This is a genomic window from Paenibacillus sp. HGF5, assembly GCF_000204455.1.
GTDB lineage: Bacteria > Bacillota > Bacilli > Paenibacillales > Paenibacillaceae > Paenibacillus_AQ > Paenibacillus_AQ lautus_A.
Genome location: NZ_AEXS01000055.1, coordinates 1 through 57,671, shown reverse-complemented (window position 1 = coordinate 57,671; position 57,671 = coordinate 1). Strand labels below are relative to the sequence as shown.

43 protein-coding genes, 1 pseudogene and 1 riboswitch (1 of these 45 running past the window's edge) are annotated in these 57,671 nt (G+C 53.1%); of the genes and pseudogenes, 36 read left to right on the top strand and 8 right to left on the bottom strand.

Annotated elements, in window-relative coordinates; all coding sequences use genetic code 11:
• On the bottom strand, window positions 1-62 hold the 5' end (the start) of the coding sequence (acnA, locus tag HMPREF9412_RS08940; RefSeq protein WP_009591082.1) for an aconitate hydratase AcnA. Its footprint begins 2,656 nt before the window's first position; the window shows 62 of its 2,718 coding nt (coding positions 1-62); it begins with the start codon at window positions 60-62; its stop codon lies off the left edge, out of view.
• Between the two features lie 316 nt (window positions 63-378).
• Here acnA and HMPREF9412_RS08935 point away from each other — a divergent pair, with 316 nt between their 5' ends.
• From HMPREF9412_RS08935 to HMPREF9412_RS08870, 14 genes are all read left to right on the top strand, one after another.
• Complete coding sequence (locus tag HMPREF9412_RS08935) at window positions 379-1,401, top strand: amidase domain-containing protein (RefSeq protein ID WP_009591119.1); 1,023 nt, start codon at window positions 379-381, stop codon at window positions 1,399-1,401.
• Window positions 1,402-1,446: 45 nt separating this feature from the next.
• On the top strand, window positions 1,447-2,541 hold the full coding sequence (locus HMPREF9412_RS08930; RefSeq protein ID WP_009591110.1) for a D-alanine--D-alanine ligase: 1,095 nt from the start codon (window positions 1,447-1,449) through the stop codon (window positions 2,539-2,541).
• 98 nt (window positions 2,542-2,639) lie between these two features.
• Window positions 2,640-2,957 carry a hypothetical protein gene (locus HMPREF9412_RS08925; RefSeq protein WP_009591113.1) on the top strand — a complete coding sequence of 106 codons (318 nt, stop codon included), beginning with the start codon at window positions 2,640-2,642 and terminating at the stop codon, window positions 2,955-2,957.
• Window positions 2,954-3,955: a UV DNA damage repair endonuclease UvsE gene (gene uvsE / locus HMPREF9412_RS08920; RefSeq protein ID WP_009591122.1), complete on the top strand. Its 1,002-nt coding sequence runs from the start codon at window positions 2,954-2,956 to the stop codon at window positions 3,953-3,955. Before HMPREF9412_RS08925 ends, uvsE begins: the two co-directional genes overlap by 4 nt.
• Window positions 3,956-4,218: 263 nt before the next feature.
• Window positions 4,219-5,082 (top strand): inositol monophosphatase family protein, encoded by an 864-nt coding sequence (locus HMPREF9412_RS08915; protein WP_036671729.1) that lies wholly within the window; start codon window positions 4,219-4,221, stop codon window positions 5,080-5,082.
• 66 nt (window positions 5,083-5,148) lie between these two features.
• The gene (locus tag HMPREF9412_RS08910) at window positions 5,149-5,415 is read left to right on the top strand and encodes a hypothetical protein (RefSeq protein ID WP_009591085.1); all 267 of its coding nucleotides are present in this window, start codon (window positions 5,149-5,151) and stop codon (window positions 5,413-5,415) included.
• A gap of 170 nt (window positions 5,416-5,585) precedes the next feature.
• Window positions 5,586-5,921: a hypothetical protein gene (locus HMPREF9412_RS08905; RefSeq protein WP_009591102.1), complete on the top strand. Its 336-nt coding sequence runs from the start codon at window positions 5,586-5,588 to the stop codon at window positions 5,919-5,921.
• A 75-nt stretch (window positions 5,922-5,996) separates the two neighbouring features.
• Window positions 5,997-7,259, top strand: coding sequence for a stalk domain-containing protein (locus HMPREF9412_RS08900; protein ID WP_009591106.1), 1,263 nt, complete (start codon window positions 5,997-5,999; stop codon window positions 7,257-7,259).
• 362 nt (window positions 7,260-7,621) lie between these two features.
• Complete coding sequence (locus tag HMPREF9412_RS08895) at window positions 7,622-9,487, top strand: SLC13 family permease (protein WP_009591100.1); 1,866 nt, start codon at window positions 7,622-7,624, stop codon at window positions 9,485-9,487.
• Window positions 9,488-9,786: 299 nt separating this feature from the next.
• Entirely contained in the window at window positions 9,787-11,619 is a 1,833-nt protein-coding gene (locus HMPREF9412_RS08890) for a sensor histidine kinase (RefSeq protein ID WP_009591094.1), read from the top strand.
• Window positions 11,619-12,938 (top strand): response regulator, encoded by a 1,320-nt coding sequence (locus HMPREF9412_RS08885; RefSeq protein ID WP_009591093.1) that lies wholly within the window; start codon window positions 11,619-11,621, stop codon window positions 12,936-12,938. The genes HMPREF9412_RS08890 and HMPREF9412_RS08885 overlap by 1 nt, the downstream gene beginning before the upstream one ends.
• Before the next feature lie 97 nt (window positions 12,939-13,035).
• Window positions 13,036-13,971, top strand: coding sequence for a carbohydrate ABC transporter permease (locus tag HMPREF9412_RS08880; protein WP_009591120.1), 936 nt, complete (start codon window positions 13,036-13,038; stop codon window positions 13,969-13,971).
• 1 nt (window position 13,972) lies between these two features.
• The gene (locus HMPREF9412_RS08875; RefSeq protein WP_009591127.1) at window positions 13,973-14,839 is read left to right on the top strand and encodes a carbohydrate ABC transporter permease; all 867 of its coding nucleotides are present in this window, start codon (window positions 13,973-13,975) and stop codon (window positions 14,837-14,839) included.
• Between the two features lie 130 nt (window positions 14,840-14,969).
• Window positions 14,970-16,418: an ABC transporter substrate-binding protein gene (locus HMPREF9412_RS08870; RefSeq protein ID WP_009591104.1), complete on the top strand. Its 1,449-nt coding sequence runs from the start codon at window positions 14,970-14,972 to the stop codon at window positions 16,416-16,418.
• A gap of 207 nt (window positions 16,419-16,625) precedes the next feature.
• Here HMPREF9412_RS08870 and HMPREF9412_RS08865 read toward each other — a convergent pair whose 3' ends face one another.
• The 5 genes from HMPREF9412_RS08865 to HMPREF9412_RS08845 all read right to left on the bottom strand — a co-directional run bounded on the left by HMPREF9412_RS08865 (window position 16,626) and on the right by HMPREF9412_RS08845 (window position 22,003).
• A complete protein-coding gene (locus HMPREF9412_RS08865; RefSeq protein ID WP_009591096.1) occupies window positions 16,626-17,612 on the bottom strand; it encodes a DUF4367 domain-containing protein in 987 nt (328 codons plus the stop codon).
• Window positions 17,563-18,162: an RNA polymerase sigma factor gene (locus tag HMPREF9412_RS08860; protein ID WP_009591088.1), complete on the bottom strand. Its 600-nt coding sequence runs from the start codon at window positions 18,160-18,162 to the stop codon at window positions 17,563-17,565. The genes HMPREF9412_RS08865 and HMPREF9412_RS08860 overlap by 50 nt, the downstream gene beginning before the upstream one ends.
• Before the next feature lie 308 nt (window positions 18,163-18,470).
• Window positions 18,471-19,343, bottom strand: a complete 873-nt coding sequence (locus HMPREF9412_RS08855) for an aminoglycoside 6-adenylyltransferase (protein ID WP_009591112.1) — start codon at window positions 19,341-19,343, stop codon at window positions 18,471-18,473.
• A 173-nt stretch (window positions 19,344-19,516) separates the two neighbouring features.
• The gene (locus tag HMPREF9412_RS08850; protein ID WP_009591118.1) at window positions 19,517-20,833 is read right to left on the bottom strand and encodes a glutamate-1-semialdehyde 2,1-aminomutase; all 1,317 of its coding nucleotides are present in this window, start codon (window positions 20,831-20,833) and stop codon (window positions 19,517-19,519) included.
• An 81-nt stretch (window positions 20,834-20,914) separates the two neighbouring features.
• The gene (locus tag HMPREF9412_RS08845) at window positions 20,915-22,003 is read right to left on the bottom strand and encodes an LCP family protein (RefSeq protein WP_009591080.1); all 1,089 of its coding nucleotides are present in this window, start codon (window positions 22,001-22,003) and stop codon (window positions 20,915-20,917) included.
• A 130-nt stretch (window positions 22,004-22,133) separates the two neighbouring features.
• Between HMPREF9412_RS08845 and bcp the strand changes: the two genes are divergently transcribed.
• On the top strand, window positions 22,134-22,616 hold the full coding sequence (bcp, locus tag HMPREF9412_RS08840; protein WP_009591128.1) for a thioredoxin-dependent thiol peroxidase: 483 nt from the start codon (window positions 22,134-22,136) through the stop codon (window positions 22,614-22,616).
• Between the two features lie 137 nt (window positions 22,617-22,753).
• Here the strand turns inward: bcp and HMPREF9412_RS08835 are convergent, their stop codons facing one another.
• On the bottom strand, window positions 22,754-23,602 hold the full coding sequence (locus tag HMPREF9412_RS08835) for a pirin family protein (protein WP_009591103.1): 849 nt from the start codon (window positions 23,600-23,602) through the stop codon (window positions 22,754-22,756).
• Window positions 23,603-23,770: 168 nt separating this feature from the next.
• On the opposite strand from HMPREF9412_RS08835, the gene HMPREF9412_RS08830 reads away from it, so the two are divergent.
• The 21 genes and pseudogenes from HMPREF9412_RS08830 to HMPREF9412_RS08730 all read left to right on the top strand — a co-directional run bounded on the left by HMPREF9412_RS08830 (window position 23,771) and on the right by HMPREF9412_RS08730 (window position 57,000).
• A complete protein-coding gene (locus tag HMPREF9412_RS08830) occupies window positions 23,771-25,084 on the top strand; it encodes a polysaccharide deacetylase (protein ID WP_009591086.1) in 1,314 nt (437 codons plus the stop codon).
• A gap of 269 nt (window positions 25,085-25,353) precedes the next feature.
• On the top strand, window positions 25,354-25,824 hold the full coding sequence (locus tag HMPREF9412_RS08825; protein ID WP_009591098.1) for a DUF1641 domain-containing protein: 471 nt from the start codon (window positions 25,354-25,356) through the stop codon (window positions 25,822-25,824).
• A gap of 32 nt (window positions 25,825-25,856) precedes the next feature.
• Window positions 25,857-27,032 (top strand): NAD(P)/FAD-dependent oxidoreductase, encoded by a 1,176-nt coding sequence (locus HMPREF9412_RS08820; protein ID WP_009591109.1) that lies wholly within the window; start codon window positions 25,857-25,859, stop codon window positions 27,030-27,032.
• A 321-nt stretch (window positions 27,033-27,353) separates the two neighbouring features.
• Entirely contained in the window at window positions 27,354-29,135 is a 1,782-nt protein-coding gene (locus HMPREF9412_RS08815; protein ID WP_009591089.1) for a sensor histidine kinase, read from the top strand.
• A complete protein-coding gene (locus HMPREF9412_RS08810; RefSeq protein WP_009591091.1) occupies window positions 29,110-30,663 on the top strand; it encodes a response regulator in 1,554 nt (517 codons plus the stop codon). The genes HMPREF9412_RS08815 and HMPREF9412_RS08810 overlap by 26 nt, the downstream gene beginning before the upstream one ends.
• Window positions 30,664-30,803: 140 nt before the next feature.
• A complete protein-coding gene (locus HMPREF9412_RS08805) occupies window positions 30,804-32,126 on the top strand; it encodes an ABC transporter substrate-binding protein (RefSeq protein ID WP_009591115.1) in 1,323 nt (440 codons plus the stop codon).
• Between the two features lie 30 nt (window positions 32,127-32,156).
• Window positions 32,157-33,107, top strand: a complete 951-nt coding sequence (locus tag HMPREF9412_RS08800) for a carbohydrate ABC transporter permease (protein WP_009591117.1) — start codon at window positions 32,157-32,159, stop codon at window positions 33,105-33,107.
• A gap of 29 nt (window positions 33,108-33,136) precedes the next feature.
• Window positions 33,137-33,970, top strand: coding sequence for a carbohydrate ABC transporter permease (locus tag HMPREF9412_RS08795; protein WP_009591095.1), 834 nt, complete (start codon window positions 33,137-33,139; stop codon window positions 33,968-33,970).
• Window positions 33,971-34,161: 191 nt separating this feature from the next.
• Window positions 34,162-35,709 (top strand): helix-turn-helix domain-containing protein, encoded by a 1,548-nt coding sequence (locus HMPREF9412_RS08790; RefSeq protein WP_009591111.1) that lies wholly within the window; start codon window positions 34,162-34,164, stop codon window positions 35,707-35,709.
• 17 nt (window positions 35,710-35,726) lie between these two features.
• A complete protein-coding gene (locus HMPREF9412_RS08785; protein ID WP_009591099.1) occupies window positions 35,727-37,571 on the top strand; it encodes a sensor histidine kinase in 1,845 nt (614 codons plus the stop codon).
• On the top strand, window positions 37,543-39,075 hold the full coding sequence (locus HMPREF9412_RS08780) for a response regulator transcription factor (protein WP_009591087.1): 1,533 nt from the start codon (window positions 37,543-37,545) through the stop codon (window positions 39,073-39,075). Before HMPREF9412_RS08785 ends, HMPREF9412_RS08780 begins: the two co-directional genes overlap by 29 nt.
• A gap of 126 nt (window positions 39,076-39,201) precedes the next feature.
• On the top strand, window positions 39,202-40,905 hold the full coding sequence (locus HMPREF9412_RS08775; protein ID WP_009591101.1) for an extracellular solute-binding protein: 1,704 nt from the start codon (window positions 39,202-39,204) through the stop codon (window positions 40,903-40,905).
• Window positions 40,906-40,991: 86 nt separating this feature from the next.
• A complete protein-coding gene (locus tag HMPREF9412_RS08770) occupies window positions 40,992-41,951 on the top strand; it encodes an ABC transporter permease (RefSeq protein WP_009591116.1) in 960 nt (319 codons plus the stop codon).
• Window positions 41,951-42,910 carry a carbohydrate ABC transporter permease gene (locus HMPREF9412_RS08765; protein WP_009591097.1) on the top strand — a complete coding sequence of 320 codons (960 nt, stop codon included), beginning with the start codon at window positions 41,951-41,953 and terminating at the stop codon, window positions 42,908-42,910. Before HMPREF9412_RS08770 ends, HMPREF9412_RS08765 begins: the two co-directional genes overlap by 1 nt.
• Window positions 42,911-42,967: 57 nt before the next feature.
• Window positions 42,968-47,419 carry an endo-1,4-beta-xylanase gene (locus HMPREF9412_RS08760; protein ID WP_139083906.1) on the top strand — a complete coding sequence of 1,484 codons (4,452 nt, stop codon included), beginning with the start codon at window positions 42,968-42,970 and terminating at the stop codon, window positions 47,417-47,419.
• A gap of 255 nt (window positions 47,420-47,674) precedes the next feature.
• The gene (locus HMPREF9412_RS08755) at window positions 47,675-48,682 is read left to right on the top strand and encodes an AAA family ATPase (RefSeq protein WP_009591129.1); all 1,008 of its coding nucleotides are present in this window, start codon (window positions 47,675-47,677) and stop codon (window positions 48,680-48,682) included.
• On the top strand, window positions 48,679-49,977 hold the full coding sequence (locus HMPREF9412_RS08750) for a DUF58 domain-containing protein (RefSeq protein WP_036671724.1): 1,299 nt from the start codon (window positions 48,679-48,681) through the stop codon (window positions 49,975-49,977). The genes HMPREF9412_RS08755 and HMPREF9412_RS08750 overlap by 4 nt, the downstream gene beginning before the upstream one ends.
• On the top strand, window positions 49,949-52,273 hold the full coding sequence (locus tag HMPREF9412_RS08745; protein ID WP_009591123.1) for a transglutaminase family protein: 2,325 nt from the start codon (window positions 49,949-49,951) through the stop codon (window positions 52,271-52,273). Before HMPREF9412_RS08750 ends, HMPREF9412_RS08745 begins: the two co-directional genes overlap by 29 nt.
• Before the next feature lie 78 nt (window positions 52,274-52,351).
• Window positions 52,352-53,888: pseudogene (gene guaA / locus HMPREF9412_RS08740) on the top strand (glutamine-hydrolyzing GMP synthase).
• Between the two features lie 228 nt (window positions 53,889-54,116).
• The gene (locus tag HMPREF9412_RS08735; protein WP_009591092.1) at window positions 54,117-55,055 is read left to right on the top strand and encodes an NADP-dependent oxidoreductase; all 939 of its coding nucleotides are present in this window, start codon (window positions 54,117-54,119) and stop codon (window positions 55,053-55,055) included.
• Between the two features lie 266 nt (window positions 55,056-55,321).
• Window positions 55,322-55,420, top strand: a riboswitch (purine riboswitch).
• A gap of 209 nt (window positions 55,421-55,629) precedes the next feature.
• The gene (locus tag HMPREF9412_RS08730; RefSeq protein ID WP_009591114.1) at window positions 55,630-57,000 is read left to right on the top strand and encodes an NCS2 family permease; all 1,371 of its coding nucleotides are present in this window, start codon (window positions 55,630-55,632) and stop codon (window positions 56,998-57,000) included.
• A 448-nt stretch (window positions 57,001-57,448) separates the two neighbouring features.
• Here the strand turns inward: HMPREF9412_RS08730 and HMPREF9412_RS33090 are convergent.
• A partial coding sequence (locus HMPREF9412_RS33090) for a hypothetical protein (protein WP_217492361.1) occupies window positions 57,449-57,671 on the bottom strand: 223 nt, incomplete at its 5' end.

Sequence of the window (57,671 nt, the reverse complement as noted above, 5' to 3'; positions counted from 1 at the left end):
CGGTAACTTTTACCGCCCACCTCTAGGTTGCGAGAGATGGAGAATTGATCCTTTGCTGGCATTGATGAACCTCCTTAAGTCATTTCATAAATCGAATAAAGACAGTTAGGGTTAAATCCTTTTCGGTTTCACTAGATGAAACCTAATTTCATAAATTGACTACTTTAAGTATAACGTTTTCAACTCCCCGCGTAAAGCATTTTTTATAGAAGAAACGCATTTCAAAAAGGTGAAAACAAGCCTGTTTTCTTACCGGAAAGCAGCCGCTGCAATCCCGTGTTTCTGCATTCTCTTGACCGAAGCTCATAGCCTGAAGATTTGCTTCATATAGTTGTGATAGGGAACGGCGTGAATGGCAAGGTTAGAGGAGGAGAGAGGATGAACAGTTTGAAGCAAGCAGAGAAGCCTTGGAAGCAAGCTCTATATATTTACGTCAATCAATATAACCAAAATCGCGTGGACTATTCCTCAGGCCTGAAAGAGCAGATTGTGGCGGACCTGAACTACCTGGTAGAGAGAGGAGAGAGGCAGTTTCGCCTGCAATCGTGGTATGCGGAGCGGGAGGCAACGCCGCTTAAGAGCGAGACCCGCGCCCGTCTTCAGCGCATACTGAGGGAAACGGAGGATGATGTGGTGGCCGATGTGCGGCTCCACAGCGTTTTTTATTATGAAAAAAGAGGGATGACGCATCGGGAAGACACGGTTGTCGGGGAACGGCTGACGCTGATTCGGGACGGGGATGCCTGGCTGATCGTCGGCATTGAACGTCTGCAGGATGAACGCCATCCTTTGCAGAGGGCCGATATTCCGGGAGCAGGGTCGGACGCGGCCGGAAGGGAGCCGTCCACTCCCTTCATGAACGGACGCGTATACGCCGCTGGCAGCAGTCCGCGATCGGGACGTTACGAACGCGAAGCCGCGGCTGCCTATGCCGACCGTTGGTGGGATTCGGGGAATCCGGAGTTTGAGGAATTCGACGTGGATTGCACGAACTATATCTCCCAGTGCCTCTTTGCAGGCAAAGCCCCAATCCACTATACTGGTAAAAGAGAAACGGGATGGTGGTACAAGGGATACGTCAACAAACGGGAGTGGTGGAGCTACAGCTGGGCGGTGTCGAACAGCTTCGCGCATTATCTGAATGCCAGTACCACGGGGCTCCGGGCCGAGCGGGTGGAGCGTCCCGAACAGCTGATGCTGGGGGACGTTATCGTGTACGACTGGGACGGCGACGGCGCGTTTCAGCACAGCACCATCGTGACGGCGTTTGACGCGGGCGGGATGCCGCTGGTTAATGCGCATACGGTGTCAAGCCGCCACCGCTATTGGGACTACCGGGATTCCTATGCTTGGAACGATAACACCGAATACCGGTTTTACCATATTCCCGATTATTTTTAAGATGACAGCATGTCATGCTGCAATACGGACAAGAGAGAGGTTAACATGGGACAGGATAAATTGACGGTTGGTTTAGTATACGGGGGGAAATCCGGCGAGCATGAGGTGTCGCTATCCACGGCATTCGCGGTCATGAACGCTTTTGATTTTGATAAATACGAGATGGTCCCGTTTTATATTTCAAAGCAGGGAACCTGGAGAATCGGCAGCAAGATGTCGGCTCCTTTCGCCCGGCAGGAGGAATTGAAGCTGGCTGAAGGGGAAGGCACGCAAACGGCGCTGAACGCCGTGTTCAGCAGACTGTACGGGGAAGAGAATCAGGCGGTCGATATTATGTTCCCGCTGCTTCACGGGACGTTTGGCGAGGACGGGACGATCCAGGGGCTGTTCGAAATGGCGGACATCCCTTACGTGGGAACCGGCGTGCTTGCATCCGCTGCCGGGATGGACAAAGTCGTCATGAAGAAGCTCTTTGCCCAGGCAGGATTGCCGCAATGCGAGTACTGCTATTTCAACCGCACCCAGTGGGAGCGGGGCCAGCATGAAGTGCTCAAGAACATCGAGGACAAACTCGGATTCCCGAGCTTCGTCAAGCCGGCTAACCTCGGCTCGAGCGTCGGGATTTCCAAGGCCAAGAACCGGGAGCAGCTGAAGGCAGCGATTGAATCCGCGCTCCGCTTCGATGACAAGATCATCGTTGAAGAGTTCGTCGATGCGCGCGAAGTGGAGGTCAGCGTGCTCGGCAATGACGAGCCGATGGCGTCCGTTCCGGGTGAAATCGTCTCTTCCAGTGAATACTATGACTACGCGGCCAAATATACGGATGGCCAGTCGCAGATGCAAATCCCGGCCGAGATCGACCCGGATACGGCGGATCGGCTGCGCGACCTGGCCATTGCCGCCTTCAAAGCGATTGAGGGCGGGGGCATTACCCGCGCCGACTTCTTTGTCCGCCGTTCGGACAACGCGATACTGATCAACGAAGTGAACACGATGCCGGGCTTCACGCCGTTCAGCATGTACCCGCTCTTGTGGCGGGAGACGGGCGTATCCTATCGCGAGCTGCTTGACCGGATGATCGAGCTGGGCCTTGAGCGGTACCATCGCAAGCAATCCCTGATTTATGAGAACCAGGCGTAAGCCGTCACAATAGGATATGAAACACCAGGGGGAGTCCGCGCTATTCATTACGGCTCCCCTTGAGTCTAATATTTTGGGATGAAAGGAAGAGACATGATATGGGATTTCAAACCGAATTCAATTCCGTTTGTAAGTTTAAAAGCGAGCAGGAGCTCTACGAGCTGCTGGAATACGGCCGCGGCAAAATGCTGAAGGATGGGCTCCGGGTGTTTCCGACGGGACAGAAGGTCATTGCCTATACGCCGGATAACCGGGCGGTGGCCATCGTCCTGATCACCGCATGCGTATCGGAGATCAACTTCCAGGGGCGGGAGGTCACTTCGGTCGAGCTGCAGCTCATCCGCAAATTGACGGATGAGGAAGCGCGCGTACAGACCGCGCTCGCGCACGAGATGTTCTTCGGAGACCATGCATGATTGTCCGTTTCGGTTATGTGGCCATGTCCACGGTCGTGCAGAATGCTTCTCCTTCCAAGACGATGACGATGAAGAGTTTCATGAAGCTGAATGACCGTGAGGCCGGCCTACACAAACTGGAGCGGATCGCGAATGAGAACCTACATAATACCCTTCGGCTTCTGAAGCATAATGCGGCTCACGATATCAAGGTATACCGCTTCTCGTCCAAGCTGATTCCGCTGGCCACGCATAACGACATGCGGGACTGGGATCCGTTCCCGGCTTTGCGGGAAGGCTTTCAGGCCATTGGGGAATTCGTGAAAAAACACGGGATGCGGGTTTCCTTCCATCCGGATCATTTCACGGTGCTGAGCACGCCGCGTCCTGAGGTATTGGTCAATTCGATCCGTGATCTGGAGTCGCACGTCCATATGCTGCAGGCGATGGAACTGCCTGCTTCCATGAAGAATAACATTCACATCGGGGGAGCTTATGGGGACAAGCCTTCGGCAGCCGCCCGATTCGTTGAACATTTCCGTGAGCTTAACCCCCACATCAAGGAACGGCTGACCCTTGAAAATGACGATAAAACCTTTACCGCCCAGGAAACGCTGGCCGTATGCCAGCAAACGGGGCTGCCGATGGTGCTGGATATCCATCACCAGTGGGTCAATAACGATGGCGAGGTGCCCTGGGAGCTGTGGCCGGATATCCTTCGCACCTGGGAGACGCCGCTTGCGCAGGCCGATTCGGACCGGGCGCAGCCGCTGCCGCCTAAGATTCATGTCTCCAGCCCCAAGAGCAAGACCGATATCCGCAGCCATGCGGACGGGGTGGATGTCGTGCCGCTGCTGGCTTTTTTAAGGAATATTGCCGGGGCTACGCCGAAAGTGGACGTCATGATTGAAGCGAAGATGAAGGACGGCGCCTTGTTTGACCTGATGAGGGATCTGGGAAATTATACGGAAGAGGGCATTACCATACTCGACGGTGCTTCCATCGAAGTGAACCCTTAACCGATAAGTTGAGCTTGTTAACACTTGCAAGTTGATGGGTTTTGGGTTACGTTGGAAGTAGCCAAACAGGGATTCCCCTTAAGATAATGACATTGGACTAAAAAGTTCGTTCTCGCCAAGCATTCAGGTGCACAGCATAGGACGGACTTTTATTGAAATAGGCGGAATTTTCGCGTGGCTGCCCTATCGGCTACCGTAATGACTGAATAGGATGTAGAGATTTCCAAGATTACTAGATTTATATAGAAAGTAGAGTGAGTGCTTTGAACGAGAATGAAAAGATTCCTTATGTTGTCAGCAGTAAGAGCTATACCGCCGTTGCGATTAATTGCGCCGCGAAAGCGGGAGAATGGATTAAGAGCAAACTGGGCACCGTCAAGCAGCTGAGCACCAAGTCTTCGGCACAGGATATCGTAACCGAGGTCGACAAAGGCGCGGAGCAGATGATCCGCAAGCTGATCCTGACGCACTTCCCGGATCATGCGATCCTGGGAGAAGAAGGGGTTGCCCCTGGTACGGATGCCTATGCGAAGGCGCTTGAGGAAGCCAAAGACGAAGAGTATCTTTGGATTATCGATCCTGTGGACGGCACGACGAACTATGTTCACGGATTTCCGTTTTACTCCGTATCCATCGCGCTGGCTCATCATGGAGAAGTGATTGTCGGCGTTATCTACGACCCTTCCCGGGACGAGTTGTTCGTGGCGGAAAAAGGCAAGGGGGCTTACGTTCACGGCAATCCAACCTATGTCTCCACGGAGGAGCAATTGTCGGACAGCTTGCTGGCCACGGGCTTCCCGCTGGACAGCAAGGTCAACCTGCCGCTCAACATGGCGGAGCTTCAGGCGCTGCTGCCGATGGTACGCAATGTAAGGGCGGGCGGTTCCGCCGCGCTTCATCTTGCTTATGTGGCGGCCGGCCGGCTGAGCGGATACTGGGAGCACGGCTTGAGTGCCTGGGACGTTGCCGCAGGCGCGCTGCTGGTTCAGGAGTCCGGCGGCAAAGTAACCGATACGGAAGGACGGCCCTACGATCTGTCGGTGCGTCATTTGGCTGCAACCAACGGGTTGATTCATCAGCGTTTTTTGGATACGCTAAAAGATGCGGGCGAGGCTTTGGTCCGCTAAACGGTCACCATCCGCAAGAGGAATGCCGTTCACTATTAACCGCTTGATAAAAGGAGTGTGCGTACGATGAATGAGAAGTCGGATCAGGATTTGGAGCGCCAGCTCAGCGAGATGTTAACGGACGGTGAAATGGAGAAGAAGGATCGGGAGAAGGAGGAGCGCAGGCTGCTCTCTCCGAAATATGAGATCCGGATTCAGACGCAGCTCGATCCCATCGTGGAGGAGACGCTCAAATACCGCAGCATGGCAAAGGAATTGGATGACCGCTATGACAAGTACATCGATAAGGCGGTTAAGAAGGATAAGCCTGAGGATTCAGGCGAAGACGTGTGATAGCGCTTGAAGGAATATCGCGGTATTGGAGCGTAACATCATCCTAGTTCGGTATCAGGAATGGACAGCATGAAACGGGCTGTCCATTTTTTTGTATAGCAATCAAGATAAGACTCTTCAAGACGGAGTCAGGATGTACGACCTTGTCCATATAGGGGGGAGGAGAAACAATGCGGGTTCAGCTGAAGGCTTCCTATTTTTTGGCAGGATTATCAGGTGTGGGTTCCATCCTGTTGTGGTGCATACTTATCATCTTTAATCCGTATACGGACGTTATGAACTGGAGTCCGGCCCTGAATACGTTCATTATGCTCTTTCTGCCAGGTTGCTTGGCGTTGATTGCGATGGTGTATTCGTACAGATTGCTGCTGCTGATGGCTTTTGGATGGTCGATACTGCCAAGCCTGTATATGGCAGGCACGCCAGGGATATTTGCTTGGTTTGGAGTTACCTCCATAGGTTATCTATTCGCTTATCTTCTCATGAAGCCGTCTCGCCCGGCTTGATTCGGTACCATTCGCCTGGTGGTGGTGGTAAAATAAGGCTGTATCAAGATATTCGAACGTTAAGGGAGTGAAGTCATGTTCAAACAATGGAAGAAGGGGCTGGCGGCAGTAACCGGCAGCTTGACGCTCGCGGTGGCGCTAGTCGGACCGGGCGTTGCGCCGGCTTATGCCGATGAGGCTGCGGCTAAGAATACATATCGTATCGTAACGCTGGGGGATTCGCTGACCGTCGGGTATGAGCCGGGAATGGATCTGAACAGCAAACCGTACGGTTTTGTTGACCGGCTGTATGAGCAAGGGCTGTTCCATGGCCGGACCGAAGTCACGAATCTGGGGATCGGCGGGTTGAAGACCGACGGGCTGAACAACTACGTCAAGGCCGTCCTGGACGAACGGGCGATCACGCCGGAGGAGCTGCAGCCGGGACTCAGCAGCATCGATCCGCGGACCAAGCAGATCGGCGCCGATGCAGCGAAAGCCAAGCCGATTATCGCCGAAGCCGATCTGATCACCATTACCATCGGCGGCAATGACATGATGAGTCTTGTCAGCACCGTGGAAACGTTAAGCGATGAGCAGCTGCAAGCCAAGATGCAGGAACTGTTCCAGATCTATAAGGACAACGTGTCATCCGTCATTACAGGCCTGCATTCCTTGAATCCGGATGCCGCGATCGTCGTGGCCGACCAGTATAATCCGGTTCCCAAAATCGCCGATGAAGTTGCATACGCAAAACTGCTTGCGGCATCCGGTGAGTTCACGAAGCTGGTGGACGGGGTGGCCGGCGGTTTTGCAACCCAGGGCGTAGACATCAAGGTAGCGCATGTCGCGAAGAAATTCGTGGGCTCCGAGCTGACGATGACCCATATCCTGAAGGATGACATCCATCCGAACCAATACGGATACGAAACGATGGCCGGCGTGTTTGCCGAGACGATCTGGGGCAGCTATCAGAAACCTCCTGTTCAAAATGAGGGGCAGCCGATGCGCATCGTCGTGAAAGGGCAGGAGCTGAATACGCCTTACAAGCCGATCCTCCGCGACAACCTGAATTACGTAGCCATACAAGATATCGTGAACGTCGTGGGGGCGACTACCAAGTGGGAGAATAAAACATCCAGCGCAACGATTACCTTCGGAGACCAGACGGTCGTGGTGAAGATCGGCGCCAAAACCGTTCAAGTCAACGGAACGACCGTACCGATCGATACGCCGGCTTTCCTGCACAAGGTAGGAAAAGAGGATAAAACCTACGTGCCGCTCGCCGTGATTGCATCCGGCCTGGGCTTTGACGTTCAGTACAGCTCCAAACTGCGTACCGCATTCATCAATTTGTAATTCCATGAGCAAGCTGCACCGGCTGGAAGGAGCCGATGCAGCTTTTTTTGTGATTTCTCCGTGACGGCCTACGAGAGCAATCCTTTTTTACCCCTCGTTATGGTCGACGGTGCGATAGAGGATCGGATGGGGATATCGTCTAGAGATTTGCACACAGGGTTGTGACGTTTTTAACATGAGATGCTCCCGGCAGGTGTTACAATACTACATCATTTCCCTTGAATGGGTGGTGTGACGTTGGCGCAGATTGGCCGCCCGCTCCGGACCGGAAAGTGGCAGATCCGTGAAATGGGCAGGGAAAGGCTTATCGAATGTCGAATCTTGGAAGAAACATAGATATGGCATTATAGGGGGATCAAGGAATGAATGGACCGATGATCATTACGTTGTCTGTTTTGGCCGTGGCATCCGTATTGTTCATGTCGGGAAAAGTGCGGTCGGATTTGGTCGCGATCGGCGTGTTGATGGTACTTATGCTAACGGACATTTTAAGTCCGGCTGAAGCCCTGTCGGGCTTTTCCAATTCGGTTGTCATCATGATGATCGGTTTGTTTGTTGTGGGGGGCGGCATTTTCCAGACCGGGCTGGCCAAGATGGCCAGCGGGAAGCTGCTGAAGCTTGGCGGGGGAAGCGAGACCCGGCTCTTGATCATGATCATCCTGGTGACGTCGCTCATCGGCGGATTCGTCAGCAATACGGGCACGGTAGCGGTGATGCTGCCCATCGTTGTCAGCCTGGCATACAGCGCGGAGATCAATCCGGGGCGGCTGCTGATGCCCCTTGCGTTTGCAAGCAGCTTGGGCGGCATGCTCACCTTGATCGGAACGCCGCCGAACCTTGTGATTCAGGAGACGCTGATTAACGCAGGGTACGAACGGTTGTCGTTTTTTGCTTTTCTGCCGATCGGCCTGGTGTGTCTGGCAACCGGGATTCTCGCGATATTGTTCCTTCGCCGTTATCTTCCCAGCAATGAAGAAGGGAGAACGGGGAACCAGGGCGGACGCTCGCTCAGGGAGCTGGCCAAGCAGTATCGGCTGACCCAGAACCTGTATCGGATTCAGGTTGGAGCCGCTTCCTCCATTCGCTCCAAGACGCTGCGGGAGCTGGATATTCCGGCACAGTTCGAAATCAACATCATTGAAATCCGCCGTAAAATGTCGGCCAAGAATCAATTCTTCAAAACGATCAATCAGGAGATCGCGGGGCCCGGGACCGTGATAGAGGAAGAGGATATTCTGTACGTGAATGGTCCATTCGAGCGGGCCTCGGAGTTTGCGGAGACATACGGGCTTGTCATGCTGGACCAGGGTGTGCCCGAGCACCGTAAACATGCCGAAGAGTCGCAGTACGCCACAAGCGACGTCGGCATTGCAGAGGTGATGCTGACGCCTTCCTCGCGTCTGATCGGCCGGCTCGTCAAGCATTCGGGATTCCGCGAGAAGTATCGGGTGAACATTCTGGGCATCCAGCGTAAAGAACAGTATTTGCTGCATCATCTGAAGGAAGAGAAAATGCGCTTTGGCGACGCGCTGCTCGTGCAGGGCACGTGGAAGGACATTGCCCTGCTGGCAGCCGAGCAGACGGATGTCGTGGTGGTGGGGCAGCCGGCAGAGGAGTCGCGCAAATTGACGATGGATCACAAAGCGCCGATCGCGGCGGGGATCATGCTGCTGATGGTGATCCTGCTCGTGACGGAATGGATTCCGGCGGTGGCCTCCGTGATGATTGCCGCGGTGTTGATGGTGGTGTTCGGCTGCGTCCGCAATATGGAGGAAGCCTATAAGACGGTCAACTGGGAGAGCATCGTCCTTATTGGAGGGATGATCCCGATGTCCATTGCCATCGAGAAGACGGGAGCCGCCACGCTGATCTCGGATATGCTGGTTCATTCCCTGGGCAGCTATGGATCGCTTGCCCTGCTGGCAGGGGTGTATTTCACCACTTCGCTGCTAACGCTGTTTATCAGCAATACCGCCTGCGCGGTATTATTCGCGCCGATTGCGTTATCGGCTGCGATCCAGATGGGAGCGAGTCCGTATCCGTTTCTGTTCGCCGTTTCGATTGGAGCGAGCATGTGTTTTGCGTCCCCGTTCTCCACGCCGCCGAACGCGCTCGTCATGTCGGCAGGACGTTATAAATTCAGTCATTACGTGAAGGTCGGCCTGCCGCTTCAACTGACGATCGGGCTCGTCATGATGGCGGTACTGCCGCTGTTCTTTCCGTTTTAAAAGGGAACCGGCACCTAACACCCGCATGTTCAATCCGATGAGGATCGCGCATGCGGGTGTTATTCCATTTTGAGGGTAGATAGCGTGAAGTCGGGCAGTCAATACTCCCCACACCTCGACAGATCGACTCCCGCCAGAGGCTCCTGCCCCTTTTGCAGGAAATCGCCTGCCGCAGGGCTAATACATCCACTTAGGACATCCTGCCTAATCGTAAAAATGCGCATCATTTCCGTAGAAATGACTACGCTGATCCCACTGGATTGTTGCTATGCTTGAGAAAGCCGGAGGTGCAAGGGCCGATGAAGAACCGCTTCAAAAATCCGCTGGGCCGCATGAACATCAAACAGCAGATGATTCTGCTGTTCCTGGTGCTGGTCATTCCGTTATTCGGGCTGAACGCCTACGGGAATTCCATGGCCGGTCAAATCCTGAAGCGCCATGTGACCAATGCTTATATCGAACTGAACAAACAAAATTTCAAGCTGATTAACCGGGACATTGAAACCGTTAACAAAGTAACCTCCACGGTCATCCAGAACTCGCAGATCCAGCAGCTGGATCCCTTTGCCGAGGTTACCGTACTGGAACGCGTCAAAAATTACGAGCGGCTCGAAAAGATGCTGATTTCCTTCTCCCAAGAGACGGACGAGCGTGAACCGGTCTATTACTCGCTTTATGTGTACGACCCGGACAACAGCTACTTCTTTGCCCCGTATTACCCTGACCGCAGAAAAGCAGGGGTATATTTTTTCTCCGACGAGAAGGAGAAGCCCGCTTGGTTCGATGAAGCCGTGGCGATGAAGGGGAACGGATACCTGAGGCGCATGGCCAATCTGTCGCCGCCGGTGCAAGGGCGCCAGGATCAAGAGACTTTAAGCTATGTGCGGGCCGTTAACAATATCTATCGGGGCGGTACCATCGGCGTACTGCTGGTCACCAATTTGGACGCGCGGATCGGCGAGTCGTTATCGACGGTCTCGATTCCCGATGGGGAGCTGTATTTTACGGATTGGGACGATAATATCCTGACCTCGTCGGTACAGGGCATGGCGGGCAAGCTGGAATTGCCGCCCGAAGCGGATCCGGGCCATTCCACGATCGGCGTCATGGACGTGATTACGTCGGATTTCATCTATGTCATCGATTACAATTACGTGCTCCAGCAGAAGCTGGTCTACAAGGTGCCCGTCAAAACGCTGCTTGCCCAGCAAAGCGAGATGAAGCGCGTCATACAGGTCATTTCCGTCGCTTATTTTGCCGTGGGCCTCATTATCGTCTTTTACTTCTGGCAGTCGCTGATGACGCCGCTCCAGAAGCTGGCGCATTTCGTGAGGAGGTACGAACCGGGAAACGTCGTGCCGGAAACCCCCTATCGGCGCAGAAAAGACGAAGTCAGCGTCCTGATCTCCACGATCTATGACATGGCCCGCCGACTGAATGACCTGATCCATTACAAATACAATATGGATTTGAAGCAGAAGGAAGCGCAGCTGCAGCTGCTCTATCAGCAGATCAATCCCCACTTGCTGTACAACACCCTGGAGAGCATTTACTGGAAGAGCACGATGGAGGGCAATACCGAGTCCGCCGAAATGATCAAGGATTTATCCAAATTGATGAAGATCAGTCTCAGCCGGGGCCGGGATCTTATCACGCTTGGGGAAGAGCTTGAGCATGCGGGGGCTTATATGAATCTCCAGCTGAATCGTTACGATTATCAGTTTACGATCCGATGGGACGTTCCCGAGGCATTGCTGGCGAACCATGTGCCGAAGATCACGCTGCAGCCGCTGCTGGAGAACGCGATCATTCATGGCATTAAAAATATGGGCGAGGACGGAATGATCCGCGTATCGGGTCATCTGGAGGGTGATCGATGCCGGATCGTCATAGAAGATAACGGCTTCCGCCCCGTGAACTACGAATCCATCCGCCGGCTGCTCCATGATGATGCACCCGATCATTCGCTGGGCTACGGCATCCGCAATATCCAGGAGCGGATCCGGCTGCATTTCGGCAGCCGCTACGGGCTGCAGTATGAACCCGGGGAAGAAGGGGGAACCCGCGTGACGATCACGATACCGCGAACAGAAGCAGCAACCATTACATCAACCGGACAGGAGGTTTCCTGATGTACAACATTTTGGTGGTAGATGACGAACCTTTGATATGCAAGGGCTTGGCAGGGCTGTTAACGTCCTCGGGCCTTGCCATCGATGGCATAACCATGGCCTACAGCGGGCAGGAAGCGCTGGACTACATACGGATGGGAGATATCGACCTGCTGGTCACCGATATCCAGATGGGCGAGATGAACGGCATTGAGCTGATGCAGCAGGCGAAGATCGTGAAGCCTTGGGTACAGACGATCATAATTTCAGCCCATGAAACATTTCAATATGCGCAGCGGGCGCTTCAGCTCGGAGCCAAGGATTATTTGATCAAACCGCTGAACAGCGAGCAGTTTCTGGATTCGGTCCGCAGCGTGCTGCTTAAGATGGACCGGCCGGCGCCCCAGGTCGAGCCGCTTCTCATGGCCGATAATGAGCATTTCCGGATGGAGGAGCCGCCGTCCGAAAGAATAGAGCGGCTGAACGAGCGGCTCTCCATGGAGCCGGATCCATCGGCCACTGCCGGTCCCGACGAGTCGGAGCTGGGCCTGGTCGGCCCCTATTTTGCCGTCATCAAAATGAAACTGGGCCTGGCGGAAGAGCGCAGCGCTTCTTTTTCCAGTCATGATATACACCTGATTCAATATGCCGCGCTGAATATCGCCAAGGAGCTGCTGGAACAGGAGCCGCACACCTTGGTGTTCTATTCGCCGGAACGGGACGTCAACATCATCCTTCAATGGAGCGAACAGGAAATGGAGGAGAACGCCAGCGGGAAAATCCACCATCTGGAGATGATCGGCCGGAGTCTGCACCACCATGTGGAGCTGCACCTGAAACGGAGCTGTACCGTGGGCATCAGCCAAATATTGAGGGGACGGGAATTCTTGAGTGTGCTCAGCCGACAGGCGGACAAAGCGATGCTGTGGAGCGAGCAGCTGCATGATTTCCATGTCTTTTATTACGGGGATTTCAATTGGCACAATTATGCCCAGGAAACGTCGCAGGAGGTGCTGTCGAGCCAGAGCAACCGGATCGTGGAGAATACGAGGCAATATATCGATGAGCATTACCGCCAGAAGGGATTGACCATTCACGATGTAGCGAAGAACAATCACGTGAGCCCCAACTATTTGAGTTACCTGTTCAAAAAATATACCGGCAGCAGCCTGTGGGAGTATGTGGTGAAGCTGCGAATGGAGGAGAGCAGGGCATTGATCCTGCACACGGATCTCCGCCGGTACGAGATAGCCGAGCGGGTGGGTTATGAATCCCCGGAGCATTTCAGCAAAATCTTCAAAAAATACTACGGCGTAAGCCCAAGCGAGCTAAAGAAGTAAGATCCGTCATACTTCACATAGTTTTAGACATGTTCGAAGGCTCCCCGGCTTTTTTACAATAAAAGCTAGACATTGAATAAAGGAATGAGGGAGTCGGATGGAAGAAACGATCATGTCACAAGGCCAGGCTCTGATCGAGCACGGCCGCCCCGCCCGGAAGGAGCATAAGCGCAAGCCGCTGTGGAGGAAGTATGTAGGGGGGTATTTGTTCCTTGTCCCGGCCATCGCGATTTTTATCGTCTTTTTATGGGTGCCGATCTTCAAAGGGATCTTTTACAGCTTTTTTCACATCGATTTCGTAAAAGGCAACACCTTCGTCGGGTTCGATAATTATGCCAAGGTTCTTAGCAATCCCGACCTGCTGCTATCGGTCAGGAATACCTTGTATTTCATGCTGTTAACGCTTGTCATCGGCTTTTGGGTGCCCATCGCCGCATCCATTGCCATCTCGGAGCTGAAGCTGTTCCAGGGGTTCGCCCGGATTGCCGCGTATCTCCCGTTTGTCGTGCCCGGGGTCGTGCTCTACGGCATGTGGCGATGGATGTACGATCCGGTGGGTCCGATCAATGCGTTGTTCGGCTTCTTCGGGGCAGATCCGGTGTCGTTCATATCGGATAGCCGCTTCTCGATGGTATCGCTGGTCGTCATGGAGACATGGCAGCAATTCGGCTCGGCGATGCTGATCTATCTGGCCGGGGTGCTGAGCATCCCGAAGGATTGGTATGAAGCCGCCGAAATCGACGGTGCCGGCGTGTGGGCCCGGATTAAATACATCACGCTTCCCTCGATGCGCAATCTGATTGTGCTCATGCTGATTCTGCAGCTGATCGGTACGTCACAGGCGTATCAATCGCAGCTGGCGATGCTGGACGGCGGACCGAACAAGGCCACGCTCACCTATGCGCTCCTGACCGTAAAATATGCGTTTAACCAGCTGGATTACGGGGCCGGAACCGCGATGGGCATCTTGATGTTCCTTGTGCTGAGTTTGCTGGGCATCCTGCAATTCAAGATGAACAGGGAGGAGTACTAGGATGAAAGAGAGAGGCATTCTGTCCGCTTCGGATTTGAGAAAACCGTGGAATAAGGCGGTTTACGGGTTTATGGTGCTGTGCATTGCCGTGATGACCTTCACGATGCTGTACCCGATCGGCATGACGATGTTCAACGGATTGAAGAGCAATCAGGAAATCAACACGTTTCCGCCGCGCTTTTTTCCTTCGGAATGGCATTGGGAGAACTTTTCGAAGGGGTGGGCATACATCGATCTGCCGATGTTTCTGAAGAATACGCTGCTGATTTTCGGCGGTAATCTGCTGGTCACGATTTTGGTGCTGGGCATGGCGGCCTTCAGCATTTCCCGCATCCGGGTTCCGTATCACCGGGCCATCTATTTCTTCATTCTGATGACCTTGTTCATCCCGGCGTCGAGTTACATGATTCCGAATTTCGTCAATTTGAAGGAGCTCGGCCTGCTGAATTCCTACTGGGCCTTCTGGCTGCCGGCCGGAGCGAACGCGTACTTCTTCCTGCTGATCAAAAACTTCTTCGACGGCATTCACCCGGAGATCTTTGAGGCGGCGCGCATCGACGGCGCTTCGGAGATGAGCAGCTTCCTGCGGATCGCCATACCGTTATCCGTTCCGATCTTCGCGACGCTGGCGATATTTACATTCTCCACGGCATGGAACGACTGGTTCTGGCCGTCGCTCGTCATGCAGACCCAGGACAAATATACGCTGGCTACGGCCATTTACAAGTATGTCATCAACGCAAGGAGCCTGGACAGCAGCGTTAAATTTTCGATCCTGTTCATGGTGATGGTGCCGCCGATCTTCGTATTCCTGGCGTTCCAGAAATTCATCATGCGCAGCGTCAGCCTCTCGGCCGTCAAAGGGTAGGGCAGCAGCGGTACACATCGTAGCCCTGCACACGATCGTCATATGAATGCACATCGTCCTTTCCGGATTTGGCTTTTATGATGGAGAGAGGAAAGAACATCATTATTCAATAAGGAAAAGGGGAGTATCCATGCGCAAGTTCTCAGCATTACTGATCTGCCTTATGCTGTTCAGCTCCTTGCTCGCCGCATGCGGCGGCGGCAAAGCGGCGCCGGAGGTCACGAATAAAGAGGGAGGCACCGCCAATTCGGGCGGGACGGCCACGACGCAGACGGAGGAGCCGAAGGAGGATATCGCGGATCAAAAGATCACGATCAAGATTCACTATCCGCTGCCGGATGATACAACGCTGCGTCAGCAGGAGGATGATAAAATCGCCCGCTTCCAGGCGAAATATCCGAACGTGACCATCGTGAAGGACGACTGGCAGTACAGCGTCAACGAAATTGGGGTGAAGATGGCTTCGAACGAAGCGCCGACATTTTATAACACTTGGGCCACGGAAGCACAGCTGCTCGTGGAGCGGGGCTGGGTGGCCGACATTACGGAGTTCTGGAACGAATGGGAGTACAAGGACGACATGAATCCCGTGCTGCAGGATCAATTCATCGTGGACGGCAAGGTGTACGGCGTTACGCAGAACGGTTATATCACGTCTACGATCGTGAACAAGAAGCTGCTGGACGCGAAGGGCGTGCCCGTACCGCCGATGGATTGGACATGGGACGACATGTACAATACGGCGAAAGGCGCAGCGGACCCCAAGGCCGGCATCTCCGGAATCGCGCCGATGGGCAAGGGCAATGAAGCAGGCTGGAACTGGACCAACTTCCTGTTCGAAGCCGGCGGGGATATCGAAGTGAACGAGGACGGCAAAGTGAAAGCGGTGTTTAACTCGGAAGCCGGCGTGAAGGCGCTGGATTTCTACAAGAAGCTGAGATGGGAAGCAAACGCCATTCCGCAGGACTGGGCCCTCGGATGGGGCGATGCCGTCAGCTCGTTCCAGCAAGGACGGACGGCGATGGTCATTGCAGGCGCATTTGACGTGATCCAGCCGGCATTGAACGAGGGCGGCATGAAGCCTGAGGACGTGCTTGCGTATCCGATGCCTGCGATGGAGAAAGGCGGAGCGCACCACGGCATTTTGGGCGGCAACTATTTGGTCATCAATCCGAATGCCACGAAGGAAGAACAGGAAATGGCATTCCGCTATATCACGTTTGATTATTTTACGGATGATGCGCTGAAATCGGTGGAAGATACGATCAATGCCCGCAAGGCCGAGGGCAAATATTTTGTACCGACGCCGCTGGAATATTTCAGCGACGATTCGGAGTATGCGGCGAAGGTGAGGGCGATCTACGATAAGTACGACAACGTCTATGAATACGATCCGCAGCTCTTCAGCCTGTTGGAAGGAAAGCCTGAAGCGCAATTCGGCACGCAGGATTACTATGCGGCAATGTCCAACGTGGTGCAGGAATCGTTCTCGAAGGAAGGCACGGACTCCAAGAAGCAGCTGGACGAAACGGCCAAGCTGGTTCAGGAGAATTTCTTTGATAAGATCAAGCAGAAGTAGGAGTGCGGCTACCCAGGATAGGATTGGGGAATATGGCAGTACAAAAGAGAGACGTCGGAGCGGCGTCTCTCTTTATTTTCTCATATCCTTGGCAACAGTTGCTAAAGCCGGGCGAAAGTTCAGCCCTACTCAAGCACGGCGCCTGATTGGAGTCCGGATCCCGAGACCGCCACAGGCGATTTTTTTGTATTATCTTTCATTTACGGCTTACTTGGGATCCGCCTTCGGAATGATCGTCTTCGCGATGCGTATCAACTCTTCGACAGCGATGTCACTTGTGGTAGCGTTGAGCGAAAACATGTAGTGATGACCAGTGGTTGGTTCTTCATAGACCCAGTCCAACTGCGCCAGCTGCGCCGAGTTTCCGCCGTTCCACGTTTTTTGCAGCACATCCTGCCCGTTGATCTCGATTTTCCGGCTGGTCATGCCCGTGCTCTCATCCCAGTAGGAGGTCACGCTTCCGTGGTCACCGTTATTCAGAATGGTAAGGGAGACTTTTTTATTGCCGCTGGCATAATATACCGTCGAAAGCCAGAATTGATCGGTGAACTTCACCGGCATCAGGGCGTAGTCCTTCCCGGAAGCTTTGGCTTTCTCAAGCAGTTTTTTGGCGATGTCGGCTTTTTCCTGCTCGGTCAGCGGGTTCACGTCGGTCTCGCGTTCCATGTGCACGTTGGCGTTTGTGAACGTATACGTGCCCGAACCGGACAACTCCTTGGCTAGCGGCAAGCCGGGCACATTAACCATGTTTTGCAGCTTGGCGAAATCCTTTACGGCATGCGGAGTGGATTTGATATCGATGACATGCTCGGGATTGTCCGGTACGACATAAATGATGGCGGCTTCGCCCGGCTCGATCTGTTCGTTCCAAATGGTGTTCATGAGATGTATGCGGTTTAGTTCCTTTTTCGAATAGCTTTTCGGCGAAGGCGCCTGAGCGTTCGATTTCTCCTCATATAGAACTTCTCCCTTGCTGTTGGTTAAGGAGTGGTACTGTACTGCGGCAAATCCCGTCGAAGCGGTAAGCAGCATACCGACCATCATGAGAATGCTTACTTTGTATTTCACGAAAAATCGCTCCTCTTTAAATTGTTCTTCTCGAATTCGGTTCATGACACGTTCCTGGAGTGCTGTCCCGGACGGTTCAACCCTTTGAAAGAGTGGTTTCAGGTCCTGGTCGTTGTCCATGCTCATTCGTTTCCTCTCCCTCGGCCATGGCGTAATGTTTGCGGAACTTGGCAGCGGCCCGCTCAAATTTTTTTCTAAGATAGGTCGTGCTTTGTTGCAAAATAAGGCTGATCTCATGATAGCTCTTGTCCTCGACGCAGCGCAGGATAAGCAGGCTCCGTTCCTCGGCGGTTAGCTTGGCCAGCGCCCGTAGCACCGACGGATTATAGTATTTGTGCTCGATGACCTGATCGACATGCCTGTTATCCTGATCCTTCTGATAAAGAAAGGGTAGGTATCGGGATAGCTTTCGCTTGCGGAGCAAGTCGATGCACTGGTTGCAGGCGATGCGATAAAGCCAGGCTTCGAAGGGCTTGTCCGGTTCGAATTTAGATAGATTGCGGTAAGCTTTCAGAAAAGCTTCCTGGGTGCAATCTTCTGCTTCGGCATAGTCGCCGAGCATGTGATAGCAATAGTTGAAGATGGTTTTATGGAATCGGTTCATGATCAGCTCATATTTGTCGATCTCTCCCTTCAAAACATCAGCAACGATCTGATGGAATGCTGGTACATCCAAGTGGTTTCACCCCTTTACAATTTGTATTACGTTTGGGCAAAGGACAAATGTGACAAATGGATTGAATCAATCTTTTTGACAGGAGTGAGCATTTGGCAAAAGCGAGTTGGAGTAGGAGTAGGAGTAGGGAAGGGTACGCTGCTAGGATGGGATTCTGCGGAATAAAAAAGAGACGCCGGAGTGGCATCTCTCTGCTGACTCAATTCCTCAGCAATCGGGGCTTCATTTGGACCAGGAGTCCGTCCTCGTTAAGCCCGGCTTGCTGATTCGATATTGGGAATCAAGGGTACCGCAACGTCCTGCAAATCCTAATAGATCTCGCTCGCATCCGCCGGCAGCTGCCGGACATGCTGCAGGAAGCCCGTTACGCGCTGATCCTGCCCCATATCGTATTCTAAGCCCAGCTGTTCAGCAACATCCAGCGCCGTTTTGCAGAACAGGGCTCCCATCGTAAACAGCGCGTCCCATACCTCTTCGTAGGTTCCGCGAGGGTAGGTGGACATCAACTGATTCCAGCTGTCCGCAGACAGGTGGTTTTTCAAGTATTTGCCGTTTTTGCCCACGCTGAGCGAGAAGCCGGTCTGGATGCCGACGTGCCACTCCAGCATTTTCATCAGCATCGGCCGCATGATGTTGTGTAGATGGTCCTGGGCATAGAGGATTTCTTCCCGCCACAAGCCTTTGGCGACATACGTGGATACCCACCAGAACTCGTTGCAGCAATCCTCGAAAAAGGCTGCGGACGGACGCTGTACCCAGAAATCCTCGTCGGACGGAGCAGGAATTTTGGGGAAGGTTTGATCTTTATCCATTAAGATCTGGATCAGTTTGTCTTCCTTGCAGTATTTCTCCTTCTCTTCGATGGGAATCAGGGTCATGTCAATCCGGTTCCCGTCGGTAAATAACATCAGGTACGAGAACCAGCCTCCAAGATCCGGAGGGAACAGGGCCATATCTTCCGGCGTCTGCAGAATCAACCGTTCCCCGAAGACGTCGATCCAGTTTGGATCCTGGATAAAGCTTTCCATATCCGTAACATGAAAGCTGATGTCGTAATCTTGAAAAATATCCTTCGGGACGTTAGGGTTCGTTCGGGAGCCTTCCAGGGTCACGGCCCGAACCCGCTCATCGCGGGCTGCATAGCCCAATACCAAATCCATCATTTCTTGCTCGCTTCTCATAAGTTCGGAGCCTCCGTATTCATATTTGGACTACCGATGATTCGAATCGAACAGGTCAGGAGGTCCACGGATCCGGACCGTAGAAGCATGGCATGGATGTGGAGCAGGTTATAACTTGTTCAACAGCTTTTTCATGAGGAAATCTCCTTTCGCGTCCTTTGAATTTATCTAGGTTAATTCTTCATGGCCTTAAAAGATTCCTCCGCGGCCTCAAGCGTTGCCTCGATGTCCGCATCCGTATGGGCCGTGGTCATGAACCAGGCTTCGTATTTGGAAGGGGCCAGGTTCACGCCGCGGTCCAGCATGTGGCGGAAGAAGGCCGCAAAGGCTTCGCCGTCGGTATCCTGCGCTTCGTCATAGTTCGTTACCGGATGATCGCAGAAGTGCGTGGAGAAGGAGCCTCGGATGCGGTTGATCGTGAGCGGAACGCCATGGCGGTCTGCGGACGCTTGCAGGCCTTCCGTCAATTTGATGGTCAAGCGCTCCATCTCCTCATACACGCCTTCGCCCTGCAATACCTCCAAGCAGGCGATTCCGGCCGCGATAGAGGCCGGATTGCCAGCCATGGTTCCCGCCTGATAAGCCGGGCCGAGCGGAGCAACCTGCTCCATCACGTGTTTCCGGCCGCCGTAAGCGCCGATCGGCAGTCCGCCGCCGATGATTTTGCCCAGAGCCGTAAGATCCGGCTGAATCGCCTCGTGATTGGCCAAACCCGCATAGGTTTGGGTGGATCCGTAATGGAAGCGGAAGGCGCTGATAACTTCGTCATAGATGACCAGCGACCCGTTGTCGCGCGTCATCTGGCACAGGCCTTCGAGGAATCCCGGCTTCGGCATGACCATTCCGAAGTTGCCGACGATCGGCTCGACCATCACGGCGGCCACATCTTCGCCCCATGCGTCGAGGGCAGCGCGCAGGCCTTCCAGATCGTTGAAAGGAACGGTAATGACTTCCGTGGCAATGCTGGCCGGGATGCCGGCGCTGTCCGGAATGCCGAGCGTGGAAGGCCCGGAGCCCGCAGCCACGAGGACCAGATCGGAATGGCCATGGTAGCAGCCGGCGAACTTGATGATTTTGTTGCGCTTGGTGTAAGCGCGGGCGACCCGAATCGTGGTCATGACGGCCTCGGTGCCGGAATTGACGAAACGTACCTTGTCCATGGACGGGATGGCTTCCTTCAGCATTTTGGCCAAGGTAATTTCAAGCTCCGTCGGCGTTCCGTATAGGGTGCCGTTTTGGGCAGCCGCCGTGATCGCCGCCGTAATATGCGGATGGGCGTGTCCGGTAATGATCGGGCCGTAAGCCGCCAAGTAATCGATATAACGGTTGCCGTCCTCGTCCCAGAAGTGGGCTCCGCTTGCGCGTTTCATGAAGACGGGGGCACCGCCGCCTACGGCTTTAAACGAACGGGAGGGGCTGTTTACGCCGCCTACGATATGCTGCAGCGCTTCTTGGTACAGGGCTTCGGAACGGTTTCTTGAGGTTGGCATGATAGTAAAACTTCCTTTCTTCATGAAGCAGGACAGGAAGCTAGATTGACGTAGCACCCTGTCCTGATTGCTGTAAGTGTATTAGTTGCGATCCGTTGTCGCAGATGGTGTTGCGGAGCTTTCAGAGTCGCTGTTCTCGGAGTCGGTATTCCCGGTATCGGCGTTCCCGGAATCACCTTCCGTGCCTTCGCCGCCTTCGGTCTCAGGGTCTGGCGTCGGCGGGTTCATGATGTCCTGGATATACTGCTTCAGCGTATCCGGATTGCCGACCGTTAAGACGGCGGCGCCGCCGATATGTTCTTCCTTCAGGAGTTTCATCGGTGGCACCTGCTCGCTGCCGCTCATTTTGCTCTTGTAGGCGACGTTCGCAAGCTTCCACATATCCTCGACATCGAGATTCGTATCAATATAAGGGCTGACGGACTTCAGGATATCCGGAAGCTTCATGATGGAAGTGGTGGTCTGCATTTTCTTGGCCACGGCCTTCAGGAGCTCGCGCTGACGCTCGGTGCGGGTGAAGTCGCCCATCGCATCATAGCGGAACCGGACGTATTGCAGTGCCGCGTTGCCGTCCAGATGCTGCATGCCTTGCTTCAAATCGATGTCGTACTCGTTCTTGTCGGCTTTACTTGAATAACTCATGTCCTTCTCCACGTAGAAATCAACCCCGCCGACGGAATCAACCAGCTTCATGAAGCCCTGGAAGTCCGTATAGACGTAGTATTGAATCGGTATGCCCAGCAGATCGCCTACCGCCTTCATGGCCGTGTTCGGGCCGTGCGTGATGGCCGTATTGATACGGTTTCGGTCATACCCGGGTATTTCTACGTAAGTATCGCGCAGAATAGAGAATAAGTGCATTTTCTTTTTTACGGGATCAATCGAGGCAACAAGCATACTGTCGGAACGAGGAATTTCCCCTTCCTCGAAACCGCGCGCATCGACGCCCATCAGCAGAATGTTAACCGTCTCCTTGCCTTCCCACTCCGGCGGGGCAGGGACTTTGGCATCCACCTTCTCGATTTCCCGAAAAGGGGAGGCTTCGCCTGTTTTCTGAAGACTTTGCAAGCCGTCATAAAACGAGGCCGCATAATAGATGCCGTAACCGATGACGGCGGCCAGTATGATGCTGACACTCCATATAATCGTCTTCTTTGTTTTTTTGGTCATTGGGTTCTTCCTTTCGGATTACGCTGATGAATAAATTCGATAGAACATTTGAACATTCGACATTCATTCTATTATAATTTTTTTCGAAAAGACAATCAATTTTACGGGCCTAAAGTCCGTATAGCAGGAGTTGAGCCTTATCGCAGACCAAAAGCAGTTGAAGATTGGAAGCAAGGTGCCGGATTTTTCACTCCCGGCTTCGAACGGGGAGAAGGTAGCATTAAGCGATTATCGTGGACGTAAAGTCGTGCTGTTCTTCTATCCGAAAAATATGACCCCAACCTGCACCGAGGAGGCTTGCAGCTTCCGGGACAACTATGGTGCGTTGGAGCAAGCCGGCGCAGTCGTGATCGGAATCAGCCCCGATCCGCTGAAATCCCACGCCAAATTCATCGATAAGCATAGCCTGCCCTATTTGCTCTTGTCTGATGAGGAGCATAACGTAAGCGAAATGTTCGGCGTATGGCAGATGAAGAAGATGTTCGGCCGTGAATATATGGGTATTGTACGCTCAACCTTCTTGATTGATGAGAAGGGGAAGCTGGCCGGCGAGTGGCGGAAGGTGAAAGTGAAGGGCCATGTCGAAGCGGTTCTCGCAGCCGTGCTGTCATAGCTATATATGAAGAACGGTCCCTCGGCATGCCTGAACAGGCATGATAAGGGACCGTTTTTTGTAATATATCTTGCAAGCAGGGACCTCGAATGAGGGGCTTATCACCTAAATCAGAGGATTTGGCCAGCCTGAATGAATCAGAACTTCAAGAACGTACCCGTCCGATATTCGCGGAAGGCCTCGTTCACTTCTTCCTCCGTGTTCATGACGAAGGGACCGCGGGCTGCCACGGGCTCCCGCAGCGGCTCGCCTGCGTACAGAACGAAGCGAAGAGGCTCCGCAGCCGCTGCCCGTATTTCGCTAGGTTTTCCGTCGACTCCAGCGCCCAGCCACAACACCTGGCTTTTAGCCGCGTTTACGCCATTGCCTCCGAAGGTTCCGCTGCCCTCAAGGATGTAGATGAAGCCGTTATAACTGCCGGGCAGGTCCTGCGCGATGGAAGCGCCGGGCTCCAGCAGCACCTCGACCATCGTGACCGGAACATGATTTTCGGTGGCAGATACGACATCGCCGGAAGAACCGGAGAAGACTCGCACAACCGCGCCATCCTCTTGTCGGATCGGCATATCCGCGCCTTTCAGGTTCTGGTAGCGGGGAGTCGCCATCTTCTGCTCGCGGGGCAGATTGATCCAGAGCTGGAGGACGTGGGCCGTTACGCCTTCTAACGGCACTTCGTTGTGGATGACGCCGCTTCCCGCCGTCATCCACTGCACGTCTCCAGGCCCCAGCACGCCGCCCTTGGAGAGGCTGTCATAGTGTTCAACGGTTCCATCGATGACAAAAGTAACGGTTTCGATTCCCCGATGGGGATGGTCGTCGAATGAACCGGCCTGGAACTTGTCCTCCATCATCCCGAGAAACGGATCGGCTTTGCTCCAGTTTCCGAATTCGATGACGGGTCCTGAGGCATGGATGGAGCTGTGGCGCCGAAGAACGACATCCCGGACTTCCGTAATATCACGCTGAATGACCGCTAGGTGGTTCATATGTTCTATCATCCCTTCCGAGTTCTGTATTTGAGTTCAGTTTACTAGTAATGTGACTAGTAATCAAGGGGGGGAAGAAAATATCAGATTCTAGTCTTTTTTTGAATCGCCCTCCATATAATCTATCAGGAAGCCGAACTCATAGAAGCGATGGAGGTAGAGTTGATAATGAAAAATATGGTGCGGGTTACATCGATAGCGGTATTCTTCGGCGTTGTGGCAGTGCTGATCATGATCGGCATGGGACTTGAGGTTCAGGCGCCGATGGCAGAATATGCGGAGCAGGCTCCTTTAGCAGCGGCATCCCTGACAGCAGTGCCGGAGCAGAATGTTCAAGCAAAGACCCAGGAGGCAAGCAAGCCGGTCGCTACCAATGCATTCAAGAAACCATCGGCCGTGAACGCCGCACCTGATCAATATAAGAAGAAGCCTAGCGACAAAACGGTATACCTGACATTTGATGATGGACCATCGGATTTAACGCTCGAGGTGCTGGATATTTTGAAGCGGGAAGGAATCAAGGGCACGTTTTTTGTATTGGGCAAGGAGGCGGAGACCCGTCCCGAAATTATCAACCGCATCTATGAGGAAGGCCATGTGATCGGGAATCATACATATGATCATCGTTATGACGAGCTCTACGGGCATTTTCAGGATTTCTGGGGACAGATCAAGAAAACCGAGGAAATCATCCGTTTGATTACAGGGGAACGGCCGCAGCTGGTCAGAGCTCCCGGGGGGACGGCAGGACATTTTGACGAGGCCTATTTTCAATACATGAAGCAGGGGGGATATCATGTATTCGATTGGAACGTCGACAGCGGCGATTCCAGGTATAGGGGCGTCCCGGCTAAAGACATCGTAAAGGGGGCGACCACGAAAGTGAACGGCAAGGAGGCGATCGTGCTTCTCCATGACGGTAAAGGCCATGCCGAAAGCGTTAAGGCTCTCCCGGACATTATTTCTTATTATAAAAAGCAAGGCTATGCCTTTGACGTACTGTCTCCGGAAACCGAGCCCGTTCAATTTCGTGCTCAGCAGACCGCCCGCAAGGCTTCACAGCCTTCACAGCAGTGGATTCGCGAGCACGTCGCCGTCAACGCCGCGCTATTCGGGACAGGGCGAACGCTGGCCGTGGAATTCGGAGGGCTTGAAACCGCGTTTGCGGCAGGCGAATACAAGCTGGTCGACGGCCGGCTGATGGTTCCTCTGCGCGCTTTGGTGGAGCGGCTTGGCGGAAGCGTATCCTGGAAGTCTCACAACAAGACCGTGCAGGTGACGCTGGCAGGGAATCGCTGGGAAGCCGACCCGGTGGGAGGCTTGCTGTTCCCCATGCAAACCGGCGGCAAGCCGGTGTCCTCCGATGTTCATTTAATCGGCGGCACCGCTTGGATTCCGCTTCGGGAAGCGCTTGACTTTTCCGGCCGACCTGTTACAAGAGTGACATATGAAGAAGGCGAGTATCGCGTTCTAACTTTGTAGTCGAAAATTGTATTTTATGTTTGTAATTATGCTTCACAAGTTATAGACTAGTACTTAGAGATATTTATCACAATCCCTAAGATTGTTTCAGATAAAGGAGGGGGAAGGTTCCCCCTGCTTTATTTTTGGCGATAGTGAGTCACCCATAAGTTCGCACTTTTGTAAGTGATGCATAATAGATACCGGTTATCCCAAAATTAAAGCTAGCCGGTACGATCGTCGCCAAGTTCATCTTGGGAATTCACTTAAAGAAAAGGAGGCAATTCATTATGACAGAAACATCTTCCCCACAGCCGTCCGAAACTCCGGAAAATGTTGTAGGAAACCAAGAAGCTGCGGCGTCCAGCCGTCCTGATGTGCTGCTCGAACAACTGCTCAAGCCCGAGGTTCAGGAATCCCTCACAACTCTCGTGGACAATCTTCCAAAACTTACGGAAATGCTGACCGTCATGACTAAGGCGTATGACTTCGGTAAATCCGTAGCTACGGATCCCGTGCTAGCGGAAGACACCATGGCTTCCCTGAGCGGATTCGCGAAGCCGATCACGACAACAGCAAAAAGCGTTGCATCTGCAGCCATCGAAGCCGGAGACCGCGTACATGCTCAAGGCGACCAAGCTCAGATCGGCGTATTTGGTCTGATGAAAATGCTGAAAGATCCTCAGGTTCAAAAGGGTCTTCGCTATGCTCAGGCTTTTTTGGACGTTCTTAACGAGCGCGACCAACAAAACAAGCGTTAATCCATAAATCATACGAAGAACGGAGGATGGTCATGTCTAAACATATTTTAATTTTGGGCGGAGGCTATGGCGGCTTGCTTAGTGCGCTTTCTGCACGCGAGCATTTTGGTGCTGCCGCAAAAATCACGCTGATCAACCGTTTCCCAACCCATCAGATCATTACGGAATTGCACCGTCTGGCAGCAGGCAACATCGCAGAGAAGGCAGTAGCTTTGCCGCTCGACAAGCTTCTGCGCGGCGCGAACGTTGACCTGCGCATCGGCAACGTTAAGGAAATCAAGCCGGATGAGCGTTCGGTTTCCCTCGACGACGGCGGAAACTTCACTTATGATGCCCTGGTTATCGCACTGGGCAGCGAAACGGCATTCTTCGGCATTCCGGGACTGCAAGAGAACAGCTTCATTCTGAAGTCCGTGAACGATGCTAACCGTCTGCGTGCTCATGTGGAGTCCCGCATTGCGGAATACAGCAAAACCAAAAACAAAGCGGACGCTACCATCGTGGTTGGCGGCGGCGGCTTGACAGGCGTTGAGCTTGTTGGCGAATATGCCGATATGAGAAGCGAGCTGGCTCGCAAATACGGTATCGACCCACAAGAAATCACGCTTTATTGTGTTGAAGCAGCTCCTTCCATTCTGCCGGGCTTCCCAGCTGAATTGGTTGACCGCGCGACAACAAGCCTGCAAAAACGCGGCGTGAACTTCCTGACCGGATTGCCGATTACCAAAATGGACGGCACAACCGTTGAACTGAAAGACGGCAGCACGATTGAAACCAGCACCTTGGTATGGACTGGCGGCGTACAGGGCAACTCCGTTGTGGCTAACTGCGGCATCGAAGTCAACCGCGGACGTGCGGTTGTCAACGAATTCCTGCAATCCGCTTCCCATCCTGACGTATACGTTGCCGGCGACAGTGCGGTTGTTATGGGACCGGAAGGCCGTCCATACCCGCCAACGGCACAGCTGGCATGGCAAATGGGCGAGCTGATCGGCTACAACATCTTCGCTCAATTGAACGGCGGCGCACCAGCTTCCTTCAATCCGGTATTCTCCGGTACGCTTGGCAGCTTAGGACGTAAAGACGCCATCGGCACCATCGGCGCCAACAAAACCCAATTGAAAGGTCTGCCTGCAACCTTGATGAAGGAAGCAAGTAACATGCGTTACCTGTCCCACATCAACGGTTTGTTCACGCTGGCTTACTAAGCCTCAGAAGGCGACATTATATCCAAATACAAGAGATGGACCCGGAATTATTCGGGTCCATCTTTTTTTATTGCGCAGCCCAAACATAAGCGCATGGACTTAGGGACAACGTCAGGAAAACATAATACGATGGATACACCCGAAGCGAGGATGCAAGCAGGGAAGGGATTCCCGGGCACCGCTCCCGTCGGGATGTGGGAGAAGGAGGTAAGAAAGGCAGAATGGATGAGCGTCCAGAGCGAAGAAGAAAGAAGGTCAGATAGTTATGTAAGCGCTATCTCAAATGGTTCGCAATTTTCATTTCATGAAACAGGAGGGAGCATGTATGCGGGGATACCGTCGTCTTCATTCGATCGTGATTCAACTGTTTTTGTTTTTTTCATCGGCACAACTCTCCCGGTTCTCATCATGGGTTTCCTGTCGTATCACAAATCGGCATCGATCGTGGAGGAGCAGGTCAGTAAAGTGGCTTCCCTCACGATCACCCAAGTCAGCGACAAGCTGAATATGTTCTTCAAGAAACTGGACGACTCCTCGATGATGGTGCTGAACAGCAAAGTGGTTCACGGCATACTGGAGGATCAGGATATCAGTAAATACGACCTGACGTTGAAGGTGAAGGAGGGGAAGGACCTGCTGACGTCCATCATGATTAATTCGCCGGAGATCTTGGACGTATACGTGTTTGACGTGCAGCGGAACAATTCGGTCCTGAGCGCGGATTCCTTGATGTCCATCCCGGACCAGTGGGATTCTCCCTGGTATCGGGCGATACTGGAGGCGAACGGGCAGGCGGTATGGTTCGGCTTGTCGGATACCTCCTACCTGAAGCAAACGGGAATGGGATTTCCCGTGTTCGGGCTGGGCCGGGCCATCCGGAGCTGGGATACGGGGGAGATCGTCGGGGTGATGTTCATCGAAATTATGGGGGATGTCCTGATCGATGAATTAAACCATGTCCAATTCGGCGACACGGGGTATATGTACGTGGCGAATGACGAGAATCGTTACTTTTACCATCCCGATCCATCGATGTACGGGAAGCAGTCCAGGATCAAGCTGCCCTCGGGTTTGACGGAATACAACCTGAATAACAACAAAACGCTGATGATCCCCTCGCGCCTGAACAACGGCTGGCATGTGGTCGGCATGGTGCCGCTTAAGGAACTGACGGCCGATTCCGCCAGTATTAGGAGTTTCACGGTCTGGATCGTATTCGGATCGATTCTGGCCGCGATCGGCATCGGATATTTCATGACGAGGAGAATCGGCAATCCGCTCGTTCAGTTGAGCCGCTTGATGCGCAGAAGCGAGGCGGGCGATTTATCGGTCCGCAGCAAGAACGTAGGCCCCAGCGAGATCGGTCAGCTGGGCCGAAGCTTCAACAAAATGATAGAGCAGATCGACCTGCTCATCAGGCGGATCGCCGCGGAGGAGTCCGAGAAGAAAAAAGCCGAAATCCGCGCGCTGCGGTATCAGATCAATCCCCATTTTCTCTACAATACGCTGAACTCGATCCGCTGGATGGCCAAGCTGAATCGGACGAATGACGTGGACCGATCGGTTACGGCCCTGGTTCATCTGTTGGAGGGGAGCCTGGAGCGCAACGGAGTGTTTATAAGGCTTGGAGATGAATTGGAGCTGCTTCGGAAATATATGATCATCCAGAATTACCGTTATGACCACCAAATCGAGCTGCGGATCGATTGCCCCGAGGAAATGGAGGACCTCCACGTTCCTCGAATGCTGCTGCAGCCGATCGTGGAGAATGCGATCTTTCACGGGATTGCCCCGCTTGATGAAGGGGGCGTCATTCAGATCCGGATAACACTGCAGCAGCAGGATGTCATGGTGCGGATCGAGGACAACGGAATCGGCATTAAGCCTGAACGGATCAAGGGACTGCTGTCGTATGAGCAGGATCACTCTAAGCAAGGCATGACCCATATCGGCCTGCGTCATGTTCACCAAACGGTCCAGTTGTATTACGGCAGCAGGTACGGGGTATGGGTGGAAAGCACGGAAGGCGGAGGAACGAGGGTCACGGTCACGTTTGCAAGACAAAGGGGGGACGATTATGTACAGAGTGCTGCTCGTGGATGACGAAGCGATCGCGCGTACGGGACTGCGCTCGACCTTCGATTGGGAGAAATACGGTTACCGGCTTGTCGGGGAAGCCTCCAATGGACAACGGGCCATGAAGTGGATCGTTAACGGGGATTTGGACATTCTGATCACGGATATCGCGATGCCTGTCATGGACGGTTTAGAATTAACTCGCCGGACAAGGGAGCTTTGTCCTTGGGTGAAGGTACTGCTGCTCAGCTGTCACAGCGACTTCGAGTTCGTGCGGGAAGGCATCAGGCTTGGCGCATCGGATTATATCCTCAAGCCGACGCTGGACGCGGACTCCCTGGGCACCGTGCTTGATCACATGCGATTGAAGCTGGAAGAGGAGAAGCAGATGCAGCGGATTCTGACCGAGCATGAGCAGCAGCAGCGGCTGAATAAGAAGAAGGCCGCCGGAAAAATGCTCTTTCAGGCGCTGTCCGGTGAGCCGGATGCACTCGCGAAGCTGGAAGCATGGAACCATAACGGCTCGTATCTGCTGGCTGTGCTCCAGCTAGATTCGGATCTGGGCGCTGCTGCGGCCGGCATACAGCCAAAGGATTGGCAGGAGGAGATCGAACGGTTCATGGGGCAGTTATATGACCAGGCGCCGGAGGCGCTGGCAGCTCGGCTGGAAACGGACCGGATCGCGGTCTGCTTACCGTTAAGGGATGAAGCAAACGGGCAGGCTTCAGGGGACGAAGGAGCTATCCGCCTGCCGATCCGGAGCACGATGGGGCTTAGCAGGAGATATAACAGCATGGATAAGCTGCAAGAAGCGTTTAGAGAAGCCGCTGAAAGCCTGGAGGGCCTCTTCTTTCATCCAGATCAACAGATATTGCGGGCAGAGGAGCTTCCCCTGACCGATGCCGATTCGACTCATGAGCGGCCGGCTGCCGAGCTGCATGCCCTAAGGGCCGCGCTGACCGTCGGGAACATGGACATTAGCGAGGAACGTCTGCAGTCCATTATGCAGCGCTGGCGTCCCGGACGGATGAAGAAGCCGGCGGTCCTCCGGGAAGCAGAGGAGCTTCTGAGCTTGCTTGCTATGTTACATCTTCCCGGCGGTCCGCCGCTTCCGCAGATCGGGGAGGTGGGCAAGCTTCGCTCGGTGGAGGAAGTGAAGAAGCTGGTTCTCCAAGGCTTTCATGCGCTTCGGGAGGAAGCCATGCGCCACCCTGTACCGGAATCCACGCTGCATGAGCGGATCGTGCTGCAGGCCGTCCAATATATTAAGGCGCGCTTTACCGAGCCGATCTCCCTGCAGGAGGTGGCGGACGAAGTGGCTGTCAGCCGCAACTATTTTAGCGAATTGTTTAAGCGCGTCACGGGACACAACTTCATTGACTATGTCATTGATCTCCGCTTGAAACGGGCCAAGGAGCTGCTCTCCACAACATCGCTGCGTGTGTATGAAGTGGCGGATCGTTCCGGATTCAATGACGTGAAATACTTCAGCAAGCTGTTCAAGAAAATGGTAGGCATGACGCCAGCTGAGTACCAGGGACAGCATCGAAAATAAGGGGATTTCGCAGGATCGGAAAAGAAGCCACTTTTTCGGAACATAATCCGTTCAAAAGCTTTTTGCCAAAATTTTATAATTAAAGCGTTTACAAAAGCTATGCCAGCGAGTCCAAATCTGGTTTGAATGGAGGAAATGAAATGACAAGAAAACAGGTGAGAGGGTCATTGCTTGCAATCATTCTTCTACTATCATCCATACTCCAAGCGTGTGGAGGTGGCGGAACATCAGAGGGCGGGGAGTCCGGAAGCGGCGAGAAGGTCAAGATCAAATGGGCGACCTGGGGAAATCCGGGCGAGCTTAGCCGCTTTCAGGAGCTGACGAAGGAATTTAATAAGAATCACTCGGACATTGAGGTCGAATTTATTCCGATTCCGGGCGAGTATGATCAGAAAATATTAACCCAATTAACAGGCGGGACGGCTCCGGATATCTTCTATGCAGGCGACGCCCTGGTCGTGAAACTGATCGAGAATCAGAGCATTGAGAATTTGACGACGTATATGGAAGCTCCGGAAAGCGTGATCAAGAAAGAGGATTATTTCGAAGGCTTGTGGGGCGCAGCCGTTCGGGATGACCAGATCTTCGGGGTGCCGGTGGATTGCAACCCGATGGTGCTGTGGTACAACAAGAAGGTGTTGAAGGAAGCAGGGATAACCGAGATGCCGGCCGATCTTCAGGCGAACGGACAGTGGACCTGGGACAAATTCAAGGAGATGGCGGACAAGATCAGGGACAGCAAAAAGTACGGCTACGTGCTGGATAACTCCTGGAACAGCTACCACAGCTGGGTTACTTCCAACGGCGGCCGGGTGTACGACGACGAAGGGAATTTCGTAGCGGCTTCGGATCCGAAGGCGATGGAGGCTTTCCGCTTCCTGTACGACAACGTGAAATCCAAAAACATCACCTTCTCCGGCACGCTTCCGAAAGGGCAAGGCGGGGATGCCATGTTTATGTCCAACCAGGTCGGATTCGTTGCTGCAGGCCGTTGGTACCTGCCGCTGTTCAAGAAGAATCAAGGACTTGAATATGACGTGGTTACATGGCCAACCAATACCGGCAATAAAATCGAGCCGGCCGGTATCCCGACTGCATACATGGTGATGAACAAGGCATCGAAGAATAAGGAAGCGGCATACACCTTCTTCTCCGAGTACGTTAGCAAAGAGGGCCAACGCTTCCGCCTGCAGGGCGGCGGCAATGCCGTCCCGTCGGTACAGGGAACGGATGAGGTGGTCCTGGAAGGGAATCTGCCGGAGCACGCCCAGTTATTCCTGGACGCGCGCGAGATCGGGTATTCCCTGACTCCGTTCGAGGCAGGCATTCCCGGGCTAAGCCAGGATATAACGTCCAAGTTCGAGGCGCTGTGGCTGAAAGATCAGGAGCTTGAAAGCTCCTTGAAGGATATTCAGGATATGGCCAACAAGAAAATTCAGGATTACAAGAGCGGCAATAATTGATCCAGCTCTGGGGAGGAACGGTGAGATGAAATGAACATGCAGCCTGCAGGAAGCTCCGGAGCCGCTCCTTCTCCGGAGCGGTTTCCGGAGAGGAGAACAACCTTAAAGAGCAAGACGTCCGACGGTTTATGGGGGTACTTTTTTATCTTTCCCCAGATGATCGGTTTGATCGCTTTTTCATTGGTTCCGCTCATCTCGGCTTTTGTCATCAGCATGATGAACTGGGACGGCATGGGGGCGAAGAAGTTTATCGGACTCCAAAATTTCGTGTCTCAGCTTCAGGATGAGGAGTTCCACATCGCTTTGGTGAACACGGTGTATTACACGATTCTGTCGGTACCGACCGGCATCGTTCTCGCCATGCTGGTGGCGGTGGGCTTAAACCGGGTTCGCGGAAAGATTCTGTACCGGCTGATCTACTTCATGCCGAACATTACGATGTCCGTCGCCGTGGCCGTCGTGTTTATGTGGCTGTTCAACGCCGACTTCGGCCTCATTAACATGTACCTGCAGCAGTGGTTCGGGATAACGGGCCCCTCCTGGCTGACGGATTCCAGGTACGTGATGCCTTCGATTGCCCTGCTGAGCGTCTGGATGGGGCTGGGAGGCAACATGGTGCTGTTCCTTGCCGGACTTCAGGGCATATCGAGAAGCTATTACGAGGCGGCCGAGATTGACGGCGCCGGCAAATGGCAGCAGCTGATCCATATTACGATTCCGCTGCTGTCCCCGACGACCTTTTTCGTAACGATCATGTCCATCATCGGTTCCTTTCAGGTGTTCGACCAGTCGTTTGTCATGACCTCCGGCGGACCGGCGAAGGCCAGCTATACGCTTGTCTATCACATCTACGAGACGGCCTTTGCGGACTTTACCTTTGGCAAGAGCACGGCGTCGGCGGTCATCCTGTTCGTGATGATCCTGTCGCTCACCTTGTTCCAGATGAAGATGTCCAAGCGGTGGGTGCATTACGAAGACTGACGGTTCGAACCTAGGAAGGAGGAAAACGAATGATACATCGGGGATTGAGGATGTCCACCGTGGTGCTGCATATCGTGCTGATTTTAGGTGCCTGCATGATGGCCCTGCCGTTTGTGTGGATGGTGCTCAGCTCGCTCAAGGATTTGTCGCAAGTATTCGTCGTGCCGCCCAAATGGATTCCGGATCCGTTCATCTGGTCCAATTATAAGGATTCGCTGACGGCCCTGCCGTTCGGGCGCGCGTATTTCAACAGCTTCTACATCAATATCATCGTGGTGGTTTCACAGCTGGTTACCTGCTCCATGGCGGCTTATGCTTTTGCCAAAATCACGTTCCCGTTCCGGGAGCCGCTGTTCGTCCTGTTTCTGGCAACGATGATGGTGCCGGGACAAGTAACCATTATTCCGCTCTATCTGATCATGAAAAATATCGGATGGCTGGATACGCATCTGGCAATTATCGTCCCTTCTGCGCTGCTGAACGCATTCGGGGTATTTCTGCTCCGGCAATTCTTCAGGGGCATTCCGAAGGAAATGGAAGAGGCGGCCATCGTGGACGGCGCGAATCGCTGGACGATCTACGCCCGGATCATGATTCCTCTAATCAAGCCGGCTTTATCGGCACTCGGGATATTTACCTTTCTCGGGATGTGGAACAACTTCTTTAACCCGTTGATTTTTCTCAGCAGCACGGATAAGTTTACCGTGCCGATGATGCTGAATTTGTACCGCGGCATGTACGCGACAGATTGGACGCTGATGATGGCGGGGGCTTCCATTGCGCTCGTCCCGGTGCTCATCGTGTATATCATCGGGCAGAAATATATTATTGAAGGCGTTACTTTATCCGGGATTAAGGGATAGGCAAGCTTGAGCAGCCCGTAAGCGGGGTTCCTTTGTACAAAGGAACCCCGCTTATGGTTATTTGTGTTCTGACCAGGATACCAATATAAAGCAGAGGAGCTGCAGTATATTCTCACAGATATACTAGTATGGTAGTATAAGGTAAAATGAGTGCGCTTACATCTAACATATCATGAGGGGGGACGAGGGTATTGTTCAATGTACTTCTGGTGGACGATGAACCATGGGTTCTGGAAGGACTTCGAACCATGATCGATTGGAACCGGTTTGGATTTCAAATATGCGGAGAAGCCCTGAGCGCTCCGGAAGCGCTAAAGTTAATGGAACAGTTGAAGCCCGAGCTGGTGATGACGGATATCCACATGCCAGTCCTGAACGGCCTGGAATTGATTGAGCACAGCAAACGGATACTGCCTCTTCCTCCGAAATTCGTTATTTTGAGCGGATATGATGATTTTGGATACGCGCATCAAGCCATGCGCCAACGGGTCGCCGAGTATTTGCTGAAACCGATTGATGACGAGGAGATTGAGGCAGTGCTTGCCAAGCTCAGCCATGAGATCCAGGACGAACGAGACGCTGAACGCAGCTACCGGAAGAAAGCCGGCCTTGCCGTCCATTATTTGTTGAACCGGCTCATTCGGGAAGAGTTGAGCCCTGATTTGGCAGAGCAAGCCAGCAATGCGATGCAAATCCAGGGCGAGCCGCTGCTGCAGTGCCTATTGATTGAAACAGGGATTACTGAAACGGGAGTGGATTGGATCGAATGGATGACCGATTACGGGCCCCCGAGCTTACTGGGATGCTTCCAGGACAATAGCGGGAGCATCGGAGTGGTGCTGCATGTCGAGCATTCGACTCCGGATGAGGTCATGGAGACTGCGCTGCAGTTGCAGTCTGCTCTGGCCCGGGAGCTTGAAGGGCCGGTTATCGTGGCGTTAAGCGGCACAGGGGAGGGAATCCAGGCGATCGGAAAGCTTTACAGGCAAAGCGCGGAGGTGCGCGACGATAAGCGAAGCCAAGGCCGAAGCGGCGTGTTTTGTTGCCAAGAACCGAGAGGAGCCGAGCGGCTCCGGGGACTTCCCTGCGGATGGATGGACGAATTGCTTTCCATGATTATGGCGGGGGAGCATGCGTCCATCGAGTCATGCTTGGCGCGGATTTTTACGGCCATGCCCGATCATCTCCTCCACCTGAGGGCTTTTCAAGCCGATGTGGCCGATCTGGAATTGAAGCTGTGTCGAAGAATCGCGGAAATGAATGGAGATCCGGATCTATTCATGAACCGGCTGCAAAGGAAGCTTGGTCATCTGAGTGATGCTTGCCATAAAGCGCCATTGAAGAATTATATGCGGTTGCTCGCGTTTGAGGCCGCTTCGCAGCTGGAAGAGTTAAGCAAGCTTAACGAGCACAACACCATTTTTCAAGTGATTCAGTATGTCGACCGGGAGTACCGGAGCAGGCTTCAGCTTCAGGATTTGGCACGACATTTCCATATGAACGCCACCTATTTGGGGCAGCTGTTCAAGAAGCATGCTGGCAAGCCGTTCAAGGAATACCTGAATGACAAGCGGATCGAGGAGGCCAAGCTGCTGCTGAAACGGAGCGGAATGAAGGTTTCCGAGATTGCGCTCCATGTCGGGTTCCCGAACGCGGACTATTTTATCCATAAGTTTAAGTTGACAACCGGGATTCTGCCCTCGAATTACAAGAATCATGTTGAAAGCAAGCAGCGCTAAACCGGGAGGGTGCCTTCATGAAGAGAGTGTTCAGGCTGGGGAATTTCGTGAACGATATTCCGTTGAAAACTAAATTTTTTCTTATTTTTGTCATTGGTGTACTGCTGCCTATTCTGGTGGTCAACCTCATCTTTATGGATCGGATGTCGGAGCTGATCCGGGAGAGAGAGGAGCAGAACCTCGATATCTCGATGGAGCGGGCTAGGAAGGATATTCATAATTTCATCGACGGCGGGGTGGCTGTAAGTCATGCGCTGAGTACAGATAAGACCCTTTACGAAATGCTCGATCGCGAGTATGAGTCCCAGCTGGACTTCTACGAAACCTTTGATGAGCAGCTCCGGAATCGGGTAACGAGCTACATACCGGTTAACAACCAGATTCAGCGGATTAGCATCTTCACCGAAAATTCCACCATTGTGTCCGGCGGCAATTATCATGTGATCAACGATAATGTGCTCGAGAGCGATTGGTATGCGTTGTGGAAGAGCTCGGCCCATCCGGTGCTGGTGGCGGCATACAGGGCTACGGAGGCAAGCAATTCGGCTTCGACGGTTCCGTATTTAAGCGTCATTGAGAAGATGGATTATTTTGATAGCTATTCCACTTATGAGAAGCTGCTTCGCATCGACATCGACCTGAGCAAGATCTATGACGTTATTGTACGGGAACGCGATTATCTGGATATGTATTTGGTGAACGAGAACAATGAGATTATTATGTCGGCCAGCAGCGGTTATGAAAGAGGGAAGTACAGCGCATATTCGAAGCTTGACCTGGAGCAATACGATGAAGAGGATCGGCATGTGTTCTCAATCGGAACGGCCAGGTACGTGAAGGGGTGGAAGCTGATCGGCATCAACCGGGGGAGCCGGATTACGAGCGCCATGCTGGATATGCAGCTGTTTACCGTTGTATTGGCAGCGGTTGTTACGCTGGTTGCGGCGGTCTTTATTACCGTTATGCTCCGGTCCTACAATTACCGGGTGAAGCGTTTGTCCCGTCATATGCAGAAGGTGAGCAACGAGAAATTCGACTTGATTGAACTGGACGAAGGCCGGGACGAAATCGGCGGACTCATCCGGAATTTCAATCAGATGACAGCGAAGATGAACTCCCTGATCAACAATGTGTACAAGCTGGAGATTCAGAAGAAAAGCCTGGAGATGGAGCGGGTTCGGGCTGAATTGAACTTTTTGCAGAGCCAGATGAATCCCCATTTCCTGTTCAATACCCTGAATGCGATATTGGTGGTCTGCACGAAGAATCGATACACGGATGTGACGGATATTATCAAAAGCTTGTCCAAGCTGCTTCGCAGACTGCTGAGCTGGAGAGAGGATTTGGTCTCCGTGGAGGAGGAAATCAGATTTATCGAAATGTATCTCAAAATCGAAAAATTCCGCTTTCGGGATAAATTCGAATATCAATTCAACATCGATATGGAAGCGCTTCATTATAAAATTCCGAAAATGAGCATTCAGCCGCTCGTTGAGAATGCATGCAAATATGGCCTGCAGGCGATGGATGGAGCGGGTCTGGTGACCATAAGTGCTTCGGTTGCCCGTGATTATCTTCGCATCGTCATTACGGATAGCGGTAAGGGCATTGAGCAAAGCAAGCTACGGGACATTATTCTCTCGGTTCGCAACGAGCAGTTCTCGGGCAACAGCTTCGGCATTCGAAACGTATATCGGCGGCTGGAGCTGTACTACGACGATCATGTCATTTTCAACATTGCCAGCACCCCGAATCAAGGGACAACCGTTTCATTCGAGATTCCGATCCGGCTGTTGGAGTCTCGGGAGCATAAAGGCGGAGAGGGGGAGAACCATGCCTTTCAAAGTGCTGTTGATCGATGACGAACCGGTTGCGCTGGAAGGGCTGGCGCTGTGGATCGATTGGGAACGCTTGGGGTTTAGCGTCTGCGGAACCGCGGGCAACGGAGTGGAAGGCTTGAAGATGATTCATAGGCTTGCGCCGGATTTGGTCATTACCGATGTAAACATGCCGCTAATGGACGGGCTTCATATGATTGAAACCTGGCAGCAGCATCACCGGGATAGCGGTGTGAAATTTGCCATCATGAGCGGCTACAGTGAATTTGAATATGCAAGGAAGGCATTGCGGCACGGCATCCATCACTACATGCTGAAGCCTATTATTGCAGAGGAAGCCGAGGAGGAGCTCGGCAAGATTCATGCTGAGCTGATGCAGGAGCATCGCAGATTAAGCCTGAGCGCGATTGCTAAGAGGGAAGAGGATGTTTCGTTGATCATGCAAACGCTCTTGGAGATGCCGCTTAGGGCTAGCGGCCTGTCGAGGCTTCAGGTTATATCCTCCGCCCATCAAGAGTGGAACGTATGTCTGATCCAAGCAGAGCCTGACTTGTTTCCTGACGTCAAGGAAACCGTCGCCCGCTTGTCAGCCCACGCGAATTCGGAGTATGTCATCGATCTGGAATCGAACCGGCTTGGTTTGGTGAACGGTTATTCCCCTGACAACGGGAGCGTACCCTCAGGCACGATCCGCGAGCTGGTCCGCCATTATGCAGGACAGCGGCTGTTTATGGCTGTAGGAGAAGGCCAGCAGTCTCTGGTGCATATCCGTTGCTGCTACGAAACTGCCAAGGAAGCCATCGAGCATCAATTTTACGATCCGGCGTACGGCGGGATGATTTCATATGAAGAGGTACGGGATCGGCCGTTTCATTATCGTTACCCCACGAACCTGATGGATGATGTCATCAGGTCCGTGGAGCTCCTCGACAAGAAGGGATACCGCGAGGCTGCCGGATTGGCTGCGTCCAGGTTTGCGGAGCAGCGAATCGCGCCGGGGATCGTGAAGAAAATGGTGATCCATGTTTTGTATAAAATCATGGATTTGGTGAGGGAGGCGGAAGGTGCGGAAGCTCGAATCCTAGCAGCCAAATCCAATGCAGCTGGATTAACGGACGGAACCTTCCATTTGAACGACTTGATGGGAGAGCTGCTGCGCTTCGGGGAAGAGTGCATCGAGCTTCTTCTCAAGGAACAGGCCCGGCATTCGCAAGGCGTAATCCAGGAGATTAACGATTATATTCGGCAGCAATACCGCGAGAATCTGACCATTAAGCGATTGGCGGAGCTTTTTTATCTGCATCCCGTCTATCTCGGCCAGCTGCTGATGCGTAAGAATGGGATTGGCTTCAACGAACTCATACATAATTTGCGGATTGAGGAAGCGGCCACGCTGTTGAAGCAGAACAAGCTGAAGAACAGCGAAATCGCCGAAAGGGTCGGCTACACCCACTACAACCAATTCCTTAAGCATTTCGAAAAAAGATGGGGCATGGCACCGAATGAGTTCAAGAAGAGGATGTTCTAAAGTTTTTAAGGTTAATGCTTTAATTATAGTATAGTCCGCCTTTGAAAGCGCTTTTAAAATAAAGGAAGGTTACACGAAGAGGCGTATCGACCAACGATGTAACCACATTATGACGGAGGTGCTTTTATGGGGGGTAAGACAAAATCATGGCTTCGGCTCAGCACGGTGTTGCTGTTGTCGCTTTGCATCGTCCTTACGGGCTGCGGGGGCGGAAACGGGAATAGCGGGGCCCAGCCGGAAGCAAAGGACTCCGCAGAACAAACAACACCCGGGACGGACGGGGATAAGATCGAACCATTTGAGGTGAGTGTTTTTATCGGTCAGCCCGACCAGCAACCAACACCTGACAACAAGATTTATAAATTAATCAGGGAAAAGACAGGAGCATCCTTCAAATTCGAGTTCCTGGCAGGCGATATTGACCAGAAGCTCGGCGTTATGATTGCAGGCGGCGATTATCCGGACATGATGACAGCGAATCAAAAGCTGACAGCTGCCGGTGCCTTTATCCCGCTCGAGGATTTGATTGAAGAACATGCGCCAAACTTGAAGAAGCATTATGAGAAGTACTGGAACATGATGAAAGACCCGAATGACGGTCATATTTACAATCTTCCAAACTACGGTGTAACGAATGCGGACGTTAGCTCGTCTTGGTATTCGGGCCCGGCTTTCTGGATTCAGAAGGACGTGTTGGCAGAGGCGGGATATCCAGAGGTTAAAACCTTGGATCAATATTTTGACTTGATTAAACAATACAAGGAAAAGCATCCGACCATCGACGGTACGCCGACGATCGGCTTTGAAATTCTGAACTATGACTGGAAAAACTGGGGGCTGTTCAATGCTCCTCAGCATTTGATCGGTCATCCGAACGATGGCGGTGTGGTCGTTAAAGATGGCAAGGCGGAAATTTTTGCCGATAAGGACTATGCCAAACGTTATTATAAAAAGCTGAACGAGATGAATACCCTGGGCATCATCGACAAAGAAACGTTCACTCAAAACTTCGACCAGTATATGGCGAAAATCTCCAGCGGCGCAGTTCTTGGTATGTTTGACCAGCACTGGAACTTCCAAAGCGCAGAAAACGCGCTGATTACCCAGAAGAAAGATGAAAGAACATATGTTGGTCTTCCGCTTGTATTTGATGAAAGCATCCGGGATCATTACAAAGATCGTCCGGCTCTAAACCTCAATAACGGATTCGGGATTACGGTCAATGCATCCGAAGAGCAGGCTATCAGAATTATTAAACTATTGGATACGCTGATTCAAGAAGATTGGCAAAAAATCTTGGCCTGGGGGATCGAAGGGGAAGATTACATCGTCAAAGATGGCCGATTCATGAAAACGCAAGAGCAGCGCGATCAGTTTACCGATGCAACCTGGAAGCTCGCGAATAAAGCCGATTCCTTCTACGGCCAAGCCCCAAAAATGGAAGGTTTATTCTCGGACGGCAACGCTACAGATGCGGCTGCCCAGCCTGAAGAAATTCTGGCAGGCATGAAAGAGTATGACAAGAACTTCCTCGCCCAATATGGATTCAACAGCTATGTCGACTTCTTCAGTCCGGCTCCCGAGAACGACATCGCTTACCCCGCATGGTCTGTCGACCTGGTAGACGGATCTGAAGCGAAAATCGTGAATACGAAGCAAAATGAGTTGTCCACGAAGTACTTACCCAAAGCCATTCTTGCTAAACCGGAAGAATTCGACAGCGTCTGGGATGAGTACGTCACTGATATCCGCAAGCTCAACATCAAGGCTTATGAAGATCGGATTAATGAAGTGCTGCAATGGAGAAGAGACACTTGGTCTGTTAAGTAAGGCAACGGAAGGTACATGAATCGTAAACGGGGAGGCTTCATGCCTTCCTTGTTTACGAAATATGGGGTTTTGGGGAGAACAAACTTATGGAAGAGACCTTTGTCAAAGACTCTGCCGTCCGGAAGCCTAAGACAAACAAGAAAATCACCTGGGCCGTACTCAAAGAACAGAGACAGTTGATCTATATGTCGGTGCCTCTGATGGCTTACATCATCTTGTTTGCCTACGTTCCTATTTGGGGATGGACCATGGCTTTCCAGGACTACAAGCCGGCTAGAGACTTTAGTGAACAGAAGTGGGTAGGCTTTAAACATTTTGAATTTCTTTTTAAGGACGATAGTTTCCTGCAAGTGCTTCGCAATACGCTCGCAATGAGTGTTATCAATATGATTCTCGGCTTTACGACTGCAATTATCCTTGCATTGTTACTGAATGAAATCCGGAAAGTATTTTGGAAAAGAACCGTACAGACGATCTCCTATCTTCCGCACTTTCTATCCTGGATCATCGTAACCGGGATTGTGGCGACGAGCTTGGCTTCGGACGGAATCATCAATGATGTCCTTATGAAGCTGCATCTCATCAAGGAGCCGATCCAATGGCTCAGTGAAGGCAAATACTTCTGGGGAATCGTCGGAGCGTCGCATGTTTGGAAAGAAGTCGGCTGGAATACGATTATATATTTGGCTGCGATGGCATCCATCGACCCGGCGCTTTATGAGGCTGCCGATATGGACGGGGCAAGCCGCTATCGGAAAATGTTCCATGTTACTTTGCCGGGCATTAAGCCAACGATCATTATTCTGTTGATCATGCAGGTCGGTCACATTCTGGAAGCAGGCTTCGAGGTTCAATACTTGCTGGGCAACGGTCTTGTTGTCGACTGGTCGCAAACGATTGACATTTTCGTGCTGAAGTACGGGCTTGCCCAAGGCAATTACTCATTAGCAACGGCTGCCGGTATATTTAAAACGGTCGTTAGTGTGACGCTGTTATTGATTGCAAACGGAGTCGCGAAACGGCTAGGGGAAGAGAGGCTGCTATAATGGCAAATCAAACAATCAGCCCTGGGCCAGCAACTGCTGCCGCAGCGCCTAAATCCGTCAGAAAAAAAAGAGTAGAGCCGGTCCTTTTTAATACATTCAATACCTTGTTTATGATTGGTCTTGTCGTTGTCACATTATATCCGTTTCTGAACACGATCGTCGTTTCCCTGAATGCGGGGAATGATACGATCCGGGGCGGAATCTATCTCTGGCCGAGGGAATTTACCTGGCAGAACTACAAGGCGGTATTCGCTTCGGGAACGATATATGACGCGTTCTGGATTTCCGTGGCAAGAACAGTGCTTTCAACGCTGCTGAATCTGGTCTTGACCACGATGCTGGCGTATACGCTGAGCCGTCGGGAATATGTATTCCGCAAGCCGATTACATTGATCTTTATTCTGACGATGTACTTTAACGCAGGCTTGATTCCTGGATATTTCTTGATGAAGGACTTGCACCTGCTGAATTCGTTCTGGGTATATGTGATCCCGTCGATGATCAGCGCATTCAATATGATCGTTATCCGGACGTATATCGGAACGATTCCGGAAAGCTTGGTCGAATCGGCAAGAATTGACGGAGCCGGAGATTTTAAAATCTTCATCCGGATCATCTTCCCGCTGTGTAAGCCGGTGCTGGCAACCATTGCGCTGTTCGTGGCCGTGGGGGCTTGGAACTCCTGGTTCGATGCATTCATCTATACCTCCTCCCGCCAAGAGCTGAGCACTTTGCAGTATGAGCTGATGAAGCTGCTGTCATCCAGTATGAACGCGAACAGCAACCCGGCAGTGGCTGCCGGCGCAGGGATGACGCAGGACGCTGCGGTGAACATGGTAACGCCGATTTCGATTCGCGCTGCCGTAACGGTCGTGGCATCGGTTCCGATTCTGCTGGTTTATCCGTTCATGCAGAAATATTTCGTAGTCGGATTGAACGTGGGCAGCGTCAAGGAATAATCCAGGTTTCGCTATATGACAGACCATAAATGCAACCAATGAGGAGGCAAGCATTTCGTGTCTAAGAGAACACTCATTAGGAGGATCAGCCTGATGCTGATCGCGTTCATGCTGTTCATTCCGCCTGGCTGGAGCGCGGCGGCAGTTGAACCGGCCCAGCCGCCCGCTGATCAGGATATTGTGATTCACCAGCATTTCGATGGCGGGACGGAGGGGTGGTTCAAACGGGGGACGGAGACGGTGACCTCCGCTACCTATGCTTATGAAGGGACAGGGAGCTTGTTGACGGAGGGAAGGACGGCGAACTGGAACGGCCCGGGGTTTAATCTATCCGCCACGAATCGGCTGGACAAGGGGGCTACCTATGAAATTTCCGCATATGTCCATCTGAAGGAAGGCACCCAAGGGTCTCAGAAGCTTCAGCTTGCGATGCAGCAATCCGGAGCCGAGCCGGAATACGTGAACTTCAGCAGCCCGGTCGACGTAACCGCCGACGGGTGGGTGGAGGTAAAAGGCCGTTATAAATACGATGCTAATGCTTCGGCCCTGCAGGTTTATTTGCAGAGTCCGAGCAGTCTGGACGCCGCTTATTATATGGACGAATTCAAAGTCCGGCTGATTGAGCCGGCACCGGACCCGGGCAATGGGATACCGGGGGGAGAGAATACGGTCGTATGGGATTTTGAAGACGGAACGACGATGGATTGGGGACCTCGCGATTCGGAGACCGTAGAAGCACTGCCGGAAGCAGCCCATAGCGGCGGCTACGGATTAAAGGTCCGGGATCGGACGAACAGCTGGAACGGGCCCAGCCAGGATGTCAAAGACATCATGGCGAGCCAAAAAACGTATACGATCTCAGCCTATGCCAGGCTTGAGCAGGCTCCTGCCGCGGCGGTCAAACTATCGCTTTCGATGGAGAATAAAGCGGCGGGCGCGGCAGAGACGTCCTATACGACCCTCGCCTCAGCCTCCGCGAGCGGCACGGAGTGGGTGGAACTGAAAGGAACGTTCGGCTTCAGCTCGGATATGGAAACATTGAAGCTCTACGTGGAGACCTCGGATCTTTCCAATTTCTATGTCGATGACATTAAGCTCGCTCTGCCGGGCTCCATTCAGAATGATATTCCCGCACTGAAGGATGTGTATCGGGAGTATTTCGAGATCGGGGCAGCCGTGGAGCCTAAGCATCTGTCGGGCGTCCACAAGGAGCTTCTGGATTATCATTATAACTCGCTTGTTGCCGAGAACGTAATGAAACCGGAATCTCTCAATCCGAGAGAGGGAACCTATAACTTTGCCAACGCGGATCTGATCAGGGATTATGCCAGGGATCATGGCATGAACCTCCGGGTCCATACGCTGCTGTGGCATCAGCAAGGCGCCGAATGGATGCTGAAGGACGACAAGGGCCAATATCTTGAAGCCACGCCGGAGAACAAAACGCTCGTCCTTCAGAGGCTGGAAGCTTATATCCATGAGGTAGCCGGCCGCTACAAGGGAGATGCCCGCGATTGGGACGTCGTGAATGAGGTCATTGACGAAGGGCGTCCGGACGGCATGCGTGACAGCCAGTGGTACCGGATAACGGGGCTCGACTATATCCGGACCGCCTTTCATGCGGCGCGAGATGCAGCCGGACCCGAAGCCAAGCTGTACATCAACGATTACAGCACGCACAACCCGAAGAAACGCGATTATTTGCTGAATCTCGTAAAACAGCTGAAGGCGGAAGGCGTTCCGATCGATGGCGTTGGCCATCAAACGCACATCAATATCAGCGGGCCGTCCATCCAGCAAATCTCGGATTCCATCCGGATGTTCGGCGAGGCAGGATTTGATAATCAGCTTACCGAGCTGGACGTTTCGGTGTACACGAACAATACCGACGCCTTCCAGACCGTTCCTCAGGAATTGCTCGACAAGCAGGGTTATCGGTACAAAGAGCTGTTCGAAGAATTGAAGCGGCTGGACCAAATGGGCGTTGATGCAGGCGTGGAGGGCGGCTGGATCAGCAATGTCACCCTTTGGGGGATTGCAGACGACCATACCTGGCTGCATGACCGTCCCGCGGGGACGGGCCGCCAGGATGCCCCGTTTCCTTTTGACAAGCAATATCAGGCCAAGCCAGCTTATTGGGGAATGGTCGATCCCTCCAGGCTAACGATTGTGAGAAAAACCGGGACGGCTGTGGAGGGTAAGGCCGTCATCGACGGACAACCGGATGTTGCCTGGAATCTGGTTCCTGCACTTAAGACGGAGAAGCTAGGAGCGTTGTCTGCCGAATTTAAGACGCTATGGGACAAGGACCATATCTATGTCAGCGTTGACGTGAAAGACGGATCGATAGCCCCGGGGGATCAGGTTGATATCTTCGCGGTGGTGAACGGTACCCTGCAAGAAGCCCGGATTCAGCGTGGAGCCGCCAACACGGCAGAGACCGCGGGAGGTTACGCGGGGGAGGCCCTTCTCCAGCTACACGGAACAGGGGCATTGGGCGGCGACATTTATTTCGATGTCAGGGTAACGGATTCCGGTTCGGATGACGGTTCCGAGCATGGCAAGAACGGAGCGGTGGTGTCCTGGAGCGATCCAAGGCATGCCCAGGAGAGCGATCAAGACGGACTCGGCATTCTTACGCTCGCAGCTGCGCCGAAATCGGCCCAGGCCTTCTACGGCACCCCGAAGGTGGACGGCGAGCTGGACGGCATCTGGAAGGGAGCCGCGGAACTGGCAACCGATGTGTGGGTCGAGGGTAACAGCGGCGCGACGGCAACATTCCGGACGCTATGGGATGAGAATCACCTGTATGTTTACGCCATGGTTAGCGACAGCTTGTTGTCGGATGCGAGTCCCAACGTATGGGAGCAGGATTCGGTAGAGATTTTTGTGGACCAGAATAATGGAAAGACGGATGCTTACCAAGAAGATGATGGACAGTACCGGATGAGCTTCAACAATCTGCGTTCCTTTGGCGGTTATGCGGGCGAGGATAACTTCACTTCGGCAGCGAAGGTGATCGACGGGGGATATGTCGTTGAAGCAGCGATCCGCCTGGATAAGATCAAGCCTGAGAAAGGGACGGTCATCGGATTCGATTTGCAGGTGAACAACGATGAAGACGGCCAGGGTACAAGAGACAGCGTGGCCATCTGGTCGGATCCGTCGGGCCAGTCCTATCAGAACACGTCCAGGTTCGGCGTGCTGGAATTCACGAAGAGCTCCGCTCCAGGCGGAGGAGACGGAAACGGCGGAGAACATAACGGCGGCGGTGACGGAGGAAGCGGAGCAAACGCGGGCGGAGGCGGAAGCAGTACAAGTCCAGCTCCAAACACGCCTTCACTCGAAATCCGGAACAACGACGGGCGGATTCTCGCTGTTCTCTCGAGCCAAGTCCTTCAGCAGGCATTGGATAGGGCGGCAGCTGGTGTGGAAGGGCCGAAGCGAGCAATCGTGGATATCCCGGCTCAAACAGAGGCCCAGTCCTACGAAATTCAATTGCCGGGCAAGTGGCTGCTGGGGAACTCGGAGGTTGTGTTGATCCTCCAAACGGAGTTCGGCGCACTGGAGCTGCCAAGCGCATGGGTTCGGGGAGCCGGAGTAAAGGATACGGAAACCGTCACGCTGCGTCTGGCGAAAGCTTCGGGCAGCAATTGGGCTGCAGCCCTTCGCGAGGAGATCGGTGATCGTCCGGTGTTCCGGGTAGAGGTTCTTGCCGGCGACCGGGCCCTGTCGTGGAAATCGGGGAAAGCTCGCCTGATCTGGTCGGTGCCTTACACACCAACCAAGGAAGAGCTGGCACAACCGGATCATATCTTTGTCAGGGAGATCGATGCCAACGGGCAAGGCGGGCCTCTTGCTGACAGCCGTTATGATGCGAAACAGGGGATCGTTCGCGCAGCGCTGCCCCATGGCGGCACGTTTGCAGTCGCTTCCGCATTCAAGACGTTTCATGACCTGAAGCATGTGCCGTGGGCGATCGATGCGATCGAAACGATGGCCTCCCGCGGATTTATCCAAGGGGTAAGCGAAACGCTGTTCGATCCGCAGAACGAAATCACCCGGGCCGATTTCCTCGTTATGCTCGTACGCGTGCTGGAGCTGGAAGGCCCGAGCGAAGGCCGGGCAGCATTCGGAGATGTTACGTCTTCGGCCTATTATTACAAACACGTGCAAATCGCCGCAGAGCTTGGGCTCGTTCAAGGCGTCGGCGGAAATCGTTTCTCGCCGGACACGCCGATGACGCGCCAGGACATGATGCTGGTAACGCAGCGTGCCCTGGAGGCGGCAGGCAAGAAGCTGGAAGGCGAAGGGGCGCTGGATGCTTTTGCCGATGGGGATGAGGTTGCCGAATATGCCAAATCGAGTGCAGCTGTGCTTGCAGGGTCGGGCATCGTGAACGGCATGAACGGCAAAATCTCGCCGAAGGCTTACTTTACGCGTGCCCAGGCAGCCGTGATTCTGGAACGGATTTGGAATTGGGAACGGATTAAGACCGTGAATCGTTAATGCGATGATCGGACGTAAACGATGAAAAGCAGTATGTGCGTATGAATGAGATGGAGGCCACCCGTAGCAACGGGCTGGCCTTTTTCGTGCGAATCCTCAGGCCAGGCGGGCGGCGCGCTATGAATCATGCGGGACAGGCGAATCCTTTTCTAGCAAAAGACGTCTATCTTCGTGCTTTCTTGGAAAACCTATTCATAGATTCAAGATTCTAAGCTAACGCTATTAAATAAATCTATGAATATGGGTTGGAGGTTGATGTTCTTGTATCGTTCATCTGTTCATGCTGAAGAAGCCGATCATCCGGAGTGGGCGCCAGATCTTCTGGGGAGGGTTACCAAACGGATTGGCAGCGTCATCGTCGGACATGAGGAGCAAATCTCGTTAACGATGATTGCCTTGCTGGCCGGGGGCCATGTGCTGCTGGAGGACGTGCCGGGAGTCGGGAAGACCATGCTGGTGAAGTCGGTGGCTGCGTTAATCGGCTGTGATTTCAGCCGCATTCAGTTTACTTATGATCTGATGCCAGGGGACATCACGGGCGCATCGGTCTATTATCCGCACACGGGAGAATTTGTATTTAGGCCCGGACCGGTGATGTCCAATATCGTGTTGGCCGATGAGATTAACCGGGCATCGCCGCGGGCGCAATCCGCGCTGCTGGAGGCGATGGAAGAGGGGCGCGTCACCGTGGACGGCCATACGTATCCGCTGCCTGCCCCGTTCTTCCTGCTGGCAACGCAAAATCCTTACGAATATGAAGGCACAAGCCGCCTGCCGGAGGCGCAGCTTGATCGTTTTTTGATGAGATTATCGCTGGGCTATCCCAACATGGAAGGCGAATTGGAGCTGCTGGAGCGGGGAATGGGCAGTTCCAGACTGGATGATCTGAAGCCGATCATGATGGGCTCCGAGCTCATCCGGATGCAGCAGAGCGTTGCCCGCGTCTTCGTGGATGACACCATCAAACGCTACATGGTCAGTGTGGCCGATGCTTCCCGAAGGCAGCAGGGCGTATCCCTGGGCATCAGTCCGAGAGGGACATTAGCGTGGCTCCGTGCTTCGCAGGCAGCTGCATTTTTGACAGGACGAATGTATGTCATCCCGGATGACTGCCTGCGCGTTGCCGTACCGGTGCTGACCCACCGGATTCACCTCGGTCATGATGCACGCGCAGCCGGCGTGAGTCCTTACGAAATGGTAGAGTCCATCATTACGAGGTTTGATCTGCCGCGCCAGCGCAGCCGGAAGGGAAGCACCTCATGAGACGCCGTCTGCTGGAATGGTTGAGAGGCATAGCCATCTGGTCGGTGTCTTTGGGGCTTTATCTTTGGTTAGGCGGGGAATCGCTGCGGCTTGTTTGGTGGGCATCCACGATTTTATTGCTGGGAGGGGTTATGACGAGCTTGCTCGGTCCGACCCGAATCACCATCTCGCACACAAGCTCCCCTTCAAGCATACAGGCTGGAGACTCCGTCCAGATGACGGTTCATGTTGCCTATCGTTGCATTCTTCCCCTGCCATGGCTTATCATCACCGACCGCATCGGCAGCAGGACATATCGCAAACTGCTGTTCCCGGGCATGCGGCGAAGGCTTGCGTATACCTACCGGCTGAACCAGGTTCCCCGCGGAGTCTGGTCTTCGATCTACAGCGAGGTGGAATGGGGCGATCTGTTCGGCTGGTTCAGGACAAACCGAAGTCTGCTCAGCGATTCGGGCGGCCTGATCGTGCTGCCTAAGCCGGCGGAGTGGCCTGTGGCCGAGATGCCTGTGCATGGAAGCGATATGGATACGGAAGATGAACGCGTACGCTTCAACGTTTGGAATGAAATGAGAGGATCGGGCGTGCGCGATTATGTTCCAGGGGATCCCATGAATCGGATTCATTGGAAGAATTCCGCGAAGCTTGGCCGCTTGCAATCTTTTATGCCTCATGAGGGCTTTGGAGCAAGGCAGGGCGTTGTGCTGGATACATCGCTCCAAGGGTATGAGGGCCATGAAGCCCGGAAACCGCAGGAAGAATTTGAAGAAGCGGTATCGGCCGCAGCGGGAATGGTATCCCGGCTTATACGCTATAGAATCCCCTATCAATTATGCATGGATGGGACGGATTTAGAGGGTCCATCGATTGAACGGAAAGGCGGGTCCGAAGGGCAGCCGGATTCGTTGGTGCCTCTGGCCTCTGTTCAGCTAACCGGGAATGATCCGATGCGGAACCGAAGATTCCAGCAATCCTTCAATCCCTCGCAAATGAATACGGATTGGGCTATCATCACCGGGTACTTCCATCAGGGCGCCGCTGACGCCGGGATAAGCCTCCTGAATGCGGGCTGCAGAAAGGTGACCATTTATTGCACGCAAAGCGTAAGCCGGTTGAAATCGGCTGAAAGCACATCGGCGGCTCCGCCGGAGAATCAGGCGCATCCGCCGTGGGCGCGGGAATTTTTCGGCAAAGGCGGGAAGCTGATGTATGTACATGAAAAACTAGCAGTAGAGGTAGAGCACCCTATCCGGATCGGAGGTGCCGTCCATGACAGGACCGGGCAGCTCGCCCGTTAGGGCTGGCGGCAATCGGGAAGCCGGGTCATCCGGATCACGGAGTGTGCCCTCGGTATTCGTTTCCAGATTGTCGCACGGAACGCTGCTTCATCGCATATTAATCACGCTGCCGGTGGCGGGACTTCTGTCAGAGTGGCTCTTGCCCCTTCGGAATGCGGGCGAAACTGGCGGCCGGTTTGTGCTGGAAACCTTGTTCCTATGGGCTTTATTTCTGCTGCTTCAAGGGTTGTTTACATGGCGGGGCTGGGTGTGGCTGCCGCTGAACGCCGGGCTGGTGGTTTGGCTTTGTTCCCGGTTGTTTGAATATAGCGATCCGCTCGCGTGGCTGTCCGATTACGCTTCGCTGATACTTCCAGGCGACGCTTCGGCTTTCAGAAATGCGTGGGAGTTTACGATCTTAAGCCAGGAAACGAGGACGATCATCCTGCTTGTCGGCTGGGGCATCATGGTATCCGCAGTGCATATGCTGGCTCTGTATCGCCGGACCGTTTGGCTGTTTGGCGGTTCGACGCTCGTTTATTTGGCGGTGCTGGAGTCTGCCATGGAAGAAAGCGTCTATGGGGATATGCTGCGCGGGGTGCTGTACATGTTGCTGGCCCAGGGCATGATGCTGATCCTTAAGCTGAAGCAGGAAGCCGTGGAGGGAACCTCTTCGGAAATGGACCTCCCCGAACCCATGCGAACCGCCCGCTTGTCCGGGCTGCCTGTGCTGCGCTGGAGCCTGTTTGTGCTGCTGGCCTCCGTTCTGATCGCGGGGATTACCCGAGTAGGAGGGGGATTGGGCGAGCCTTCGCCAGGCATGGGATTGAGTGTGGCGGAAATGGCGGAACGACTGGCGGGATGGGGGGATCGGCTCCGCGGAAATGCGGAACCGTCGATTCCTGCCTCCCAGGCTGCCGGATATGCTTCCCAAGGAGAAGATTTGGGAGGCCCTCTGACGCTCAGCGATGCATTGTATTTTACGGCGCAATCGCCTGTACCGACGTATTGGCGCGGAGACACGTATAATCGATATGACGGCCGAAAATGGGATGCAGATCCCTCCATCCGCAAGCCAGTCAAGCTATCGGAAGACCTGAGCGGTTTCCTGCCGTATTGGGAGCGTCCTTCTGGAGAGTCGATCGAGCAGTCGCTGACTTTTGTACAGGAGACCTCCGTCCCATCTTTGCTGTCGGGAGGTATTATTACCCGCGTGAAGGAGATGCATTCTTCCAAAGAGCGAGGTGCGCCAAGGTTGGCCGTCGACAGGCTGTCCGAAACGATTTCCTTGCAAGGCGGGAGGTCGGTGTCCGGTTATACCGTAGAAACTTTATACGCGCAGCCGGAGGAGCAAGCGCTCCGCAGGGCGAACGGGGATGATCCCGAATATATGGAAGAAATGTATCTGGAGCTTCCCGAGGAACTGCCCTCCAGGGTGAAGGATTTAGCGCAGAAGATTACATCGGACGCCGCGGGCAGGTATGAAACGGCGCAAGCTATCGAATCCTATTTGGAGCAAAACTATACGTATACGCTGCAAACCTCCGTGCCACCGGAGGGCCGGGATTTTACGGATCATTTTTTGTTCGATGCGAAGGAAGGGTACTGCGTTCATTTTGCCACGGCGATGACCGTCATGCTCCGATCCGAAGGCATCCCCGCACGCTATGTGACGGGATTCGCGCCTGGCGATCGGGTGGCCGGGACGACGGATCGTTACGAGGTCGCCCAAAAGAACGCGCATGCGTGGGTGGAGGTGTTTTTCCCGGGACAGGGGTGGGTCCTGTTTGATCCGACTCCGGGCTTTGGGATCGAGGGGATGTCCATGCCTCCGGCTGCCGGCGATTCCGGCTCCACCGGAATGATGTCATGGCATACCTTGTGGAGTACCATGATCTACGCTGCCGTTAAAGTGCTCCTTGTGATATCCGCCATCGGTCCCGTGATGTTTGGGGTCGCGCTTTTGTTGATCCTCCCTCTTATTGTGGCCGTCATTTGCCGAATTCCGGCCGTACGCCAGAGTTGGGCCTTCATGAGGATGGCCCGGACGATAGCGGTCAGCGGGCGGGAGGGACTCGTATCGGCGGCGGTATGGGTCTGGGACAAGCTGCAGCACAGGTATGGGGATTTGGAAAGAGGGCAGACCATGCGTCAATACGTCAGCGCCCTGTCGATTGCCGATGCCGCATTCAGGGCGGAGCTGGAGGCGTTCGCGTCGCGCTGGGAGCGGGCGGCGTACCAGGATGAACCGTGGTCCCGTACGGAAAAAGTACTCTTTTTGCGCCAATGCATTCGAATTGTCAAAAAACTGGCATGAAAACAAAGGGCCCTCTTTCTTGACGGTATGAATTGGGGTTGCGTATAATTAATTTCATTAATCAAGGGAGGCCCGGTAATGAATAAGCCTAATGAAATCATCGTCGTTTTGGACTTCGGTGGACAGTACAACCAACTTATAGCACGACGCATTCGCGATCTTGGCGTTTATAGTGAGCTTCTGCCATACAATACGCCCGTCGAGAAGATTAGAGATCTCTCCCCGCGCGGCATTGTTTTCTCAGGAGGTCCTTCCAGCGTGTATTCCGAGAATGCACCGCATGTGGATCCTGCCATTTACGATCTGGGACTGCCGATCTTTGGCATTTGCTACGGCATGCAGCTGATGGCTCAGCAGCTGGACGGAAAAGTAGAGCGTGCTTCGAAGCGCGAATACGGTAAAGCCGAATTGGAATTCGCTCCGAACTCGACGCTTGTCAAAGGAATTGAGCAAAAACAAACCGTATGGATGAGTCATGGCGATCACGTGGTATCGCTGCCTTCCGGCTTCAAGCTGGATGCAGGAACGGAATCCGCTCCGATCGCCGCGATGAGTAACGAAGACAAGAAGCTGTACGCCGTGCAATTCCATCCGGAGGTTCGCCACTCCGTCCATGGTAACGAAATGATCAAGAATTTCCTGTACGAAGTATGCGGCTGCGAAGGCAACTGGAGCATGGAGACTTTCATCGAGGATCAAGTTCGCGAAATCCGTGAAGTGGTCGGCGAGAAAAAAGTGCTGTGCGCACTGAGCGGCGGCGTTGATTCCTCCGTTGTGGCCATGCTGATTCACAAAGCCATCGGCGATCAGCTGACATGCATGTTCATCGATCATGGACTGCTGCGCAAGGGCGAGGCCGAGAGCGTGATGGAGACCTTTGTCGGCAAGTTCGACATGAAGGTCGTCAAGATTGACGCGCAGGAGCGTTTCATGTCCAAGCTGAAGGGCGTGGACGATCCGGAGAAAAACGAAAATCATCGGCAACGAGTTCATCTACGTATTCGATGAGGAATCCAGCAAGTTCGATGATTTCGCATTCCTGGCTCAAGGCACGCTGTATACCGATATCGTGGAGAGCGGAACGGACACGGCACACACGATCAAGTCCCACCATAATGTCGGCGGGCTGCCTGAAGACATGAAATTCGAGCTCATCGAGCCGCTCAAAGCCCTCTTTAAGGACGAAGTTCGCAAAGTCGGCGAAGAGCTTGGCTTGCCGGACGAGATCGTTCACCGTCAGCCTTTCCCTGGACCGGGTCTTGCGATTCGCGTACTGGGCGAAGTAACGGAGGACAAGCTGCAAATCGTTCGCGACTCCGACTACATCCTGCGCGAGGAAATCGCGAAGGCCGGTCTGGATCGCGAAATCTGGCAGTATTTCACGGCGCTTCCGAACATGAAGAGCGTAGGCGTTATGGGTGATGCGCGCACGTATTCCTACACCGTAGGCATCCGCGCCGTAACCTCCATCGACGGCATGACAGCGGACTGGGCGCGCATCCCATGGGATGTGCTTGAGAAAATCTCCGTCCGCATCGTGAACGAAGTCGAGAACGTCAACCGCATCGTGTACGACGTGACTTCCAAGCCGCCAGCAACGATCGAGTGGGAGTAATTTTTATACAGCTGCACTAAACATAAAAACCTTCAAATCCACATCCGTGGGATTGAAGGTTTTTTTGCGTGGGTACCATACGAGCTTTCCTCTTTAAACAATGGATTGAGGCCCTGGTTTATTGCATGCATCTTTTGTCCAATAAGATAAATAATACGTTAAGGCGCAATGGGTAAGAGCGAGCTTTAGGGAAGTCGAACCAAGACCGAACCTGTGAGGAGGAAAAGAATGAAAGCTATCGTCATTGACCGTTATGGTGGCAAGGAAGAGCTTCAGGAAAGAGAAGTACCTACTCCTGCACCGCAAGCGCACCAGGTCTTAGTCAAAGTGGCCGCTACCTCGATCAATCCAATTGACTGGAAGCTTCGAGAAGGCTATTTAAAACAGATGATGGATTGGGAGTTTCCCATTATTTTAGGATGGGATGTTGCCGGGACCATTTCGGAAATCGGGAGCGAGGTAACGGATTGGAAAGTGGGGGACGAAGTGTTTGCCCGCCCGGAAACGACCCGTTTTGGCACATATGCCGAATTTACTTTGGTGGATGATCACCTGTTGGCACGCAAGCCTGCTGCTATCTCATGGGAGGAAGCGGCATCCGTTCCGCTCGCGGGACTGACTGCTTGGCAGGCGCTGTTTACGCATGGTGAACTGACCAAAGGAGAGAAGGTATTGATTCATGCAGGCGCTGGCGGCGTCGGCATGTTCGCTATCCAGTTTGCCAAACAAGCGGGTGCTTACGTCATAACGACCGCCAGCGAACGCAATCATGAACTGCTGGCCTCACTCGGTGCTGATCGGATGATCGACTATCGGACGACCCGATTTGAAGATGAATTATCGGATGTGGACGTTGTGTTCGATACGATGGGCGGTGACGTGCAGAAAAACAGCTTTAAAGTACTGAAACAGCATACCGGGCGAATTATATCGATTGTCAGCGATTTTGATGAAGAACTGGTAAGAAAATACGACGTGGCCGCCAAAAATATATGGCTGGATCCCAATGGCCAGCAGCTTCAGGAAATAGCCGACCTGTTAGAGCAAAAAAAGGTAAGATCCGTCGTGGGAGCTACGTTTCCTTTTTCTCGAAAAGGGCTCTACGATGCCCACGCATTAAGTGAGACCCACCATGCTGTCGGTAAAATAGCCATAAGTTTCTCCTAAGGAGATATACGATTCCTCCTGCGTGTCCGTTTCGACCCGCTTCTGCCACCATCGGATGTAAAACACCTCACCGGGCGGATTTCGATGATCGTGTGCGCATCTTTTGGGTTGTTTTTAGTCGTATGTAGGTCAGTCGTCCTAGAGTGGAAAGCTTTTGGAAAGGCAATTCCCGAACGTTTCTTTAAATTGACAAGTATAATATTCGTTTTTGTTGTTGACAAGGTTGGGCTTCTCGTCCTAGAATATGTGTAGAAACCGACACGACAACTACAAATAACGAGCTTTTTCGTATAATCCCGGGAATGGGCCCGGGAGTCTCTACAGGTCACCGTAATGATCTCGCTACGAAAAGAAGAGCGGCAATATAATGATGCGGACTCGTCCAGCATTCGAGATCGGCCTGCAAGCTGGAGCAACGCTCCCATGCAGCAGACCGGTTACTCGATAAGGATGCTGCCCGGCAGCATGCGAAAGATTGTTTTGCGGCTCTTTTTTCAAGCGACGGCCCTAGGGATCTATCCTTAGGGTCTATTTGTATGTTGCCGGTCATTAATTTAAGGGGGATATCTCTACAATGGAGCGTTTCTTTAAACTAAAGGAACACGGAACGAATGTAAGAACCGAGATTATCGCAGGCTTGACGACCTTTATGACCATGGCTTACATCCTGCTGGTCAACAATCTGTTCCTGGGTCCTGACGGCGCGGGCATTCCACAGGAAGGCGTATTCTTCGCTACCGCTGTTGGTGCCGGTCTCGTGACCATGGCCATGGGCTTTTTCGTTAACATTCCGGTTGCGCTGGCACCAGGCATGGGTTTGAATGCGTATTTCATGACAGTTGTATTAAGCTCGAACGGTGCGATTACTTGGCAGGCGGCGCTCGGTGCCGTATTCATCTCCGGTATCGTCTTCATCATTCTTACGGTAACCAAAGTCCGCCAAATGCTGTTGACGGCGGTTCCGAACAACTTGAAGATCGCCATTACCGTTGGTATCGGATTGTTCATCACGATCGTTGGCCTGAAGCTGGGCAATATCGTTACGGCTTCCATCAACCCGGGAACGGATATCTCTCATCCGGTACCAGGCGGTGCCTTCAATCTTGGTCTTGGAAATTTCGTTGAAAACAAGGATACGCTGCTTGCGATCATCGGGCTGTTCCTGATTGCCATCCTGATGGTCCTGAAGCTGAAAGGCGCACTGCTTATCGGTATCGTGCTGACGACGCTGATCGGTATTCCGATGGGCGTTACCGATCTGTCGGGTCTGAGCACCGCGAGCTGGATTCCTTCGTTCGATAATCTGGCTGTCGGTCAGATGGACTTGAAGGGTGCGCTCGGGATTGGTCTTATCGAAGTTATTTTCATCTTCACATTCGTCGAGCTGTTCGATACGTTCGGAACGCTGGTTGGTACGGCAGGCCGTGCCGGACTTCTGAAGAACAAAGAAGAGGGCGAGAAAAAGCTCGGCAAAGCGATGCTCGTGGATGCGGGCGGCGTAAGCGCAGGCGCATTCCTCGGAACTAGTACGATCACGGCCTTCGTAGAAAGTACTTCCGGTGTTGCTGAAGGCGGACGTACAGGCTTGACTGCAGTTACCACAGGCGTACTCTTCATTCTGGCATTGTTCCTGGCTCCGATTGCGCTGGTAGTTCCTTCGGCAGCTACGGCACCCGCACTTGTCATCGTCGGCGTCCTGATGATGAGCCAGGTACGCGATATCGAGTGGGATGATTTCATGCAAGCTTTCCCGGCATTCTTGACGATCATCCTGATGCCATTCACAGGCGGTATCGCGAACGGGATCTCCGCTGGTATCATTGCTTATGTGGTTCTTGCGGTATTCGGCAAATTGATTGGCCGCACGGATACCAAGGTGCATTGGCTGATGTGGATCTTGTTTGTGATCATCTTGATTCGATATGCGTTCCTCGGTGCAGAATAGTTAAATTCGAATCTAAATGATGTACAAAAAAAGCGAAAGCTCTGGGAGTCTGTCCCGAGCTTTCGCTTTTTACTTAGGTCCGCAACAGCGGTTGAGTGACAACAGATTCGATAGTCTTATAGAATCTGTTGAACTAAGTTAGTATTTTAATATAAGAAGAAATAGGATTAACCGCAGGTATTACTGCGGAATAGACCTTTGAAGCTTTAATGACCTCTAAGCGCACAGGCTGGTATTGGATGATGTGAGCGGTACGCGGCGAGATCATCAGACCGTATTACGGAATGGTGCCTTCTCGCAAGGCCATAAGTGCACTTAATATGAAACCTTACGTTTAATATACAAGGGGCTCAGTAAACACGGGTTATACTAAACTGCATTATAGTAGAATTCTCTATGAATAATTTTTTCAAAAAAACACTTGCGTTCCGGATCGATGCATGGTATATTATATTTCCGGCCAAGAAATACGGCCTGGAACAAACGCTTGGGTCAACAAGCCAAAATGAATTTGAAAAATAAATTCAAAAAAGCTTGCAATGATCGAGTGGGTGTGATAAGATATAAGAGTTGCTAACGAGATAACTTGTTGGTGACAAACAAAGAAGTTGATCTTTGAAAACTGAACAACGAGTGAGTAAAACGAACCACTTCGGTGGGACGTTGTAATA

What these genes read in the sequence shown, in the direction of transcription:
- HMPREF9412_RS08770 (WP_009591116.1), top strand. Translation starts at nt 40,992, where the DNA reads ATGGAAGAGACCTTTGTCAAAGACTCTGCCGTCCGGAAGCCTAAGACA.
- HMPREF9412_RS08870 (WP_009591104.1), top strand. Translation starts at nt 14,970, where the DNA reads ATGCGCAAGTTCTCAGCATTACTGATCTGCCTTATGCTGTTCAGCTCC.
- HMPREF9412_RS08910 (WP_009591085.1), top strand. Translation starts at nt 5,149, where the DNA reads ATGAATGAGAAGTCGGATCAGGATTTGGAGCGCCAGCTCAGCGAGATG.
- uvsE (WP_009591122.1), top strand. Translation starts at nt 2,954, where the DNA reads ATGATTGTCCGTTTCGGTTATGTGGCCATGTCCACGGTCGTGCAGAAT.
- HMPREF9412_RS08845 (WP_009591080.1), bottom strand. Translation starts at nt 22,003, where the DNA reads ATGACCAAAAAAACAAAGAAGACGATTATATGGAGTGTCAGCATCATA.
- HMPREF9412_RS08855 (WP_009591112.1), bottom strand. Translation starts at nt 19,343, where the DNA reads ATGAGAAGCGAGCAAGAAATGATGGATTTGGTATTGGGCTATGCAGCC.
- HMPREF9412_RS08895 (WP_009591100.1), top strand. Translation starts at nt 7,622, where the DNA reads ATGAATGGACCGATGATCATTACGTTGTCTGTTTTGGCCGTGGCATCC.
- HMPREF9412_RS08755 (WP_009591129.1), top strand. Translation starts at nt 47,675, where the DNA reads ATGTTCTTGTATCGTTCATCTGTTCATGCTGAAGAAGCCGATCATCCG.
- HMPREF9412_RS08805 (WP_009591115.1), top strand. Translation starts at nt 30,804, where the DNA reads ATGACAAGAAAACAGGTGAGAGGGTCATTGCTTGCAATCATTCTTCTA.
- HMPREF9412_RS08800 (WP_009591117.1), top strand. Translation starts at nt 32,157, where the DNA reads ATGAACATGCAGCCTGCAGGAAGCTCCGGAGCCGCTCCTTCTCCGGAG.
- HMPREF9412_RS08775 (WP_009591101.1), top strand. Translation starts at nt 39,202, where the DNA reads ATGGGGGGTAAGACAAAATCATGGCTTCGGCTCAGCACGGTGTTGCTG.
- HMPREF9412_RS08930 (WP_009591110.1), top strand. Translation starts at nt 1,447, where the DNA reads ATGGGACAGGATAAATTGACGGTTGGTTTAGTATACGGGGGGAAATCC.
- HMPREF9412_RS08925 (WP_009591113.1), top strand. Translation starts at nt 2,640, where the DNA reads ATGGGATTTCAAACCGAATTCAATTCCGTTTGTAAGTTTAAAAGCGAG.
- HMPREF9412_RS08750 (WP_036671724.1), top strand. Translation starts at nt 48,679, where the DNA reads ATGAGACGCCGTCTGCTGGAATGGTTGAGAGGCATAGCCATCTGGTCG.
- HMPREF9412_RS08825 (WP_009591098.1), top strand. Translation starts at nt 25,354, where the DNA reads ATGACAGAAACATCTTCCCCACAGCCGTCCGAAACTCCGGAAAATGTT.
- HMPREF9412_RS08835 (WP_009591103.1), bottom strand. Translation starts at nt 23,602, where the DNA reads ATGAACCACCTAGCGGTCATTCAGCGTGATATTACGGAAGTCCGGGAT.
- HMPREF9412_RS08735 (WP_009591092.1), top strand. Translation starts at nt 54,117, where the DNA reads ATGAAAGCTATCGTCATTGACCGTTATGGTGGCAAGGAAGAGCTTCAG.
- HMPREF9412_RS08785 (WP_009591099.1), top strand. Translation starts at nt 35,727, where the DNA reads ATGAAGAGAGTGTTCAGGCTGGGGAATTTCGTGAACGATATTCCGTTG.
- HMPREF9412_RS08765 (WP_009591097.1), top strand. Translation starts at nt 41,951, where the DNA reads ATGGCAAATCAAACAATCAGCCCTGGGCCAGCAACTGCTGCCGCAGCG.
- HMPREF9412_RS08830 (WP_009591086.1), top strand. Translation starts at nt 23,771, where the DNA reads ATGAAAAATATGGTGCGGGTTACATCGATAGCGGTATTCTTCGGCGTT.
- HMPREF9412_RS08885 (WP_009591093.1), top strand. Translation starts at nt 11,619, where the DNA reads ATGTACAACATTTTGGTGGTAGATGACGAACCTTTGATATGCAAGGGC.
- HMPREF9412_RS08810 (WP_009591091.1), top strand. Translation starts at nt 29,110, where the DNA reads ATGTACAGAGTGCTGCTCGTGGATGACGAAGCGATCGCGCGTACGGGA.
- HMPREF9412_RS08935 (WP_009591119.1), top strand. Translation starts at nt 379, where the DNA reads ATGAACAGTTTGAAGCAAGCAGAGAAGCCTTGGAAGCAAGCTCTATAT.
- HMPREF9412_RS08875 (WP_009591127.1), top strand. Translation starts at nt 13,973, where the DNA reads ATGAAAGAGAGAGGCATTCTGTCCGCTTCGGATTTGAGAAAACCGTGG.
- HMPREF9412_RS08880 (WP_009591120.1), top strand. Translation starts at nt 13,036, where the DNA reads ATGGAAGAAACGATCATGTCACAAGGCCAGGCTCTGATCGAGCACGGC.
- HMPREF9412_RS08820 (WP_009591109.1), top strand. Translation starts at nt 25,857, where the DNA reads ATGTCTAAACATATTTTAATTTTGGGCGGAGGCTATGGCGGCTTGCTT.
- HMPREF9412_RS08900 (WP_009591106.1), top strand. Translation starts at nt 5,997, where the DNA reads ATGTTCAAACAATGGAAGAAGGGGCTGGCGGCAGTAACCGGCAGCTTG.
- HMPREF9412_RS08780 (WP_009591087.1), top strand. Translation starts at nt 37,543, where the DNA reads ATGCCTTTCAAAGTGCTGTTGATCGATGACGAACCGGTTGCGCTGGAA.
- HMPREF9412_RS08745 (WP_009591123.1), top strand. Translation starts at nt 49,949, where the DNA reads ATGACAGGACCGGGCAGCTCGCCCGTTAGGGCTGGCGGCAATCGGGAA.
- HMPREF9412_RS08890 (WP_009591094.1), top strand. Translation starts at nt 9,787, where the DNA reads ATGAAGAACCGCTTCAAAAATCCGCTGGGCCGCATGAACATCAAACAG.
- HMPREF9412_RS08815 (WP_009591089.1), top strand. Translation starts at nt 27,354, where the DNA reads ATGTATGCGGGGATACCGTCGTCTTCATTCGATCGTGATTCAACTGTT.
- HMPREF9412_RS08730 (WP_009591114.1), top strand. Translation starts at nt 55,630, where the DNA reads ATGGAGCGTTTCTTTAAACTAAAGGAACACGGAACGAATGTAAGAACC.
- HMPREF9412_RS08795 (WP_009591095.1), top strand. Translation starts at nt 33,137, where the DNA reads ATGATACATCGGGGATTGAGGATGTCCACCGTGGTGCTGCATATCGTG.
- HMPREF9412_RS08905 (WP_009591102.1), top strand. Translation starts at nt 5,586, where the DNA reads ATGCGGGTTCAGCTGAAGGCTTCCTATTTTTTGGCAGGATTATCAGGT.
- HMPREF9412_RS08850 (WP_009591118.1), bottom strand. Translation starts at nt 20,833, where the DNA reads ATGCCAACCTCAAGAAACCGTTCCGAAGCCCTGTACCAAGAAGCGCTG.
- HMPREF9412_RS08865 (WP_009591096.1), bottom strand. Translation starts at nt 17,612, where the DNA reads ATGAGCATGGACAACGACCAGGACCTGAAACCACTCTTTCAAAGGGTT.